We start from the raw sequence: 57,671 nt of genomic DNA, 5'->3' as shown, positions 1-57,671 counted from the left end.
TGTACCCTCGCCCTGAATCACGCCTTCTGCGATAATGTAAATGTAGTCAGCAATCGACAGCGTTTCACCTACATCATGCGAGACGATGATGGTGGTTAAATCCAAAGCTTCACGTAAAGAACGAATTAAACGAGTCAGTACACCTTTTACAATCGGGTCTTGGCCTGCAAATGGCTCATCGTACATGATCAATTCAGGGTCTAACGCAATCGCACGTGCTAAGGCCACACGACGGTTCATCCCGCCCGATAATTCTGCAGGCATGAGTTGTTCAGTACCACGTAACCCCACTGCTTCAAGTTTCAACGCCACCAGTTCTGCAATTAAATGCTCCGGTAACTTGGTATGCGCACGCAATGGAAATGCTACATTTTCATACACGCTCATATCGGTAAATAATGCACCGCTTTGGAATAACATGCCCATACGTGCCCGTGCAGCAAACAACTCCTGACGTGACATATCTGCAAGGTTTTTTCCATCCATTAAAATATCACCATGATCGGGTGCCAGTTGACCACCAATCAAGCGTAATAATGTGGTTTTACCTGTACCAGAAGGTCCCATAATGGCCGTAATTTGCCCACGGCGAATCTTTAAACTGACATTTTCAAAAATGACACGTTTCCCTCGCTTAAAGCTCAGTTCATTGACTTCAATCAATGACGGCTCATGTTGAGGTGTTGAATTATTCATAGCTGAGGGTCTTCCTGCATTTTTTCAGCACGTATACTATAAAGGATTGAAGCATAAAATGTTATCTAGCAAATTTTTTAAAACTGTGTACGTCTTGTGCAACTATAAATATTATTGTTATCTAAATCACTTTCATTACAGCAAACACTTAAAAATAAGAGGAAATAATATAATAAATTAAATTACATAAAATCAGCGCTAAACCAATATACGGCATCATTCCCTCTCTCGTCTGCATCAGCATTCGCAAGCCATCGATGTTCATAATTCGCACAACACAATAAAAACATGACACAGTATACATTTCATTCAGACGGAAAATCATTTTTTAACATAAAAAAACCGGTGCTCAACACCGGTTTTCTTTAAGCTGACGCTTCAGATAGCGCTTAGTCGTTAAATTTACGACGTGGGCGATCAAAACCACCTTCACGGCGTGGACGATCTGAATTGAACTCACGACGTGGACGATCTTCACCACCAAATGAACGCTTAGGACGATCATCAAAAGAACGTGGTTGACGGTCACCAAAACCACCTTCACGACGTGCAGGACGATCACCAAAATCACGTTTTGGACGGTCACCGAAACCACCTTCGCGACGTGGTTTATAGTCTACGCGGTTGCCACGGTTGTCATCAGTCGCATCAAAGCGTGGTTTATCGTTGAAACCACCTTCGCGACGTGGACGGTCTGAATTAAATTCACGACGCGGACGATCTTCAAATGAACGTTGTGGACGGTCACCGAAACCACCTTCACGGCGTGGACGGTCTGAATTAAATTCACGGCGTGGACGGTCTTCAAATGAACGTTGTGGACGGTCACCAAAACCACCTTCACGGCGTGGACGATCTGAGTTGAACTCGCGACGTGGGCGATCTTCACCAAATGCAGGACGTTCACCACGTGGTTTGTCATCGAAGCTACGACGTGGACGATCATCACCACCTTCACGACGTTTAAAGTTGCTTTCGCCTTCAAAACGACGACCGCCACCAAAACCGCCACGACCACCGCGACCGCCATCACGACGACCACGACCACCGTCACGACCAGAACGTGCTGGTGGTGGAGATGGCTCTAAGCCTTCAATTTCAGAAACGCTTAAACGTGCATCCAAGAAATCTTCCAAAGCACGGATTTTGCCACGCTCACGGTAAGTTGCCAAAGTAATGGCATTACCGGTACGACCCGCACGACCTGTACGACCAATACGGTGTACATAGTCTTCATTTTTCATTGGTAAACCAAAGTTGATCACGTGAGAAATCGTTGGTACGTCTAAACCACGTGCTGCAACGTCAGTTGCAACCAAAATTTTTGCACGACCTTCACGAATGCTACGTAAACGACGGTTACGTACGGTCTGTGGCATTGCACCGTGTAGAGCAACCACCGAGTGACCTGCTTCAGCCAATTCTTCAGCCAACATGTCGGTATCTTCTTGAGTCGATGCGAATACAACCGCTTGGTCTACACCTTCATCAGACAACCAGTGTGACAATAATTTTTTCTTGTGCTCAAAGCCATCTGTCCAGTGTAAAGTCTGGGTGATGTCCATGTTGGTTGAGTGACCTGTTTCAATTGCAATACGCACAGGTTCATTCATCATACGTTCTGCAAGCGTGATAATACGGCTTGCAAAAGTAGCAGAGAACATTAGTGTTTGTTTACGGTTAGCAGCCAAGTCGCTAATGGCTTCTAGGTCTTCAGAGAAACCTAGGTCAAGCATACGGTCAGCTTCGTCTACAATTAAAGCATCAACTTTATCGAGCTTAATTTGACGACGGTTCACCAAGTCAAGTAAACGACCTGGAGTCGCTACAACCACTTGTGCACCTTTTAATTGTTGGATTTGCTTACCAAAAGGCATACCACCCATAATTGCTGCAATACGTACACCTTTCATGTGACGTACAAATGCAATCGCATCTTGGCTGACTTGTTGCGCCAACTCACGTGTTGGGCAAAGTACCAAAATAGATGGCTGAGTAATGGCTTTCATGCGTTCTTTAAAAGGAACGAAAGTATCTTGGTTAGCAAGCGCGTTTAAAGTTGGGAGTAAGAACGCAGCAGTTTTACCAGAACCTGTTTGGCTAGACACCAATAAGTCTTTACCTTCAAGTGCCGCTGGAATCGATTGTTCTTGAACAGGAGTCGGCGTAGTAAAGTTCAAGCCTTCTAAAGCTTGTTGTAAAGATTCGTGTAAAGAAAAATCAGCAAAAGTTTTGCTCATAGAGATTTTCACCCTGAAAATGGGTGCTCCATTAAAATAAAGTCAGATGGACATCGGCAAAAAGCGGTACAGCAATTATCGCTGACAATGTAAGATTCAGCGGCGATCCGAGTAACGACGATGTGATATAACGCACGCATGATTACGGCTTAACCTGAAGGAATCGCTTTAGCGATTGGGGCGCGAGATATCGTCCTCTCTTTGGACCGCACGCGCATACACAATGATTAGAAGAGAAATGTTCAGGTAATGAACAGAAATTAAGTGCGTGGGCGGATTATAGCAGGATTATTTTAAAAGTCACCTTATTTAATCTACTTTTGCATTTTTTTGTGTAAACCTTGATATATCCTGCTTTTTAGCGAGTATACCCACAATCAAAATGATCTTAAATTAGCTATTTTAGACCAGTCGATAAAAGAAAAGCCCTCAAGATAGAGAGCTTTACTCATTTTTACGACGGCGTAGATCGTGTGATCTAATTATTTAGCTGCGTCACCCCAAGCAGGTACAACGGCTTTCATAAGTGGTTTTAACATTTTCATTGAACATGCCAAAACTTGCCCATTTTCCATAGAGTCGCTGCCACCACGTGCATCGACCACAGTACCGCCCGCTTCTTTCACAATTAACTCACCCGCAGCAATATCCCACGGTTTTAAGCCAAGTTCAAAATAACCATCTAAACGACCTGCAGCCACATAAGCCAAGTCTAATGCAGCAGAACCTGCACGGCGGTATTGAGCGCCTGCTTCTGTCACATTCAATAAACTTTCAAAATGGTTTTTGGCATAAGAAACAATTTCGCCATCGCGCTTAGCACGATAAGCATGACCCACTGCCAAGAAGGTGTTGTCTAAACTGTCTTTTACATTTACACGAATACGACGTTGATTCATCATCGCACCACGGCCACGGCTCGCAGAGAACAACTCATCTTTTACAGGATCGTAAATAACACCGTGCTGTGTCACACCTTTGTGTTGCACTGCAATCGAAATACAGAAATGAGGGAAACCGTGAACAAAGTTTAACGTGCCATCTAAAGGATCAATCACCCAACACCAGTCGGCATCGTGACCTTTGCCTTCCTGCATGCCAAATTCTTCGCCCAGGAAGCTGTGATTTTTATAACTTTTGCGTAATGTATCAATGGTCAATTGCTCGAGGTAACGATCTACGCGCGTTACAGGACCATCAATGCCTTTTTCTTCGACTTGTAGATCGAGTTTATGACGATTCTGATGCGCTTTTAAAAGCTCTTGACCAACTGTTTGAGCCGCACGCGCAGCCATCACCACCATAGGTTCCATTGAACACCCACTACAAATTTGAAGAGTTTGATAAAGAATAATGCATGAAAGCCCCAATATTTTAGCAAATATTGAGGCTTTTGGGGAAGAAGTGTTGCTAAAAATTAATTCAATATAGATTGATGCAGTTTTTGCCAAGCATTTTGCATTGATTTTTCAATGCCTTGTGCATCTAAACCTGCCTGTTGCAGCATTTGACCATGTGTCGCTTGTTGCATAAAGCTATCTTCTAAACCTAAATGAATAATCGGTTTGACAATCTGGGCCTTCGCCAAGTATTCACTCACGGCACTGCCTGCACCACCCATAATCGCATGCTCTTCTACAGTGACGAATAATGCAGTGCTGTCTGCAATCTCAGCTAACAGTTTTTCATCCAATGGCTTCACAAAACGCATATTCACCACACGTACTGCGACATCATGCTGCTGAGCAAATGCTTCTGCCGCCTCAACTGCCGCTTGCACACGGCTACCAAAAGCCAGCACTGAAATATAGTCATCATATTGTGGATTGAACTGCGCCGCAATTTCAGCTTGTCCTAATGGAATTGCTGTCATTTGCTGCTGAATTTCGACACCCAAACCATGCCCGCGTGGATAACGCACTGCTGCAGGACCGTTATATAAATAAGCGGTGTGCAGCATTTGACGACATTCATTTTCGTCTTTTGGCGCCATAATCACGATATTCGGTACGGTACGCATATAGGCGTAGTCGTAAGCACCTGCATGGGTTGGACCATCTTCACCCACCAAACCTGCACGATCGATGCCAAAAGTGACATCTAAGTTTTGCAAAGCGACATCATGAATCAGTTGGTCATAACCGCGCTGCAAGAAGGTAGAGTAAATCGCCACCACAGGCTTTAAACCTTCGCAGGCCATGCCCGCAGCCAAAGTCACCGCATGCTGTTCGGCAATCGCGACATCAAAATAGCGTTCTGGGAATTGTTTGGCAAATTGCACCATGCCCGAACCTTCGCACATGGCTGGCGTAATTGCCAATAATCGTGAATCTTGTTCTGCCTGATCACATAACCACTGCCCAAATACATCAGAATATTTAGGTGCGCTAACTGGTGCAGCTTTGGCATGAATTTTACCAATGGCATGATATTTAATTTGATCAGCTTCTGCAGGCGCAAAGCCTTTGCCTTTTTTAGTGTAAACGTGAATTAAACGTGGGCCTTTACGTTTTTTCAGCGCATTAAACACGTGTGTGAGTTGTTCAACATCATGTCCATCGAAAGGGCCGAAATAATCAAACCCAATCGCTTTAAATAAATTGTCTGCAGCTTCAGTGGCAGCACAGTGTAAACGCGAGTTATACGTCCATTTCGGATGTGGCTGCACGTAAGCTTCGCCAGTTTCACTGACATAAACCGATTCACCACGTTCCCAAATAGCAGCAAGATGTTTAGCAAAGCCGCCTGTGCTGCATGAAATTGACATATCGTTGTCATTCAGCACCACCATCATATCGGCTTGGTGAGCCACGGCATCATTCATGGCTTCAAAAGCCATACCTGCCGTCATGGCACCATCGCCAATAATGGCAACAACTTCACACGGGTTTTGTTGATAACGTCGTGCCAACGCCATCCCCAATCCTGCAGAAATTGCTGTTGAGGAGTGACCAACGCCAAAGGTATCAAAAATAGATTCTTCACGCGCAGGGAATGCAGCCAAACCATCTTTGGCGCGAATGGTGGTGAGTTGCTCGCGGCGTCCTGTTAGGGCTTTATGCGGATAAGCCTGATGACCGACATCCCAAATTAAGCGATCGTGTGGGGTATTAAAGCAATAATGCAGCGCAACGGTCAGTTCGATCACGCCTAAGTTTGCGCCAAAGTGTCCTCCACTTTGACCTGCGGCATACAAAATGAATTGACGTAACTCATCTGCCACCTGAGGAAGCTGGCTTTGCGCGAGTAAACGTAATTGCTGCGGATGGTCAATCGCATCGAGCAATGGTGTTACAGGGCGTTGAGTTGGAATTTCTGTATACAGCATATGTGGCAAAGCCTTCTAAAGCCTGGCAAATCCTAAGCGAGGTCAATGGGAATTACTCGATCATATAACCGAATGGTATTACCTTCAATCAGCCACATTTCTAGCGATGTAGTTTTGAGCAGTGATTTCAGTTGGGCACACGTTGGGTGGGTAGATTATCCTGAATAATCTAACTATTTATCAACCATTATCGTGCGCTTTATACAAAAAAGAAAATCTTCTGTATAAATTCGTGTTCGCTATTCTACTAATGTCTGAGCATTACGCTATACTTTAAACAATTTATCGACTATTTCACGAGTTAAACAGTGCCGATTAAGTTTGTCGCAACCTCACGATTACCGACCGCATTTGGTGAATTCAACATTACGGTATTTCAAGATCCTGAAACTGGCGAAGAACACGTGGCATTATCCAAAGGTTTGGACACTGCGCCAACCCAGCCCGTTCTGGTACGGATTCACTCAGAATGTTTAACTGGCGATGCTTTCGCGTCTTTAAAATGCGACTGTGGCCCACAGCTTCAAGCCACTCAACGTCTGATTAATGACGCAGGACAAGGTGTGATTTTATATTTACGCCAAGAAGGTCGCGGGATTGGCTTGACCAATAAAATTCGTGCTTATGCCCTGCAAGATCAAGGACATGACACGGTGGATGCCAATCTAATGCTGAATTTACCTGCCGATGCACGTCGCTATGATATGTGCAGCATTATGCTAGATCATTTGCAGGTTAAAGCTGTGCGCTTAATCACCAACAACCCTTTGAAAATTCAAGCATTACAGGAACAAGGGATTACGGTGGTAGACCGTGTGCCTTTAACTGTGGGTCTAAATCCATTCAATGAAGAATATTTGCAAACCAAACACGAACGCATGGCGCACATGTATGATAAAGGTGACTTCTGAGTCACCTTTTAATTTTTGAATTAAATAATTTCTACTCAACTTACTTAAATCGTCATCGAAAAAATACGATTATTCGGCATACGGCGTTTTAAACGCAAATCAAAGGCCATACAAATATTGCGCACAAAAGGTTTACCTTTTTCCAAAATCTGAATGTGCTGATCTTGAATGAGCAGTAATTCATCTTCCTGCATTTCCTGTAACTGTTGCAGCACTTGCTCAATTTCAGGAAATGCCAATTCTGGACTGGCCCACGACGTTTCAAAGCTGCACATCAAATTTAAAATATGCTGACGTATCACCAAATCTTCCCGATCCAGCACATGCCCTTTAAACACAGGAATTTCATTGCAGGCTAAACGTGCATAATAATCTTCAATGCTTTTTTCATTTTGCGCAAAGCTATACCAACTGTCGCTAATAGATGAAACGCCCAAGCCAATCATAAGCTGCGTTTTAGATGCGGTATAGCCCATAAAATTACGATGCAAGGTACCATTTTTAAACGACTGATACATGCCATCACGTTCTAAGGCAAAGTGATCCATCCCAATTTCATGATAACCATAGGCCAAAAGACGCTGTTTGCCTTCTTCATAGCATTGACGTTTTAATTCATCTTTAGGCACATCTTCATCTTTAAAGCCACGCTGCCCATTGCCTTTAATCCATGGCACATGCGCATAACTGTAAAATGCCAAACGGTCTGGCATTAAACGCTGGGTCTGCTCAATGGTATTCAGTACATCGTCTAGATTTTGAAAGGGCAAACCAAAAACCAGATCATGTGAAATAGAATCATAGCCAATTTCACGCGCCCACTCGGTCACACGTTGCACATGTTCAAAAGGCTGCATCCGATGAATGGCGCGCTGCACTTTTTCATTATAATCCTGCACGCCATAACTGACCCGACGAAAACCCAAGTCATATAAGGCCTGTAAATGTTCGCGGGTGGTGTTATTGGGATGACCTTCAAAACTAAATTCGTGCTGTTCTGCCACTTTGGCTTTTGCCAGAATGCCTTGAATGAGCTGCGTCAAATGTTCGACAGAAAAGAAAGTTGGTGTGCCCCCGCCCAAGTGAATTTCTTTAATGATGGGAGTGCTTTCGAGCAATTGGCAATATAAGTCCCACTCTTTTAATAACGCCTGAATGTATGGCTGTTCAACTTCATGGCGTTTGGTGACACGTTTATGACAGCCACAAAAAGTGCATAGACTTTCGCAAAATGGCAAATGAATATACAGACTAATGCCTTCGCTGGCATTAGATTCATCAAAAGAACGCTTCAGCGTCTGCTGCCATGCCTCGGCTGAAAAAGTAGCATCATCCCAATAAGGTACGGTTGGATAACTGGTATAACGTGGTCCAGGCACATTGTATTTTTGAATTAAAGAATTTGCCTGCTGTGTCATCCACTCTGCCCCATTCAGTTAATTGCTGCTGACTAAAATTTAGATTGTAAAAACTATTGTGCTGAGCTTGTGCATGGAAATCAACCTAGTCTTTTGCTCGGAATACATGCTGAAATACAAAGCACCTTGCGCAATTGCATGAGCGATTTGCAGCAAACTGGATAAACCCCTTAATTTTTAGACAGTTTTATGTTTTGATGTAAGCCATTTTATTTTTATGCTGAGGTGGCCATGTCGCATCCTACTCACGCGGATATTCAACGTGTACGTGAATTTCTTCTCGATTTGCAGGCGCGAATTTGTGCGGCTTTAGAACAACAAGAACAGGCAGGTGGTGGAAGCGCACAGTTTGAAATTGATGACTGGCAACGTCATGAAGGTGGCGGTGGTCGTTCCCGCGTCTTACAAAACGGTACGGTCATTGAAAAAGGCGGAGTGATGTTTTCGCACATCAATATTTCCAAACTGCCTGCTTCTGCAACTGAACGTCATCCAAATATTGCAGGCGCACCTGCGCAGGCGATGGGTGTATCATTGGTAATTCACCCGAAAAACCCGCATGTACCCACCTCGCACGCCAATGTGCGTTTATTTGTCGCTGAACCTGAAGGACAACCGCCAATTTGGTGGTTTGGTGGTGGTTTTGACCTGACACCATTTTATCCAAATGATGAAGATGTGTTGGCATGGCACCAAACAGCACATGACTTATGTGCGCCTTTTGGCGATCAAGTCTATGCAGAACATAAACAATGGTGTGATGACTATTTTTATTTAAAGCACCGTGATGAACAGCGTGGCGTGGGTGGTTTATTTTTTGATGATCTGAATCAATGGGACTTTGACACCTGTTTCAACTATATTCAGGCGGTGGGTAACGGTTATTTGGCTGCAATTCTGCCTATTTTTGAGCGTAATCGTGACAAAGCCTATACCGAAGCACAACGTGAGTTCCAGCTTTACCGTCGTGGACGTTATGTGGAATACAATCTGGTCTATGACCGTGGCACTTTATTTGGCTTGCAGACAGGTGGACGGATTGAGTCCATTTTAGTCAGCTTACCGAACTTGGCGGGATGGTCGTACCGTCCTGAATGGGCAGAAGATTCCGCAGAGAAAAAACTCACTGACTATTATTTAAAACCACGCGATTGGTTAAATCTCAAGACGAGTTAAAGCTCGCGACTGGTGAAACCTTGCTACATCGCAGTGTAAAAAAGATCACATTCAAGGTTCAAAAAAGCGATTCTTCCACGAATCGCTTTTTTACTTAGAAACTTTATTGCTTATTTTCAAATCAATAAATATGCACAGCATGAATTAACTGTCATGATAGTGCGGATGGATTTTAATAGATGATGTGACCGCGCACCCTATTCGACCATGCACAAATAGGATTTAACTATCCATACATCAAACCATGAGTCAAAGGCGAATTCATCAAACTGTCAAAGCCTTATGTCACACTGCGCCACATCTGTCAGGAGATCCGAATGTTTAGCCCGCTGTTCAAACACAAAATCTTTTTATTTTGGGCAACCTTTGCCATGTTACTTGGCTCAATTTGCATGACCTTTATTTTTGAAAGTCATCTTTCAGATGGCTTAGCCATTAGTAGCAGCATTTTAGCGGGCATTGCCATGTTCGTGATTGCCACTATTTTGGTATTAGAAACCGTTTTAGAGATTTGTAATCCTTAAGTCCAAAGACTCCCACCGTTTTATACCGCCATAGGCTTTAGTCCGCGCTGAATTTGACGTATATTGATGCACATTTCAGCACATGGATTTTGGCAAATGCGCAAACAATTTGCCGTGATTGGCAACCCAATTGAACAATCACGTTCTCCTGAACTGCATCATGCCTTTGCAGAAAAAACAGGCATTGACCTGCAATACAGCAAACGCCTTGCCCCTCTTGATGGTTTTAGAGACAGTGTTGCAGACTTTTTTAATCAGGGCGGTGTAGGCATGAATGTAACCGTGCCTTTTAAAGAGCAAGCATTTGCCCAATGTGGCGTATTAACCGAACGTGCCAAAATTGCCAAAGCAGTCAATACCTTGTGGATGCAAGATGGTGTTTTGCATGGCGACAATACCGATGGTCAGGGTTTGGTTGATGCCATTCGTGCTTTGGGCTGGAATTTAGAGCACAGTGATATTTTGATTATTGGCGCTGGTGGTGCAACCCGCGGGGTAATTTATCCGTTGGTACAAGCAGGCGCAAAAAAAATTGTGATTGCCAACCGCACCCTTGCCCGTGCTGAACAACTGGTTGCTGACCTACAAGCTGCCGTACCGCAAGCAGAATTACAAGCCATGGCACTTACCGATTTAACAGGTCAATTTGATTTAGCCATTAATGCGACGTCTGCCAGCTTAACGGGAGATGCCCTCACCTTGCCTGAGTGTTTGCAGTTTAATTTTGCTTATGAAATGGCTTATGGCAAACCTTCGAGCTTTTTAGAACAAGCCAAAGCGCGTGGCGTACCGACATCGGAAGGTTTTGGCATGCTGGTCGGACAGGCGATTGAATCTTTTTATATTTGGAATGGCGTGAAACCTGAATTAAAAGATTTCCTCTAAATCATCACCAAATAAAAAAATAGCCCTTGAGCAGCAAAGGGCTATTTTTTTATTTAAACTGGGCAATCTTGTTGAACGCTGATTGCCCATTTTTCACCCACGGTTTATTTTACAAATTTCTGCATATCTTCATACACATCCATATATAACTCATAATCAATCTGTTCAGCCTGATCTTCAGTTAAAGTACGAATTGAATTTTGGCTCAATTTGCCCTGCTGACGATCAACATACGTCTGCCCTAAAATATCTGCCGTTTTCTTTAAATTTTCCAAGTCTGGCACATCCCAATCATAAGCTGCTTCATAGGCTTTTAAATATTGCTGAGCAAATATCTGTTGTGGTTGCTTGTATTGCTGTTTCAGCTTACGCCATTCAAGTGCGACTTTATTTTCATCGACTGCATCTTCAGTCAAATTATTGATACGACGACCAATTGCATTATTAAATTGCTCATCTTCTTCTAAATGATGCTTGGCTTGTAAGGCTTCAATCCGTTTTAGCGCCGTACCTTTCGGGTCATAGTAGCGCTCATCACTAAACCAATAGGCATACACTTCTGCCATTTCCTGCAAGGTTTGTGGACTAAGATTTTTTACCCACGCACTTTGCTCTGCTGCCATGTGCACTAAAAATAAAGTCTGATAAGTCTGACTAAAAGATTCTGTTTGTTGATAGGTTTTTTGCGCCAACTGCGCCAATTCTTCATCATAACTTAAGGCGGGTTTTGCAGTGGTCTTATCTTTATTTTCTGCAGTTTCCTGCTCCAAGGTACGCCCTAAATTTGTCACCCATTTTTCTAAAATTGAGTCTTTACTGACTTCTTGAATGGATTTGGCTTGACGCAGCGCACTACGGTCAATTTTGCTGGCTTGCCCATAATTCGCAATGCTGACATCGTTATACACATGAATTGTGCCGTAATTTTCGCGTTTAAATTGCAGTGCATAATCAATTTTTGCAGCACGCCCCTGATCATCTAAAGCCACATCAATTTGCATCGGTGTTTTTTTATCTTTAGGTGTAGCATTCATAATCTGTTGAATTTCAGCCTGATGTTTTTGCCACAAAGCTGCGAAAGCAGCGGCATCGACCAATTGTTCCGAACGATATGGTTCAAAAACTTTAGCTAGCTTTTCTTGCGGTGAAGCAAAGTGCTCATCCAATACCGATTGTGCCTGCTCAGCACGATTTGGACTAAATGCTTCTAATTCATAGGCATAAGCACAGTAGGTTAAATCTCCAACTTTGGCTGTTTTTGCTGTTTCGATCAAACGCTGACAGTCTTGTTCGCTTAGCATACTTGCGGTGCTTGCTGAATCTTCTGCCTGCTCAGCAGCCGCTTCAACGGCTTGTTCAGCTGCGATCATGGCATCTTCACTGGCATCTGCTGAATAATCTGCCACATTACTCACTGTCGTTTCAGTTGCATAAAATTTCTGACTGACCAAATCACGTAAAGCAAGGGTGGCTTGATACGCCACAAAAGCCTCTTGGCTCATGCCATAATCTTCAGCAGTTTCATTGTGTTTCAAGTAGTCTTCAACACTTTCTTTGGCCGATGTATCTTGCGTAATTTCAGCTTGTTCAGCAGCATCTTCGGTTGTGGTCGCCTGCCCCAATACAGTCTGTTGCAAATACGGTGCATTGACCTGATCAAACATGGCAAGCTGCAGCAACATATCTTCCAAACTACTGTTCAAACGAATTTTTTCACTAATTTTTTGCTGACGGTCTTGTGCAGTTAAAGATAACTTTTGAATATGTTTAGAATCTGCCAATACATACGGCACCGCATTCATGGCTTTTAAGTATTCGGCAAATTGTGCCACTTTAATCCGCTCAAAATCGGCTTTGTATTTAGAAAAGTCGATATAGGCAAAGTCATTTTGACTGTCTTTATTCACCAAATAAGGCAACAAAGAAAAATAGTTGGTATAGAACTTATATTCATTAAAATCGACCACCATCGGTACTTTCATTTGCACCAAAAGTGTCGGTTTTTCATAGCGTGCTGCCACATTCAAAGCAGCAATTTTTTGCCGATAATGCACCGAGCCATCGTAGCTAAACTCAGTATCATTCAATACATTCAACAGAAAATTAAAAGGACTCGATTTTTCGATTGCCCCTGCAGCATAGGAAGCAGAGTTTTGTTCCTTAGCCATTGCCGTATATAAGTTTTGTTTTTCTTGTGTACTTAAACGGACTTTTTGCTGTTTTAAATACTGATCTAATTGCTTTTTAAGTACAGGATCAAGTGTGGTAGGAGCAATATCCGTTACTTTTGGTGTTGCTTCAACTAAATTGCTCTGTACCCGTAATTTGCCCTGAAAATCATAACTAGGTGTTTCAAAGATGGCATTTAACCCCGTAATTGCCTTTTGTTCTATACTTACCGTCTGATTGGAATTGGTCTTAATGACATGCTGCGAACAACCTGTAGCAGCTAAACTAAAAAGACATAAAGATAAATATTTTAATTGTATCTTCATTGCTAAACACCTTATATTCATTATAGATTGGTCTGTTCAAACGTACAGATTATGATACATTGTAACATAACACTTCATTCGTTTTTGTAAGGTGAATAATTTTCAGTATTCGCATTTCTGACATTTTTATTCGCTATTCTTATCAATGTTTTTTGATCATGAGTGTGAATAATCAACATATCGATACAGATAATCCAAAACTATTTCTAAATTAGGATTAAGACTATGCCAGCATATAAAGCCCCATTACATGATATTCGTTTCTTAATGAACGAAGTGCTTGATTACCCGACCCATTACAAAAATCTTTCTAACGGTGAACTTGCGGACGCAGATACAGTCGATATGATTTTGGAAGGTGCAGCAGATTTCTGTGAAAATGTACTTTCTCCACTCAATCAATCAGGCGATGAAGAAGGCTGTCATTTTGAAAATGGCAATGTGACCACACCGAAAGGCTTTAAAGAAGCCTATGACCAATTTGTGCAAGGTGGCTGGCAAGGTCTGTCTTACCCTGAACAATACGGCGGTCAAAACCTGCCAATGTCGCTAAACCTCATCAAATCTGAAATGATGGGTACAGCAAACTGGTCATTCCAAATGTATCCAGGTTTAAGCGTGGGTTGTATCAACACCATTATGCAATTTGGTACAGACGCGCAAAAAGATACCTATTTACCGCACTTGGTTGCAGGTACTTGGTCAGGCACCATGTGTTTGACTGAACCACAATGTGGTACCGACTTAGGTCAGGTAAAAACCAAAGCAGAACCACAAGCCGATGGTACGTATGCGATTTCAGGTACCAAAATCTTTATTTCTGCAGGCGAACATGACCTGACTGAAAACATCATTCATATTGTGTTAGCACGCCTCCCAGATGCGCCTGCAGGCACAAAAGGTATTTCATTATTTATCGTACCGAAATTCTTGCCAACAGCAGAAGGTACGGTGGGTGAGCGTAATCCTGTCACTTGTGGCTCTATTGAACACAAAATGGGGATTCGCGCGTCTGCAACTGCAGTCCTAAACTTTGACAATGCCGTGGGTTATTTGATTGGTGAACCACACAAAGGCTTACATGCCATGTTTACCTTTATGAATACTGCGCGTATTGGTACAGCAATCCAAGGGATTTGCCATGCAGAATTGGCATTCCAAGGTGCATTGCCGTATGCTAAAGAACGTATGTCGATGCGTGCCCTTTCAGGTAAAAAAGACCCTGAAAAAGTAGCTGATGCAATCATTCACCATGCCGATGTACGTCGTATGCTCTTAACGCAAAAAGCCGTAGCAGAAGGTGGTCGTGCCATGATTTATCATGCTGCACAATTGGCAGATAAAATGAACGACGCTTTAATGCGTGGTGATACTGCAGCTTTTGAAGCGCATGATGACCATTTAGGTTTCTACACCCCTATCTTAAAAGGCTTCTTAACTGAAATGGGTTATGAAGCTGCCAACCACGGCATGCAAGTGTACGGCGGTCATGGCTATATTAAAGAATGGGGCATGGAGCAAATTGTACGTGATTCACGTATTTCTACCCTGTATGAAGGTACAACTGGCGTTCAGGCGCTCGACTTGATTGGTCGTAAAGTGTTGTTAAGCTCTAAAGGTAAAGTGATTCGTGACTACACCGCTGAAATTTTGAAATTCTGTGGTCAGCATGCACGTAACAAATACATGCGTCGTTTTGCATGGGACTTGACTAAGCTATGTGCACAATGGAATGCATTAACCGTGCGTATTATGTTGGCAGCACGTAAAGACCGTGACATCGTATCCAGTGCTTCGGTTGATTTCTTGATGTTCTCTGGTTATGTGATGATGGCTTATTTCTGGGCGCAACAAGCGGCTGTCGCTTCAACCAAATTGGCAGAAGGTAATGGTCAGGAAACACCTGAATTCTATAAAGCCAAAATCAAAGTTGCCGATTTCTACTTTGAGCGTTTATTGCCGCGCACCCAAGGTCATGCAGAAGCAATGGTGAATCCATCTAAAACCATGACCGCTTTAGCCCCAGAACATTTTAGTTTTGATTACTAAAATTTTCTGAGTAGAAGTAAATAAAAGAGCGCAATATGCGCTCTTTTTTATGCCTAGATTCAAAGTTAAGACGCTAGTTTTTATCAATGAATTCAAATTTACTTTTAATGACCTGTTGGAAAGCCATGAAACATCCACTGGATTAGGTATAAAAATAAAAAAAAATCACTAGACATAAAATTTCTAATCGCTTCATTCAAATCACTTCTTAGCGTTTTCTTCAAGCAACATATAAATTAAATCAAGTTCGGGGCATGCATAGCCCATTGCGGTTAAAACTGCGGTAATTTGTCCACGATGATGTGTTGCATGATTAAACACGTGCATTAAGGTTTCTGCATAAGGCAAACTCATGGCAACACCAGTTGATGTTTTATAATGCAAGTCTTGATCAAAAAAATTAGTATCTACTTGTTTTAAAAAGTGAATCCAGTTTTCAGCTTTCTTTTCAAGCTGTTCAATGAGCTGTGTTCTATTGGTTTCAACGATATGATCTAATGGCAAAATAGCAGAATGCTGCAAAGCAAAACGTGGAAACCATAAATAATGTTCACCGACTAGCAAGTGATTGAGCGTGCCAAAAATACTTTTAAAATATAAGCCCTGATCTGAGAAAAAATCACCATCTGAAACAGATACCAAAGCATGTTTTAGTTTTTGAGTCGCCCATAAATTATAGTTCGCAAGTAACTCAAAGGTTTTTAAGTCCATTCAAATTTGTCCTATCTGAGTTCTTACAACAATCTGAAAAATATTGAAATTTTATATTCTCCTACAAAAACGCTTCCAACACCGAATTTAAAAACACATGCCCTTGCGCAGTACATGCCAATCGCTTCGGATCATCCTGCAACAATTGCCGCTGACGCAATGTATTTAAAATATCCTGCAAATCATCCAAGTTTAAACCTGTGCGGGCAGTATACAAGTTTGCCTCAACCCCATCATTCAGGCGCAGTGCATTCATCATAAATTCAAATGGCAACTCATCGGCTGCAATTGCTTTAAACTGCAAGTTTTCCGCAGGTACTTTGGCTAAGTAATCTTTAGGCAAACGGGTTTTTTGGAAGCGATACACACCATCATGCAAAGTCACTTTGCCATGCGCCCCCGCACCTATCGCCAAATAATCGCCAAACTGCCAATAATTTAAATTATGTGCAGACGGCAACTCTTTACGCCATGCAGACACTTCATAATTCACAAAACCTTGCGCAGTTAAATAGGCTTCACCCTGCGCTTGAATTTCTTCCAAGACATCATCTACAGGTAAAATCGGCTGAGTGCGGAAAAATACGGTATTAGGCTCAATGGTCAATTGATACCATGAAATATGCGTTGCGCCATGTTCCACTGCCAGTTTTAAATCCTGCAGTGCTTGCTGCAAAGTCTGTTCAGGCAAGCCATGCATTAAATCGACATTAATTCGCTGAAAGCCCGCTTCACGCGCCAAGCCAATTGCGGCAATCGCATCATCATTAGAATGAATACGCCCTAATTTTTTTAAATGCTCAGTATTAAAACTTTGCACACCAATCGACAAACGGTTAATGCCTGCAGCCAAATAATCTGCAAAGGGATCATGCTCCACTGTTCCCGGATTGGCTTCCAACGTAATTTCGCAGTCATCTTCAAAAGCTAGCACGGCTTTCAGCTGTGTAAATAACCATTGATACCCCTGTGCTGAAATTAGCGAAGGTGTGCCACCGCCAATAAAAACACTGTGAATTTTCCGCCCCTGCGCAAACTGAGTCTGGGTTTTAAAATCTTCCAGCAAAGCCTGTAGATATTCCTGCTCTAAATCTAAACTCAACTTACCGTCAGGCACAGCATGTGAATTAAAATCACAATACGGACACTTACGCACGCACCACGGCATGTGAACATATAAAGATAAAGGAATATCAATGGGTTGAAGTGGGTTCAAAGACAGGCTCTATGCAAAATCAAAACAGTGATACAGATTTTAACATGACTACAGCAGGACACCGATGTATTCCCTAGAATTTGCTTTAGACTAGGGTTTATTGAATAAGAAAAAATGTGAAAATGATGAAGATATCCAGCCAATTACTGTTAATTTTGCCACTGGCGATGGGCATCGGGATTGCAATGGCCTTTCAAACTGCAATCAACAGCCAATTGCGTGAATATTTATATTCTCCGCTACAAGCTGCCCTTTTCTCTTTTTTGGTTGGTACAATAGTTTTAGCCATACTGGTATTTTTTCAGCAAGTCGAAAAACCCAACCTCAGCACCTTGCTCAACATCCCATGGTATTTATGGATTGGCGGATGTCTAGGGGTTTATGCCATCAGCATGAGTATTTATAGTGTTCCAAAACTAAGTTTACTCACTTTATCTGGGGTGATTATTTTTGGACAAATGGTCACATCAATGCTGATTGATCATTTTGGGTTCTTGGGCACTGAAAAAGTCAGTATCAATTGGCAACGTCTTTTAGGTAGCGTGGTGATTTTTATTGGTGTGCTTCTCACTTTACAACGCTAATACCCAAACGCTAAGCACCTCATGCATTGAGATTTTTTGTGTCAAATATACATTCTGTGACCACGACCCGTTTTGAATTAAAACAGCTTTTTCAACTGATGATTCCAATTTTGGTCACACAATTTGCGCAAGCAGGTTTAGGTCTGATTGATACCATTATGGCAGGTCACATGTCTGCCACCGACTTAGCTGCTATTGCTGTTGGGGTCGGTTTGTGGATGCCCATTATGCTGCTGTTCAGTGGCATTATGATTGCTACCACACCCTTAGTCGCCGAGGCTAAAGGCGCGCGTACCCCAGAAAAAATTGCAACCATCGCCCGTCAGTCTTTATGGATTGCGTTTATTTTAGGTGTGATTGCAGGGCTGATTTTACAGCTCATGCCTGCACTATTGCCATTATTTGGTGTGCCTGAAAATTTACAGCCCAAAGCAGGCTTATTTTTACATGCCATTGGTTTTGGGATGCCTGCCGTGACCATGTATGCTGCCTTGCGCGGTTATTCAGAAGCACTGGGCTATCCACGCCCTGTGACTGTAATTAGTCTGTTGGCATTGGTTTTATTGGTTCCGCTGAACTTTATGTTTATGTATGGCTGGGGGCCTCTGCCTGAACTGGGCAGTGCGGGTTGCGGTTTTGCCACCGCCATTTTGCAATGGTTAATGTTTATAACTTTGGCATTTTATATTTTTAAAAGTCGCGCCTATCAAAGCACGCAGGTATTTAGCCAATGGGAAGCGATTGATGCGGTCTGGATTAAACGTATTTTGCTGTTAGGACTGCCCATTGGTTTAGCCATTTTCTTTGAAGTGAGTATTTTTAGTACTGCCGCCATTGTAATCAGTCCTTTGGGAGAAACCAAACTGGCAGCCCATCAAATTGCCATGTCAGTCACATCTCAGTTATTTATGATTCCCATGTCTTTGGCAATTGCCCTGACCATTCGTATTGGCACATATTATGGTGAACAAAATATTCACGCCATGCGTAAAGTACAAGGCTTGGGTTTTGCAACCGCAACTGTATTTGCCTTTTCTACAATGGCACTGATGTGGTTTTTCCGTCCTGAAATCATTTCAATTTACACCCGCGACCCGCAAGTGGCGCAAGTGACGATGTCTTTATTATTATTTGCGATTGCCTATCAACTCATGGATGCATGGCAAATTAGCGCAGCGGGTTGTTTGCGTGGCATGCAAGACACCCAAGGTCCAATGTGGATTACCATGCTCGCTTATTGGGTTGTGGCGTTCCCCATTGGCGTGTATTTAACTCGTTACAGCAGTATGGGCGCTGCAGGGGTTTGGGTCGGGCTGATTGTCGGTTTAAGCATTGCCTGTGTGTTACTTCTGACCCGTTTATATTTCAACAATCAACGACTGGAACGCCAATTTACAGCATAAACCTCAGCCTACTCACCTACATGCCAAAATACGTTTTGGCACGTGGGTCTTGTGATCAAAAAATACTTTAACAATTAAAAGTAGGCATTTTGCTCACGAACACTTATGATCAAAAGATAGTAAAGATGATCTTGAGGAACATCGCATGGCAAAAACGGCGCGTACACCTGGTCGTCGCTTTATGAAACTTGCGAGCATGACAGCAAGTATTGCAACCAAAACGGTATCGAACTCGATTAAAAACCTCACCGCAGATGAAGAACAAAAAAATGCGGCACGCAGCCAATTGTTTCAGGATATTGGTATCCAAATTGCTGATACCTTAGGCGAAATGAAAGGTGCGGTGATGAAAGTCGGGCAAATTGCCTCGCAATATAAAGATATTTTTCCGCCTGAAGTTGCCAAAGCCATCAGTAAATTACAGCGCCAAGCACCTGCCATGCCTTTTGCTGAAATTAAGGCACAAGTTGAAAAAGAACTCGGTAAACCGCTCGACAAAATTTTTAAACACTTTGATGAAACTCCGTTTGCAGCCGCATCTATTGGGCAAGTGCATAAAGCCATTTTACCCAATGGCGAGCAAGTGGTGGTCAAAGTGCAATATCCTGGGGTCGATGAAGCCTGCGAAAGCGACCTGAAGCAAGTCCGTTTAGCCCTGCGCTTAATGGGTGTGTTAAAAATAGACCGTAAATTACAAGACCGTCTATTTCAGGAAATTCAGGAAAGTTTAGACAATGAGCTGAACTACCAGATTGAGGCACAAAACCTAGAAGTAGCGCGTACCTTTCACGCAGCTTTGGATGATAAAATTATTATCCCACAAGTGTTTAAAGACTATTCTTCGCGGCATATTCTCACCTTAAGTTTGGAACAAGGTGAAAATATAGAAACGGCAAGCACATGGTCACAGCGTACCCGCAACACTTTGGGACGACGTTTATTGCGTGCCATGGGTCAAGAAATCTTTTATTTAAAACGCTTTCATTGCGACCCGCATCCGGGCAACTTTGCGTTCCGCCAAGATGGTTCTGTGGTGATTTATGATTACGGCGGCGTCAAAACTCTATCGAATGATGTAGTGCATCATTTTCGACAACTGATTCATGCTGCGCGTGCGCAAGATATTGCCGAAATTGAACAGCATCTAGATGCACTGCAGGCAATTTCTGCATTGGGTAAATTCCCTGAAGATTTATATTTGCAATGGTTAGAAGTGCTGATGCGTCCGCTAACCACACATTATGATTTTGCTGAAAATTCTGCCCATCATGATGGCGTTGAGTTGGTCAAAAGTTCATTGAAATATTGGGATGTGTTTAAGCCTTCTCCCGATACCTTAATGGTGAATCGAACTGTTTCAGGGCATTATTGGAATTTAATTCATTTAAAAGTACATGATAATTTAAATGATATTTTTGAGGAGTTGGTTCCACCGCGAGCTTAGACTCAACTTTGGACTCAGCAAAGGATGCTGAAAATAAAGCCCAATCTGTTTTATGCTCCGTAACTAAAATTATAATCCAGACAAAAAATCCTCCCAAATGTAGGAGGATTTTTTGTTATCTAAACCGATTCATTCAAGTTGAAACGATGAAATTCAAATTATTGAATTTCAAGGTGTTTGATTAAGCATTCCAGATCATCGGCAGACAGTTGTCCAATATAAGTGAGTTGTGTTTTTTGGATAGGCAGCTGATATGTTTGTACTGTATCAATCCACGATGGCTTTTTTAAACCAGCCTGTTGCCAGTTTTTAATTTCCACATATTTGCTTTTAATAAAAGCAGACTTATTTTCGTACTGACTACTTAAACGAAATACAACATAGTCGGTGTCCGTTTGGCGAATATACAACACAGGTCTGGTCTTACCCTCGGCAATATCTGTAAAGCCAACATAAGCCCAATAGAGTTGTTGGGTCATTAGTAGCCGCCATCATCTTCTAAAAAAGCAGCAGTATCCGCAGCGTTAGACACTTTTACACTAGGAACATTATGGCTCATCGCGATTAATCTTGCTGTATTCAAATCCTCGTCACTCACTTGAGTCGTGACAGGTATTTTTCCAGTTCGTGCAATTTCAGCGTAAACCATGCTCATTACAGTGGCAGGCGTCAGACCAACTTTTGTCATAATGTATTCTGCCGATTCCATAATTGCCTGATCAACCGTGTATTGAACCCGTTTTTTTACCAATGTTGTCATCATCTACTCCATACATACCACTGAATGCCATTTTATGCCTTAAAATGGCATGGGTCAAACTTGTTCTTACGATGCCTTTTCACTTCCAATAGAAAAAATTATTTAATCTGTTCAGACACTATTCCCTCAATGACAGCCCTTATACAACAGGTTTAAAAAGGGATTGGATAATTTTTGATGTAAAACTCACTAGAAAGAATGCATGTGGGTTTTATTTGCCAAATTAATTGTTATGTTATAACATTTCACAAATTACACACTTAGTTTGGAGAAATCTCATGCGTCCGAATATCCACCCAGAATATCGTGAAGTTTTATTCCACGACACCAACGCCAATGCCTATTTTGTGATTGGCAGCACCTTGCAAAGCAGCCAAAGTAAAGAATATGAAGGCAAGGTATATCCTTATGTGACTTTGGATATTTCAAGCGCATCGCATCCGTTCTACACAGGTGAACAACGTCAAACCAGTAATGAAGGACGTGTCGCGAGCTTCAACAAACGCTTTGCACGTTTCAAACGCTAAGCTTGAGTTTTATTGCAAAATCTCACAATCACTTCATATTCAGTTAAGTTTTCTGTTTTATATTTTAAACATAGCAAGATTGCTCATCGAAACGATGGGATATCCTCTATCTTCAAAGCCCAAGCACTCTCCTCCAGCTTGGGCTTCTTTTTATTTATAATTTTTATCTAATGGATTTTTCTACTCAACGATTGATTTGGTACAGACCCTAATCTAATGTTTTAAAAACTGTTGAATCACATAAAAACCCAATCCCAGCAACATCACTCCCAAAACCACACTGGAAAGCGCATAACTAAACGCCATACCTTGCTGTCCATGTCTTAAGAGTTGCCAAGTTTCCAAACTAAAACTGGAAAAAGTGGTAAAGCCACCTAAAATACCTACCATCAGTAATAAGCGGGCTTCCTGCTGCAACACAGGATATTTCTGACTCAATCCAAAAAATACACCTGCCAAAAAGCAGCCAAACAGATTGACCGACCACGTTGCCCATGGAAAATGCTGTGCCGATTTAAATAAATACAGGCTTGCGGCATAGCGTAAACTTGCGCCAATTGCACCGCCCATTGCTACCAAAAGCCAATTCATTGTGTTTTGAATCCTAATGAAAAAAAGTGAGATGAATGAACCATCACCGCACAATTAAAACCTGATCACACTATACAAGAATCATGATTTTAAATGCGAATGTACACTCAAAAAACACATAGACTTTGCCATAAAAATTGCGCTAGTCTGCATATTATTTCAATTTAGGCACATGTGGAGGATGTCATGGCAAAAGAATTATTGGCTCAACTTGAGGCAGGCAGTGCAACATTTGCCGATGTGATTGCATTCATTGAAGCACACTATAACCACACCCCAACCGCATTTAAAAATGGACAACAAAACAATGCTGCCACTGAAAATCAGGGCAGCGCTAAAGTATTTTCTTTTGCTCAGTTAAAAGGTCTAGATCAGGCACAAACCCTCAGTTTGTTTGCAGAACACTATGCCTCGGTACGTGCAAACCTGACAGGCAGTGACCACCAAAACATTCGCCAGTTTATGCAACATGGTTGGGATGGCATCCGATTTGAAGGGCAAGCACTCAGCGCCAAATAATTTTGAGTATTTTAGTTTTAAATTTAGATAGGAAAGCCGTGTGATACTGATTATAAACAGCCTCACAAGGCTTTTTATTTTAAGGAATTATAGATTCTTTGCCGTTGAATCTAACAATGATTCGAGCTATTTAGCATAATCAAACACATCAAGAAATACGCACCCGACATTGCCATTCTTGTATTGCGGTTTTTTCCCATGCTCGGGCATGTTTCACGTGGAGCAATTCCTGACCAGCCTTGATAGCCTGAAAATAAAATATTTTTTGTCCGCCTTGCCCTACTTGGGCAGAAAATGAAGCTTCAGCAGTGTGATAAATACTTTCTACATCAAATAACTTCAGCGGCTCTACCAAACTCCATTGATAGCCTGTGCTTAGGTTTTCATTCAGTTGTAATTCTAATGTTTGCCCAACATCCATTTCTAACAATGCGGGACATTGCTGCTGTGCCGTAAATTTAAACGTTTGTCCATCAATGCTTGAATTCATACCTGTGCATGCGCTTAAGCCCAATGCCACAACACATCCACTCAAACCCATGCGCAAATAGCAATTCATCACCCTGTCCTAACTTTTAACCTTTTCAATCCACTGAATTGAACTGACGCGAAATACTTCGCACGCACCATCCCCCGTATCGGTAGGGGTAAGCGATGACGTCCAAACCAAGTCCTGATCTTTCACCTCAACCAACTCACCTTTTAAACGCACCAAATCACCACGTTTTACTTTTTGAATGTCTTTGGCAATTTTTGGGTTGGCAGGAATGATATGCATATTAGACACCATTTGCATGGCTTGTTCTGCAGGCACAGGTAAACGGTCTATTTTCCAGTTTAAATAGCGGTCATATTGATTGACGGTAATATGACGGGCAATTTCAGGCTCAGCAAATAAACCCCAACTCACCGCATAATCAATCGGAGAAAATTTGGCTTGGGCATCATCCTGATAGGTTTTTGAACCCAAAATTCGAAAATCACCCTTAAAAGGTTGCAACACTTCAATCGACTGACCTTTCACGACAGGTGGTAAGCCTTTGGCAATATTACGCTCAACCGAAGCATAGCCAGAACATGGCAAAGCCAAAGTCAACAATAATGCGGTCAGTTTGAGTGAAATATGCTTTTTCATCATGGTCATCAGCCCATCAAATTCATGTATTCAGCTTTTTATCTTAGCGCTAGATCATGAATACAATAGTTAAAATTAGTAACAAAATGCAGTCTTTGGCATGTACTGACATAGCAAAAGCACAGACTTTTCAGCTAAGCTCAAAGGTAATAAAAAGGAATGATCAGATTAAAATATGCTGTACCGACTTTATCAAAAACATATTTTTCCGCACCTGCTCAATCAAGTCATGCAAACCCCGTCGCTCATGGATTTGCGCCGTGAACTTTTATTGGGCGTGTCAGGTGAAGTGTTGGAAATAGGCTTTGGTACAGGGATCAATTTAGCTTTTTATCAAAATATCGATACGGTTTATGCCTTAGAGCCCAATGCAGCCGTCTTTCAACTGGCACAGGAACGAATTGACGCAGCACCCTTTTTAGTTGAGCACATTGCTGCAAGTGCAGAACAACTCCCTTTTGCCGATGAACAACTACAGCATGTGGTGTCTACTTGGACGCTGTGCAGCATTGCAGATTTGGCACAAAGTTTGCGGGAAATTTATCGTGTACTACAACCCGGCGGTACTTTGCATGTGGTGGAGCATGTGCTGAACCGACAAAGCCTAAATATTCAGCGTTTACAGCACCTGCTCACCCCTATTCAAAAGAAAGTTGCAGATGGCTGCCATCTAAATCGTGATATTGAAGTCGCCCTACTCGAAACGGGTTTTGAATTAGGCGAAGTCCGCTATATCGATGTTGCAGGCATTCCAAGTCTTGCACAGCGTATGTTATTGGCACGGGTGCATAAACCTAAATGATAAATTGAAGTCATCACTTTAAAATCTAAATGCGAAGACTTTGCTTCAATAGCTAAAGCCAATTATGCCTCTTACATTACCATGCCCCCCACAAAGATGACGTCATGTCACGTTGTTGCAGCGTGAATGATGTTTAATCATCATCTTGAAAATCAATACGGATAGTTTCAAAACGAATTTTACCCTGCTGAATTGCCTGAGCAATGGCTTGCTGGCCTTTGGTCAGACGCGCACCACCACTTTTAATATCAATTAAGACAATGGCAATATCTTCGGCACGTCCGTTGCCATCCCGATAATCGGTATAACCATCAAACACCACATAATCGACAGGATCACCTAAAAATTTGGCATCACTGGGTAAATACTGAAATTCTGGCATAATCGGTGCCAGTTGCTCTGCCATTTTGCCTTTTAACACCGCACGGCTGGTATTTACACTGCGCTTTTGCGCCTGCAATAACGCCTGCTGATGAGCCAGTTCAATTTCTGCAATATATTGCTCATACTCAGCTTTAATCCGCCCGTTACGGCTATTACTCAAAATCAGCGTGGTCAACACTACGCCTACACATGCCCCAATCAGCATGGCCATCCAAATTGACATTTAACCTTCTAATCCTGAATTTTTTCAGTTCTCTTTACGACTTTTGTCAACTGTCATATTCCGAGCATAAAACAATGCTATGCTAGGAGTGAGCAGCGTAAAATCGATTCGAGGGTCATGAAAACTATATTAATTGCCAACCAAAAAGGTGGCTGTGGTAAAACCATTACGGCTATTAGTTTAGCATCTGCACTTGCACAAAAAGGCTATAAAGTTGCCTTAGCTGATGCCGACAACCAAAAATCTGCGCTACAGTGGTTAAAACAACGACCAGAAACAGCCGCCCCAATTCAAAGTCTGGACTGGCGTCACGAAAAGTCGATTGGTGATGCACCTAAAAATATTGAATACTTAATTATTGATGCACCTGGGGCATTATCGGGCGAGCATGCTGAACAATTGGTCAGTGAAGCGCATGCTATTATCACGCCGCTACAACCTTCATTTTTTGATATTGACTCCACCCGTCGCTTTTTAAAACATTTACAAGATATTAAGCGTATTCGCAAAGGCAAGGTACAAATTTTATTGCTGGCCAACCGTGTCAAACCAAACTCTGCCAGCTCTAAAGATATTCAGGATTTTTTCCAGAAAATCGAGCAACAGCCTGTGGCATGGATTTCAGAACGTGCCGCTTACGGACAATTGGCAATGCAAGGTTTAAGTATTTTTGATAAAACCCAAAAAACTTATCTGCAAATGCAAGATCAATGGCAGCCTGTACTGAATGCCATTGTAGATGACCCTGCTCAATGGTTTTAAAGCCTAGAATCGCCACAGTTTAGAACTTATTCACCAGAACTTACCAAGCTCTCGTTTTCGGGAGCTTTTTTTTCAGTTAATATGGCACATGACCTTAGGAATGTTTCAGTGAATTCAGTGCAACAGTACGCGCCAACATTACAAAAAATTTTATTGTTTGGACTGTTTTTTGTCCTGATCTTTTTGGGTTTTCACATACTCAAATATTTTATTGTTCCTGTTGTTTGGGCAGCAATCATTGCCTATATGAGCTGGCCACTATATCAGTCGGTGCTACGTTTATGCGGTCATCGTCCTACGCTTAGCGCAGCCTTAATGATGCTGATGGTCACGTTGGTGGTCGGCATTCCACTCACTTTTGCCATTTTTATCCTGCAACATGAAGGTCGTAACTTATATTACGAATTACAAAAACAGGTCTTTTCCGGACACTTAAATGTCCCTGATTTCATTCGCAATTTACCTATTATTGGTAAAGAAGTCACCCGCACTCTCAAAGAAATTAACCACGATCCCAACAGTATTGTGCAGTCGATTTCTTTATGGATTCAGGGACATTTAAACTACGGAAAAGTGGTCATTAATGAGGTCAGTAAAAATCTGATTAAACTGGGTTTTGCCCTGTTATCGCTCTTCTTTTTCTATCGTGATGGTCACACCATCTTGCATCAAGTCAGCAAGGCTTTAGAAATGGTGATTGGGCCACGTATTCACCACTATTTAGATACCATTTCTGAAACCACACGTGCCGTGGTGTATGGGGTTGGTCTTACGGCAATTGCACAGGCCTTATTGGCAGGTGTAAGTTATTTTGTGGCCGATGTACCTAACCCAATGGTACTGACAATTGTGACCTTCTTATTTGCGCTGATTCCCTTTGGCCCACCGCTGGCTTATGGTTCGGTGTCGCTGTGGTTATTTAGCCAAGGGCATACCATGGAAGCCATTGGTGTGATGGCGTGGGGCGTGTGTGTGGTCAGCACTGCTGATAACGTGATTCGTCCTTTGGTGATTTCGGGTGCCACTCAAATTCCATTCCTGTTGATCATGTTTGGAGTTTTAGGTGGAATTGCCAGTTTTGGTCTGATTGGTCTATTTATTGGCCCTGTGATTTTGGCAGTCTTACTCGCTATTTGGCGTGAGTGGTTGCATGAAAACAACAATGAAGGATTAATGATGCCCAAAGCTACCCTTGCGCATGATCTCCCTGAAGACGATTCATCATCCAATTCAAAGCTTGATTAAGCTTTCTTTCTGATCATATTGCTCACATGGCTGTGTTGATCTGAACAAATCAGCTCAACACAGTACATACATTCCACTACGCAAATGTTGTATTGTAACGTGGCTAACTTTGTTTCAATCAAGACATCCCTCAATATTATGCACAACAAACAGGATGTCTTTTATGCGCTCAATACTCCAATTTGCCAGTCTTGCTGCTTTTAGTGGTCTAGTACTCATGGGTTGCAGCACCACCGCAACCACACAAGAAAAATCAAAATTAGTGAAAATGCATGCTGTTTCAGCACAAGGTATTGGCAAAGAATTAGGTACGGTCGAACTGCGTGACAGTGCAGCAGGCTTAATCATTCACACCCAACTCCAACAACTCCCTGCAGGGGAACGAGGTTTTCATATCCATGAAAAAGGTTCATGTGCAGCAGCAGAAAAAGATGGAAAAATGGTTGCTGCTTTGGCAGCGGGCGGACATTTTAATCCCAAAAATATCCCGAATCATGGTACACCGCTGACAGGACATTTAGGGGACTTACCGGCTTTAAGTGTTGCAAACGACGGAACAGCCAAAGTGACCGTGATTGCACCCCGTTTAACATTGGCACAAGTTGAAGGATTGGCCTTGATGATTCATGCAGGCGGTGATAACTATGCCGACCATCCAAAACCATTGGGCGGCGGCGGTGAGCGAATTGCCTGTGGGATTATTTAAGCGAGCATGATGCATTTTCAATAAAACATTTATTACCAATTGTGGATAAGTTAAGGGTTATACACATGCCTTTCGACTTATCCGCAAAAAGTAAAATTTATCTTTTTGAGGATTATTCTCAAACGACGCTCAATGCAGGTCTTCTTGCTTTATATCGGTCGTCTTTCATAACCACACTTACTCGTTTTTGAATAACTTGCTACTAATTTGCAAAAAATTAGCTCAATTTTGCAACCATCGTGTCTAACTCATAAATGTGCAGAGATCACAACCGCTCGCCTTTGCGAATGTCTAAATTTCAGCTACACTGCTTTTTTATCCACTTTAAAAAGATTGGCATGAACATTAAAACATTACGTCTGGTTGGTTTCCTCGAAGGTATTTCGTTCTTATTGTTGTTATTTATTGCCATGCCCATGAAATATATGTTCGATAACCCAATTTTAGTGAAATATGTAGGTATGGGTCACGGCGTATTGTTTATCGCGTTTTTAGTGGTGCTTTTTGTGGTTTGTGAAAAACAAAAATGGTCTCTTAAAATGTTTATTTTGGGCTTAATTGCATCAATTTTACCTTTTGGCCCATTTGTTTTTGATGCTAAATTGAAAAAGATGGAACAACCTGTAGAGGCTTAATCGACAAGTCCTTTTTAGCTTTCATCACATTACACATTATTTGATATTTGATTTCTAAATCAAATGTTTGCAAGGCGATGCTACATCGCCTTGTTTTATGATACCGCAGAAAAATTTAAACCCTTAAAACTGCCCTGCAGCAACTCGCTCCTGCATCACCTGTTTAAGCATCATGCGTGGCAAACTAAACCAGAGCGTTATCAGCACCAAACAAGCCAAACTATACGCCCAAATATCAAACCGCATATATAAAACACGTACCAGTTCAATCACTATAAAAAAGCACAGCATCAATAGCATTGAAACACTGGCAGCAACAGTGCCTTTAGACACTTCTGATGACATTAGGGCAAAACGATATAAGACCGAAAAGCTCATCCCCTCACCAAAACTGATCAGGCTCATGCCAATCACCAAACACCACACAAAATAGCTTTGCCAAATTGCACCCAGTACGATCAGCACGCTGCCCAACAACATTAAAGGCAGGCCAATCAAGACTGTTTTGCCTAAAGGCAAACGGTCAATGACTTTCATCAGCACCAAATTGCCTAAAATCAAACCACCCAAAACAGGAAACTGCGCCAAACCGTATTGCAGACTGCTAAAGCCTAAATCTTCAACCAACATCACGGGAGATAATGCAATCCACAACATTAAGGGCATACTCAATAAAGGCAGCGCCAATGTCAGACCTAAGAATCTGGTATTTTGAAAAACTTGTTTAAAATCATCCCATACATCTCGAAATGGAGATTTGGGAATACGCTGCTGATTTTCAGGCATTTTGGCTTTCAGTCCAAACCAACTCAAAAATGCCAACAGTGCTATGCCGATAAAACCCCAATGCCAACAAACATGCTCAATCATAAATGCACCTAAGACTGGGCCGAGCAAGGGAGCAAGTAAAGAGACGTTCGCCATGAGCGCCATGACTTTAATTGCATCACGTTCTGCAAAGTTTTCCTGAATAGCCGCATAACCGACTGCACTAATGACTGACAAACCAAAACCTTGAAAAAAACGAAGAACAAGGAAGCTTTCAATGTTCTGAGTCAATAAAATCAATAAACAGGTTAGGGTAAAAAATGCCACGCCGCCCAATAATACTTTTTTGCGTCCCAAACGGTCAGAGAGTGGCCCCAATAACCACGCCACACAAGCACCCCCCAGCAAATAAAATGACATGGACGAAGCTGCCCATGCACTACTGACACCAAAATCTTGTGTGATGGCCAACATTGCGGGTTGAACCAAGTCATTGCCAATATAAACCGCGAACTCAAACAAGACCAAAGCCAAGGGAAACATGAGTGTGGCACGTTGAATGGTATTTTTTTGCTGCTGTGGCATGAGTTATAAAGGACAAAACGATGCAAGTCAGCCGCGTTTAGCCCATAAAAATAGAAAATTGAGCTGCAGTTTAACAGAGTTGAATGGCAAATTTATGGCGCATTTTTTAAGTCCGTTAAATAAATTGCGGCACTTGATGTGACATCAGACCAAGTTAGGCATCACCTCCTTCAGCGGGTTAAGGCGATACGGTATTGCCCAATTCATAATGTGAAAATACCGAAAGCACAGGATAAAAATCACCCACGGCAAAACGGCTATCATTGCGGTGTAGAAATGCTAGAGTTTTGATGGACATGCTGCGCTCACACGTTTTTGAATAGGATGAAGTCATCCTAAATAAAAGCTGTGGATAACACGAGTATTATCCACAGACGCTTTGTTGCATTTTTAGAACATCATGCAAGATTTATCTAAGCCCTACAGCAATTTAAGGACATTTTTTGCTTTGGAAAGTCTTGGTATTTTTACCACGTGCGCATAAATAAGCGGTTTGCACATCGCCCTGCTGCCATTGTCCATTAATATTTTTAAAGTGATAAATACTACGAATTGAACGTACCGAATCATCCATTAAGCCTGTTTCGGTAATTTTTACTTCTGCCGCAGTTGGTGCTTCGACACGGTTAAAGTATTGACGAATTTCAACGGTAGCCAATTCTTTACGCAAATCTGGACGTTGTTTGAGTACCTGCGCCAAAGGTGTTTCTGCAGGCGTAACTTGTGAAATAATATTCTGTGTAGTCGCACAGCCTGACAATAACGCAACACCCAATGCGGAAACCGTGATTAAACGCAACATAACTCCTCCAAAATGTTGATTATTATTTATGCTTCTATGATGCCTTGTTCGAGCAGAAACGCTAGAACAGAAATGTAAAATTAAAACAGCGGCATAAAAAAACGCATCACGAGGATGCGTTTTTCAATTCACTTAAATAAATGAAAGGCGAAAGGAATTACAAATCAAATAATTTGCCTGGGTTCATAATGCCTTGAGGGTCAAAAACCTTTTTCAACGCTTTCATATATTCAATTTCTTCAGCTGAACGTGAATATTCCAAATATGGTTTTTTGGTCATGCCTACACCGTGTTCTGCAGAAATAGAACCATCATATTTCTTCACAGTATCAAATACATACTTATTTACCACCTGACATTTGGCAAAGAATTCGTCTTTGCTTAAATCGGCAGGTTTAAGAATGTTCAGGTGCAAGTTACCATCACCAATATGGCCGAACCAGCAAATTTCAAAGTCAGGATAGTTTTCTGCCACAATTGCATCAATTTCCTGAATAAATGCAGGAACATGAGTAATCAATACTGAAATATCGTTTTTATATGGAATAAACGGTGCAATCGACTCAGAAATGTCTTCACGCAAACGCCATAAACTTTCAACTTGGTCTAGGCTTTGGCTCAATACGCCATCCATCACCCAGCCTTGTTCCATACAGTGTTCAAAAATTTCCATCGCCTTGTCCATAATTGGCTCAAATGGCGCTTCAAATTCAAGTAACACGTAGAATGGACATTGGGTTTCAAATGGACGTTGCACATGACCATGATCCAAGACTTTTTGCATCGCCAATTCACCAAAGAATTCAAATGCAGTCAGATCAATTTTAGCTTGGAAAGCATGTAATACAGGCATCACCGAATTAAAATCAGGTACGCCCAACACCATCACTTGCAAATCTTGCGGTTGGCGTTCTAGCTTAATTTCAGCTTCGGTCACTAAGCCAAGTGTGCCTTCACCGCCAATAAATAAATGTTGCAGCGCATAACCTGTTGCGTTTTTGATCATGCCTTTGTTCAGACGCAGGATATCTCCTTTGCCTGTTACCACAGTCAGACCCAACACCCAGTTACGGGTCATGCCGTATTTAATGACTTTAATACCGCCCGCATTGGTACCAATATTACCGCCAATTTGTGAAGAACCTGAAGATGCAAAATCGACTGGATAATACATGCCTTGTTCTTCGGCATAGTTTTGTAGTTGCTCAGTCACCACACCCGCTTGCACACGTACCATACGGTCTGCAGGGAAAAATTCCAAGATTTGGTTCATCTTGTCCATGCTGACTACAATTTCACCATTGGCTGCCACCGCACCCGCAGATAAACCTGTACGTCCGCCCGATGGAGTAATGGCCACATTAAACTGATTCGCCAGTTTTACAATGGCTTGTACTTGCTCTGTGCTTGATGGGAAAACGATGACCGATGGGTTCGGATCAAAATGCTTTGTATGGTCACGACCCCAGTTTTGGAGGCTATCGGCATCCGTTTTAATACGGTTTTCACCGACTATTGCCGTTAATTGGGTCAATAACTCAGGGGTTAAAGCGACTGGAGCATTCATCGTTTGCAGACCTAGCAAGAATTAAACAGGAAGAAAAGCGACTGTCTGCATATCTTGATCAATTTGAAGATACTGCAGACTAAATATGTGCATCAAAGCAACAGCGTGGGTTGGCTTTCATGTGTGCCGCTTATTATAAGCGATTTTTTTGAAAAACCTGTGAATATTGGCAATTCCGATAATATAACGTGGTAAGAACAGGGTAATTTTGGGCAATATTTCTGAAAGAGATTATATCTGACAAAAAATACCTGCACTCTTGGTCATAAAGGAAATGTATATCGACCCATCTCCTATGTTATCATACCGCCACTAAATTTGGCCTTTGTAGCGGAGCCGTAATGAGCCAACATCTTTCACTACCTAAAGATAAAATTCGTTTCTTGTTGTTAGAAGGCGTACACCAGAACGCAATCGACGTGTTAAATGCAGCGGGTTATACCAACATCGATTATCGTAAAACAGCGCTTGAGGGCGATGCGTTAAAAGAAGCGATTAAAGATGCGCATTTCATCGGAATTCGTTCACGTACACAGCTAACTGAAGAAGTTTTTGAAGCTGCGAACAAACTAATTGCGGTAGGTTGTTTCTGTATTGGTACAAACCAAGTGAACTTAACTGCAGCAATGGAACGTGGTATTCCAGTTTTCAATGCCCCTTATTCAAACACCCGTTCGGTTGCAGAATTGGTATTGGCTGAAGCAATTTTATTGCTACGTCGCGTACCTGAAAAATCAACCGATACACATGCAGGTGGCTGGAACAAGTCTGCTGTAGGTTCATTTGAAACACGTGGTAAAACTTTAGGTATCGTGGGTTACGGTTCAATCGGTTCTCAACTTTCAGTATTGGCTGAAAGCTTGGGTATGCAGGTCATTTATTATGATGCTGTGACCAAGTTACCGTTAGGTAATGCACGTCAAGTTGGCTCTATGGGCGAATTATTGGCAAATGCTGACGTGGTTTCTTTACACGTTCCAGATGTACCCTCTACCCGCAATTTCATGGCAAAAGAACAATTTGCACAAATGAAAGAAGGCGCAATTTTCATTAACGCGGCACGTGGTACTTGTGTGGTGATTGAAGATTTGGCAGATGCCATCAAGTCTGGTCATATTGCAGGTGCTGCAGTTGACGTATTCCCGAAAGAACCAAAAGCCAATGGTGAAGAATTTGTTTCCCCACTACGTAACCTACCAAACGTGATTTTAACACCGCACGTGGGTGGTTCGACCATGGAAGCGCAAGCGAACATTGGTTTAGAAGTGGCAGAGAAATTTGTTGCATATTCAGATAAAGGTATGACTTTGTCTGCAGTGAACTTCCCTGAAATTGCACTGCCATTGACTGAAGGCAAGCACCGTTTATTGCATATTCACCAAAATATTCCAGGTGTATTGTCTAAAATCAACAACTTGTTTGCTGAACACGGCATCAACATCTCTGGTCAATCACTTATGACCAAAGGTGATGTCGGTTATTTAGTGATGGATGTTGATGCGACTGCATCTAAAGAAGCACTAGATACTTTACACGAAGTTGAAGGCACAATTCGCGTACGTGTCTTGTTCTAAGACCACACGCTGGTGCTACAAAAAACCACAGTCTTAGCACTGTGGTTTTTTATGCCTGATCTATGAGTAACCTTGAGTTGCCACAGCCCTGTATTTTTAAACTTGCTATAATCTGCCTGACCTTCCCATTTCCACACTGTTGAGTATTTTTCTGCCCCATGCCAAACGCCCAACTCACTGCGGTGTTGTTCATGGTTTTATCCATGATCTCCTATCAAATCAGTGCTTCTTTTGCCAAACAATTGTTTCAGGTGCTTGACCCGCTTACTGTGACGATTTTGCGACTGTGCTTTGCCAGTGTAATTGTGGCAATCATGTTTCGCTCATGGCAAATTCTGTCGCGGCTCGCACATTTAAAATGGCGTGATTTATTGTGCTATAGCGCAGCCTTGGGCTTAATGAATATTCTGTTTTATCTGTCTTTGGGCAAGTTGCCGCAAGGTATTGCGGTGGGTTTAGAGTTTGTCGGGCCTTTGGGGCTGGCTTTATTGTCCATTCAAAACCGTAAAGATTATGTCTGGGTATTGTTGGCAATTTTAGGCATTATTCTTATGGTGCCTTGGGGACAAGCGCAGGGTGATCATTTTAGTCTGTTTGGTGCAGCGTGTGCCCTAGGTGCAGGATTGTGCTGGGCTTTTTATATTTATTTTGGGCAAAAAGTGGTGCAACAAAATATTGGCATGCACGCGCTGACCATCGCCATCAGTATTTCAGCTTTGGCTTTAATTCCCTTCGGACTGTATAACAATGCCCCTGCACTTTTTGAAACCCAGTATTGGGGCAAGGCGCTTGCCATTGCAGTGCTTGCCACGGCCATTCCTTATGCCCTGGATTTACAAGCCTTAAAACAACTCAGCAAAATGAGTTATGGCACACTTTCCAGTTTATCGCCTGCTTTGGCTGCACTGACAGGCTTGGTATTGTTGGGTGAGAAAATTACTTCACTGCAATGGCTCGCCTTATGCTGCATTATGTTAGCTTCGGTCGGCGTTACTTTTAGAGCAGTAAAAAAATCCAAACAGCCGCAGAATATTTAAACCAGAATGTTTAAACCAAACTGTCTTTAGACATCTGTTGGTATTTTTTATATTCTGCCAAATATTGCTTGGCTAGACTTTGTTTTTGCTGTTCAGACAAAATTTTACCTGCCTGCTGAAAAAAGCCATGTTCTTCTTCTTTTAAATGATGATGCACTTTATCTGACAGTTGCTTTGCAATGGCCAACCAACCTGTGTTGCTCATTTCAGTTTCGGTTAATTGTTCGAGTAATTCATCCATTTGATGATGCTCTGCCAAAGCATGGCGAGTGATATTTAAACCCGCATCAGTCATCATTAAGGGAATATAAAAATAGCGATCTTCTGCCACTGCATGCGCAAATAATTCATTTTTAAGTTGTTCAAATACCGCTCTACGTTCAGGGCTATCGCCTGAAGTTTGCGTCAGTTGGCGGGCTAAATCTCGTTGGATGTCGTGACTTTGGCGTAAAGCTTCAAAAATATTCATGTGCAGCCCTCTATTTTTAACCCATGCGCGGCGAACAGATTGATAAGAATCTACTCGCACATCCACATCGGTTTTGGAGTCAGTTTTGATTTCGTTTTTTAATCCTCTAGCTACTATATAGAGGATCAATCCAAATTCCTGCAACTATTTGTATAAAAAGCTTTAATTCACTTACCCACTTTATTCAAGTTATGTATCTGAGCAAAATTTAGAGATTTAAAACCCTTTTCGGTACCAAGCGCTTTTTATCTGTAATTTCAGCCAAACCTAAACACTTTTCACCATCAAAGACCAACACTTGCGCTGCTGCAGGATGGTCAATATTACTTTCCATGCCACGACTAAAATATTCAGCGCGTCCTTCAGGGACTTGTATGTGTAGCAAATGCTGCACAGGTGCATACGCAGGCAGCAATAAAGCCTCGCGTTCTGCTTCACTTAAACTTTCTAAATATTCAATGCTATAGCTCGGAATCAGGTCAAAATGCCCCGTTTTAATCCGATGCAAATAGGTCAAATGTCCATAAGTACCCAAGGCTTTGGCAATGTCTTCACCTAAAACACGAATATATGTACCTTTCGAAGAAGTCACATCCAAAGTGATGCTCTGTTCAGTAAAAGACAGCAATTCAATGGCATAAATTGTGACTGGACGCGCTTCACGTTCAATTTCAATACCTTGTCGCGCCAATTCATATAACGGACGACCTTCTTTTTTTAAGGCAGAATACATGGGCGGAACTTGCATAATATCGCCCTGAAATTGTGCCAATACCTGTTCAATGCTTTCTTGGCTCAATGCAGGTACAGCCTGCTGCAACAACACTTCACCCTCGACATCTCCCGTGGTGGTGCTGTGTCCCAATTGAATGGTGGTTTGATAGCATTTCATCGAATCGAGTAAATAGTGCGAAAATTTGGTCGCCTCACCCAAACAAATCGGCAGTAAACCCGAAGCCAATGGATCTAATGCTCCCGTATGTCCTGCTTTTTGCGCCCGATATAACCAACGCACTTTTTGCAATGCTGCATTGGAACTGATGCCCAAAGGCTTATTCAATAAAAATACACCACTAATGGCACGACGCTGGATTTTAGCCGCAGATGATTTCATAGCACACATAGGTCAAAGCAAAACTGCGTCATGGTAACAATCTGCCGCGATAAATGACAACATTTCTAGAACAGCGATTTACTTTTATGGCATATTTGGGGCTTAGGATTAAAAAAATAAAATGGATATACAGGTGCATTGGAATGCAGAAACATAAAATATGGATTGTTTTAGGCGTAGTGATACTGCTCATTTCAACTTTGGTGTATTGGCTGATGCCACAATCAAACTCCCCCGATACATCACCCCAGCAAAGCTCAAATGATGAAACATCTCAAGCTTTGAGCATGCAGCAAGCCATGCAAAATAACCCTGCTGCAAATTTTTTAAGCCCAAGTCAGCAGGACACCGAAGTCAATTGTCAGCTTAAACTGGATGCAAGTAATCGTCTGATTGTGAATGAGCAAACCCGTAACTGTTTTGAATATTTTATTACCCAATATGGCGAAAAAAGCATTGAACAAATTCGTGGTGATTTTAAAAGGTATATTCAACAAGGACATAAAGAGCCTGCCTTATCGCAAATTTTAGATTTATGGCAGCGTTATTTGGACTATCGCAATGCGCTTGGACAACTGCAAGCACCGAATTTAAATCAGGAAGATCCGCAATATTACCGCAGCATTTTTAGCAGCATGCAAAATCTGCGTAAACAATATTTTTCTGATTATGAAATTGAAGGTTTATTTGGTACGGAAGATGCCTATCACGAATATACCCTAAAGCGCATGGCAGTCATGGATGATAAAAAATTATCTGAAGCTGAAAAAGCACGACAATTGCAGGAATTATTTAAACAATTACCTCAAGATTGGCAAGAAAATTTAGAACAGCTGAACACCTTGCAAGATTTACGCAGCTTGACTGCGGCAATTAAAGCACGTGGTGGTTCTGCTGCTGAAATCCGCCAAATGCGTTTAAATCTGGTTGGTCCAGAAGCAACCCAACGTTTAGAACAATTAGATGGGCAACGCAGTCAGTGGAAATCACGAGTAGAGGATTATTTAAGTGCGCGTGATCAAATCATGCAAAGTGGAATGAATGATCAAGCCAAGCAACAAGCCGTGAAACAATTACGCGGACAGCATTTTCAAAATCCACAAGAGCAATTGCGTTTAGAAACCTTTGAACAGGTACATGATCAAGGTGGAAAATTACCTTTTGCTGACTAACATATCTACATAGGAAACTGGGGCATTCAACATGCCCTATTTTTATGCCTGAAAAGCTGTTTTAGTACAAACTCACCACAACGATTTAATATACAAATGTCTATAAATATTAAATAGATATCAATATGCATGTAGATTTACAAATCTCTGGGACAATGCGCAATAACTGTCCCCAAATGATATGTTTTTTTTAAATTACGCATGAAAAAATACCTGAGCGTACAAAAAATAGTCGAGGATGACTCACAATAATGTGCCGTAACCAACGGCAATTTGCATATCTGAGCTTTCAGGAGGGAAGCGAAGCCACCACTTCACTTGTAATAAAAATAAAGAACACAGGATTGTTTTATGACCATCATCTCTAACATACGGGCAATTACATTGGCTGTCACTGGCTGCTTGCTCGGTTCAATGGGTGTCGCTCAAGCTGCTCCAAGCGTGTTGCCTATTCAGGAACAGGCCAAATCTGACTATGCCAAAACCAAATATCCATTGCTCATGGTACACGGCTGGCTCGGATGGTCACGCATTGGCAATGAAACCTTTAATATGGATTATTGGTATCAAATTTTGCCAGATATGGTACGTAATGGCGCAACCGTATTTGCCGCACAACTCTCCCCTGCACACCGTACTGAATTTCGAGGTGAGCAACTGATTGCCCAAGTCGAAGAAGTCATGGCAATCACTGGCAAATCCAAAGTCAATTTAATTGGTCACTCACATGGTGGCCCAACAGTACGTTATGTAGCTGCGACCAAACCTGAATATGTGGCATCAATTACGGGCGTTGCAGGTACATTCCGTGGCTCCAAAGTTGCCGATGATATTCAAAATAATCGTTTATCACGCACCGCGTTTAATATTTTAGGCGACTATATGGTGGCGCCTCTCATTACTTGGGCGCAGCAACAGCCAGACATGCCTGTCGATTTTGATGCATCGATGGCTTCTTTAACCGAAACAGCGTCTGCAGATTTTAACCGTCGTTTTCCAACCACAGCCTTGGCCGCAAATTGCAGCAGCAGCGGTGCCAAAGTAGATCGCGGGATTCATTACTATTCATGGACAGGTGTAGCACAAGCCACCAATTTACTGGATATTGACACTGTTTTAATGCAACTCGGCCCACTGTCTTATGGCAATTTAGACAACGATGGCATGGTCGCACGTTGTAGTACCCACATTGGACACGTCATTCGTGACAACTACCGACTAAATCATACCGACCTTGCCAACATGATGTTTGGCTTAACGGGCTTGTTTGCACCTGACCCAGTTGCACTGTATCGACAACATGCCAACCGATTGAAATTACAAGGTTTGTAATAGTAAAGCTCATTTCAATCTTGGCAAAACCATCTTCCTGTGCTTGAAACTCAAGTGCAAGAAGTTCAATAACCATGAATCATTCAGAACTTGCAATCTAGCAAATTTCCTGAATAATGATATTTGACAATAGATATTGTCATGCTAGGAAAGCACAATAAAATAGAGGATGTTATATGAAATATGGATTATTCATTGCAGGCTTAATTGCGGCCAGTACCTTCAGTACCGCGCACGCATCCAATGCAGAACAGGTCAAATCTAACTTCGTGATCTCCAGTTATGCCAAAACCAAATATCCGATTGTGTTTACTCACGGTATGGCAGGCTTTATCAATATTGGTGGAGATCAGTTAGGTGTCGATTATTGGTACCAAATTTTACCCAATTTAGCACGTAACGGTGCTAACGCTTGGGCAACCCGCGTATCTCCATTTAACTCATCAGAAGTTCGTGGCGAACAACTGGCACAACAGGTCGATGAAATTCTTGCAATTACAGGTGCAAGCAAAGTCAACTTAATTGGTCACTCACATGGTGGGCCCACTATTCGTTATGTTGCAGGCGTGATGCCGTCTAAAGTCGCATCGCTGACTGCGGTCGGTTCACCGAATAAAGGCTCGCCTGTAGCTGACTTTATTTTAAAAGTACAAGGCACACCACTTGAAAAGCCATTAATCGACATGGTCAATTTAGTTTCCAAAACCATCACTTGGGCACAAGGTTTAGATCCAAACAGCTATCCACATGATTCGTTGGCGAGTGCAAAAAGCTTAACTTTGGCGGGTTCTGCACAATTTAACAGCAAATTCCCAATGGGTATGCCAACGACAAGTTGTGGTGAGGGCGCTTATCAAGAAAAAGGCATCCAGTTCTATTCATTTACGGGCAATACGGCTGTCACTAATTTACTTGATCCAGACTCAGCCATGTTGGCGACCAGTTTGTTGATTGATAATGGTCGTGATAATGATGGTTTGGTATCACGCTGCAGCGCCAAATTTGGTAAAACCATTCGTGATAACTACTATTGGAACCACTTAGATGAAGTCAATCAACTCTTGGGCATGAAAGATATTTTTGCACCAGATCCTGTTGATGTATATCGTCAACATGCCAATCGCTTAAAAATGCAAGGTTTATAAACTCAAATACCAGACATAAAAAAATGCGCCTAAACGGCGCATTTTTTAGCTGTAAAGCAAAGTTAAAATTAACCTTGTTTACGTGCTGGTAATTTCTCACGAATACGTGCAGCTTTACCAGACAATTCGCGTAGGTAGTAAAGTTTAGCACGACGAACGTCACCACGACGTTTCACTTCGATTTTCGCAACGATTGGAGAGTGAGTTTGGAAAACACGCTCAACACCAACACCGCTAGAAATTTTACGTACTGTGAACGCAGAGTTCAAACCACGGTTTTTCTTCGCAATTACAACACCTTCAAATGCTTGAAGACGTTCACGATCACCTTCTTTTACTTTTACTTGAACGATAACTGTATCGCCTGGTGCAAAAGCTGGGATGTCTTGCTTAAGCTGTGCATTCTCAACAGCTTGTACTAAAGGATGCTTACCACTCATGGGGTATCTCCAATATGTGTGGGTCAGAAGAGGTCTGATTTCCACTGGGTATAGAGGCTAAAGCGCATAGACCCGATTGACTTTCCCTTTATGCCTGACCGCTTCAATGCATAAAGAGCCTATTTAAAAACTACAAACACACTGTCTGTAGCAATTTTGCTTAGACAAACCGATTACTTGGTCTGTCCTTGCGAATCTTTTAGCCATTTTTTTTGCTGCTTGCTCAACTCAACTTTTTCAATCAACTCAGGTCGACGCTCTAAAGTCCGTTGATAACGCTGCAAAAACCGCCATTTTTCAATATTGGCATGGTGTCCCGACTTTAGTACTTCGGGGACATCCAAACCTTCAAAATGGTCTGGCTTGGTATATTGTGGGCAATCTAAAAGACCATCCACAAATGAGTCTTGCACATGAGATTGCTCATCAGACATAGCACCTGGAAGTCTCCGAATAATACTGTCCAACAACACCATTGCAGGTAGCTCCCCACCCGATAAAACGTAATCTCCAATTGACCATTCCTGATCAACATAGTTTTGGATTAAACGCTCATCGACCCCTTCATAACGACCACACAATACAATTAATCCATCATATTCAACGAATTGTTGTACTGCAGTTTCGTTTAAGGTTTTACCTTGTGGCGACATATACACCACAGGTACATGAACTGCTCCTGCTTGCTGTGCAAGCTGTTTGGCATGCTGGATTGCTTGCGCCAAAGGCTCTGCCATCATCACCATACCCGGACCACCACCAAATGGACGTTCATCCACCCGTTTGTAGTTGCCCTGTGCATAATCACGTGGATTAATACAATGAATTTGCATCAAGTCACGTTTTGCTGCACGTCCGCTAATACCGTAAGCTGTAATCGCTTCAAACATTTCAGGAAAAAGCGTAATGACTGCAAAAAACACCGCAGACTCCTCTATTTTCCTGCTCTGCGAATCCTGAAAGGATTAATAATCTACGCCCCAATTCACGTAGATGCGACCCGCTTCGAGATCAACGCGTTGTACCACATCTTTATGCCATGGAATCATACGCTCTTCGCCATCGACGCTATCGGCAGTTGCGCGAACCACCATCACGTCATTGGCACCTGTTTCAAACAGTTCATGGATTTGACCGAGGTTCACTTCTTGTTCGTCATCGTCCAGACCTAACACTGTTAGACCTTTTAAATCAGACCAATAATACTCGTCCACGCCCGGTTGAGGCAGTTGCGCTTTTGAAATCCAGATATTTGCGCCAACCAAGTTGTCTGCTGCGGTACGATCACTCACACCTTTTAAGCTGACCACCAAGCCTTTGCCATGTGGTTTCCAACGTTTTACATCGACCATTTGCCAACCTGCTTTGGTTTCAATGTACCAAGGCAGGTAGTCAAATATGTTGCTCATGGGTTCTGTATTGGAATAGACCCAGAGCCACCCATTTAATCCATATGCTGAACGTAGCTGTCCAATCTGAATACGATCTTCGGGCACATTCTGTGTTGGTGTCATGGGCTACCTACGACTTAATTTGTAAAAATTATGCAGCAGCTGCAGCTTTCTTCGCTTGAGCAGCTAAAGAAGCAACACGTTCAGAAGGTTGAGCACCTTGTGCAACCCAGTGAGCAAAACGGTCAGCATCTAAACGAAGTTTTTCTGCTTTACCTTGAGCTGTTGGGTTGAAGAAACCAATACGCTCGATGAAACGACCGTCACGCGCATTGCGGCTGTCAGTTACAACGATTTGATAGAATGGACGCTTTTTAGCACCACCACGAGTAAGACGAATAACTACCATGATACAACCTTATAGTTTTTACGGATTATCCCTGTACCGACCATCGATACATTTCAAACCCCTTTCATAGAGGGCGGTATTTTACGCGAAATTTGCCCTGAATGAAAGATCTAAACGTATTTATCCGCAGGTTTGAATTTATTTATTTGCCGTCCCAGTTGGTGGTGGCAGAAGGAGTACATGAGGAACCTTTTGTCCAGCATTTTTGATTATTATGATTCAACACTACTTCTCCATTCCCCACTTGTGCTCCTTCAGGTGTTGCCGTTAAGGTCCAAGTACCAGCAGAGACATTTGAAATTTCTAACTCATATAACTTTTTTGCTGAATTTGGATAATCTGGTGAAATTCCTAAGTCCGATAACGTTAAGGGTTGTCCAGCTTTTAAATAATTTGAATTCAACATTTTGTAACGCTGCAGCACTGAAGCGACTCTCGCCAATTCTGTTTGCACATCAATCCGGTTGGATTTGATTACATACTGTGTATAAGCTGGATAGGCTATTGCAGCTAAAATACCAATAATTGCCACAACAATAAGCAGCTCAATTAAAGTAAAACCATTTTTATTTTTTACCATGATTGACTTCCACTCGGTCCAGTTTCATCCCATGGCTCACACTTAAAATCAACATCACTTGCTAAATGTGACTTACATTTTAAGCCATTACTTCCCATTAAGAAGTAATAATCTTTGGGATCACCTGGGGGTGTAACTTTAATATACCAACCTCGCCCCTGCACGCCCGAAGTCAAAGTTTTTGAAGTGTCATCAATATCATAGATATCTAAACTATATCCATCAGGCATTTGCACAGAGTTGGCAGCAAAATTTCGGTAGTTAAAATTTCGAGCACGATAATTTTCAAGTTGTTCTGCAACTTTAAGAATTTCTTGCTGCACTTTACTTTCGGTACTTTTCCGCACATAACTTTGGTAACTTGGTAAAGCGATTGCAGCAATAATCGCAAGGATTACCACCACAACCATAAGCTCAATCAGAGTGAATCCATTTTCTTTATTCATTGAATCCTCCTAATTAACGTTCGTACCAACGTTGTGAAATAAACTTCGTTTTACCTTGATACGACTTTAATGGCTTATCTGTCGGCAAGTTAAGTACTAATCCACGTTTTTTATCAATACCACCAAAACTAATACCAATATTACCTAAACCTAATTCAATATCCTCAGGAAGCGATTCCTTTTCATAGTTTCCATCATTATTTTTCTTCAAACATTGTCCATATGGCAAACAAAATTGTTTAGCAACACTTTTCCCTCGTACACCGCCATAACAATTAACATCATCAATATCTACAGTAGCATCAAAGACACTCGTATAAAGATCATTATCAATGACAACATTATCGTTTAAGATACGATTTTTAGTAGCTAATGGATAATACCAGCCACCTTTTGTTAATGGTGTTGATGTATTTCCATCTGTATTTTCAACCAATTGCTTTGTATCAGTTCCTTCTGAATTAATATCCACAGTAGATAACTCTGAGTCTTTTAAAACAAATAAGTTTCGTTTTGTAACATCTTTATCGTAGATTACATATAGTGCATCATTTTGATCTGATTCAGACATTGGAAAACTTAAATTCCCTGAACCAATAGTAACTACACCAAAGAAACCATTACCTGAACTATGAATACTAAAACTTGGTGTACTATAAAAACGCGGTACGTTTGAGACAGATGACATATCTAAAATCCTAACGACACGTTTTGCAAAATTTGAACTGTCACCAGCCGTATTAGATGAATCTATATCTACACGCCAAAGCTGCCCACCTAAGTCACCAAAATATAAATGATCGGTTAATCCATCATTATTACGATCAATTGCTTTAATTTGACTTACAACACTACGTTTCATATCTGCAACTTGGGTCGCATCTACGGTTGTTGTATCTACATTTGAACTTGCCCACCACAAAAGGCTACCATCATCGGCATCAAACATATAAACACCAGCACCCTTATCTTTGCTTGAACTTGGTCTATGGTTTAAATTCTCATAGGCATCATCATAACCACCACCAACAAGCATCACTAATTTGCGCTCACCTTTCCACTTCACCCATGTCAGTGTTGGTTTAGACCAGCTTTGCCCCATATAACTTAATGGGCTATACGCTGCAGCACTTTGTGGGTCAATTTTAAATTTAATTTTAGGTGTACCACTTGTAGATGTAACATCTGATAGATCTAATGCATAGTAGCTTCGTCCACCCATGCGTAAACCACCATAAAGCCATTGTTTACCATTTTTAACGCTTACAACTGGTGCAGTTGCAGAGGTTCCACTACGTGTTGCATATTCTGTATATGCCGTCCAAGGTCCATCTATACCATATTTCAGATCAATACCTTGCTGTTTTTGATCCAAGAAGCCTTGATGTTGTTTTTCAATCATCTCACTCGGCACAAATGTAAATACTTCTTTACCAGCATCGGAATCTGTCGAATTTTTACCTGCTCGGACAACATGTAATAAACCTTGTGTAGTACCAAATACAATTAAATCGTCTCGACTCTCATAGCTTAAGTCTCCAGTTGCAGCATCAAATTTTGTTTTACCTTCTTGTGTGATCAGCAACGGTTTAGAATGCATGACTGCGCCCATTTGTCTCAAGGTCGCATTCGTATTTGTTAAAAAGTTAGCAAAAGTAGTTTGTGCCATACCACTAGAAGGGCTAGTTTCTAACTGTTTCGCCATAGCAGAGCTGATGTCATAACCAAATAAAGCTGCAAGATAACCACGTTTCGGATCCTTCACAAAATTATTCGTATCATTTTGCACCTTTAAATCAGCAGTTTTTACTTGCAACAAATCAGAATTATCGCCCACAGTAGCAACTGTACCATCCTCATTTATTTTTCGATCAGTAAAAATTTTACGCTCGATATTAGTATCTGTTAAACCTAATTTAAGTTGACTTAAAGCTCCACCTACACGAACTTCTATATCTTCCTCAACCTCTTTACCATCAACTATTTTAATTTTTGTAATTATTTTTTTGATAGAGGTATCTGCCCAGAAATCATTTGGATCATCTACACTCACCCCTGTTTCTTCATCTACAACCTTATTATTATCACGATCACGAAGAATATTATTTTTGACTTCATATTTTTTTAAGTTACCAATCCAGGTAGTTACGCGTGAGTCTGGCTGTGGATCAAACTGCGGGAAATATCCCCATGGTTGAATATTTTGGGTATCCAGATTATCTACAGGCACTGTAACTGAACCCGTAGTTACAGGTGGAATGTACTTCTGTAATTTTTTCAGGAATGCTAATACACTATCAACAATTGCTTGATCATTACTTCCTCGATAGAAACCACCACCGCCGATTTCCCCCCATTTTTGGGCATCGGCAATATCATTGACATAATCACTATTTGTTACAGTACCTGACATATAGTCCCCGAAACCTACAACAGCAGTTTTAATTTTTGGCTGATTTGTAGTACCAGTAGCGAGCCTATTTGCATAATCACCAATACACTGCCAATTTGTTACATCATTATCACCACTATCATAGTAATTACTTTTCTTACCTAGATAAGTATTTGAACAGCTAAAAGAACTATCGTCACCTAAGGATTTACGCATGATGGCTCTTGCTGAAACATTATAAGAATATTCAGGTACACCATCTGTCAAAAAGTAAATGCCTTGAGTATTACACTGCTTGCTACTAGTGACGGATGTTGGTGCTAAGTATCGATCCCCATTTTGAATATTGGTTTGACCATTTGAAGAACTAAACCCACTGATATAATTAATATCTTTAGTTGTTTTGCCTAACATATAGGCCCCCACCTCTGCATAAGCAAATGCTGTAGGTGTACCATTGGCAGCACTTAACGCTTTCACTGCACGAACCATCTTATTGCGATGTGTATCATAAGCAGTACCTGTATAGGTCTTTATTTGATCTGCGACTGCCGTCGCTGTTTGTGTACGCTGTTCAGACTTAGTATCAGTCCTTTGTTCAGTTTCTACTTTTTTCATTGTTCTTGTTTGAGTTGCTGTACGTATTATTGTTTCTTTTTGACAACCGTTCCCACATAATGATGGAATTACTGCACTATCCTCAGTAGTTGTAGTCGTACTTCCTTGTTGATATGGCGTTGTCGTGGATGTACTAGTTCCACCCGTCTGAGATGATATTTCTTGCCAACTATTTGTTGCTGCCCAATTTGAAAAAGTATAATTATTATCTATATTTGTATTAAGTGTATAATTTCCGCTCACTTGTTCTGGCAGCAATGTAGAGTTTTCCCAAGTTTTACAGGATAAATTAGAACTATCAGTTGGTGCATTCCATTCGACACACTGTTGTACGCGCTCCTCTCCTCTAATGACTGCAACCGAAGGTGATGTTGCTGTTGTACTAGTCTCACTCCAGCTTGGATTATTCCAACTACCCCAAGTTCCCGTATAAACTCCGTTACTCCAATTGCTCCAACTGCTCCAACTGCTCCAACTGCTCCAACGGCTCCAATTGTTCCAATTACCGTTAGCTCGTTGAGTTCTTTGACGAGTCTGTTCGCGGGTTCTAGTCTGAGTCTCTGTAGCCAACAAATCTCTTGTTCTAATAAATACCCTTTCAGAATTTTTAGTTTGAGTTCTTGTCCCTGAATAAGTAGAAGGCACAACAATTCTGTAGACTTCTTTAACTCCCAGATTATCCGATGAACCTAGCGATTTCGCTTCTAACTTTATACGACCTGTATAATGTCCAAATTCTGACAAGCCCACAAACAACTTATCGGGTAAAGGCTCAATCCCTTTTTCGATATTACCCAACAATAAATTAGTCATTCCCTCTTTTAATAAATCTAGACGAGTTTTCCTACTTCCCGTACATAAACTTGCGCTAGGTGTGCTTGATCCATTATCACAAAAGTTCATACTCCCTGAAACATCCATCATAAACATAATAGTCGTTTCAGAGCTTTGCGGGGCTTTATATAGTTCCACGTCACTTGCGAAAGTAGGCAAAGCGGAACAAATTAAGGACGTCATGATGGCCGCATGAACCGCAACTGTTAATTTTTTATATATAGTTTTCATAATAAAACCTCCCCAGAATTCCTTAACTTTTGGACGCATAACTAATCACGGCATAATCCATGATTTGCTGGCTATAAGGCACACCAAGATCACTAAAACACTCTGCTACCGTTTTTTGATCTGGATATTTAGTCGACTTGTCATTAATATGATTTTTAAAACAGTTATTGATTTGTGTATCAAAACTTGCCCAACCGGCCCCTGATCCACTCGCTGCCCCCGGTATGATCGTTGTTACGATAATTTGTACTGGTTGGACTTGATCAAGTTGTACTGTAGATGCGTCTGTCCCTAAAGGATAAAATTTAAAGGGAACATCAGTTGATAAACTGCTTTTTTTCACAGCCACTTGTGAAATCATAAAATCACGGCCACTACTGTAATCATTTGATGTGTATTTACAAAAACCTGTAGAACCAAGTTCAGTATTATTAATATCATCAGTTCCTGTAGGATAAATAATACTAGCGTTTTGGATATTAAAAACCTGATTCTGCGTCTTTGGACGATAGCAAAACACCAATTCTTTATTAAAAAAAGCATCCGATTTGACCATTCCAAATAAACCTAATGAACTTAAGTTCTTTTGAAAAATTGCTGAATTTTGATTATCTCTTTCAAGTGAGAAAAAAACGGCATCTGCTGTTTGCCGCATTAAACTTTGTACTTGACTATTTGTTGCAACATTTAGCCCTACTAAGCTTTGTTTAACAGCAAGTGTCCCTATTAAAACCATAAAAATAAGCACAAACAGCACAACAATCAGCGTTGCCCCTTTTTGATATTGCTTCATTTACAGGTCCTCCATGAGACCATAGCCATTTCTTAAAGCTACAGTTTGACTCACAACTTCTCGAGCAAATTTTTCTTTTGAACTCGCATCATTTAATGTCACTTGTTTATTTAAAACTCGAAATGCTGTAGGTAGAGCATCATTGCCAGAAATTGAATCAAAACCACGCACTAAAGCACCTAACTGTATAGACATGATCCGTGGTCGAGGGGATCCGTCTTTAGTTAAAACATTATTCGCCCCCATATATTGGTCAATTGTCATGTAACTAAACTCATCTGAATTATTTTGCTTCACGCCAAGAAGTACATGAAAATAATCAACACGTCGCATAATGATTTGGCTGTTTTCCCCTAAACCACTAATTCCAGCAGGCAAACTGTCTGTCGCCACTAATGTTTTATAACGACCCGCATCACAGACCAAAGCTAAATCAGAAGATTTTCCATCAGGTCTCAAGTAATAGCGCTGAACTACAAACGTTCCTTCCTCAATTTCTTCTTGAGTAAAACTACCACCTTCACAATCAAAACCATTAGGATCAAAGACTTTATACTGTATTACCAATTGATCACTTCCATCACCAACATTACTTGGCCCTACATCAGCCAAAGATAAATTAGCGATATTTACAGTTGCATTCGTTAACGTTAAAGGTAGATTTGCTGACTGAACTTCTAATTCTTCAGGTGTTAAAGAGGAGTAACTTTTTAAACTTGTTAGAACAATACCACTATATTTGTTACGGTCATTTATAACAGATAAATCAGCATCTAAATTCGCCAACTTTATATCTTTAATAATAAAATTTAGGCCAAAGTTTCCATTATCTTGCAGCTCAGCCAAGTTTTTTTGCAAACTGTAGTTAATACTTCCAGTTAAAAACAGCTGCATGGCTGCCCCAATAACAATTAACCCGGTAACTAAGGACACCATTAATTCAATTAATGTAAAACCTTTAGAATAATTCATTAATAGGCCTCCAAAACAATACATTTTGAACTAGACAAAAAGCTACCGTCGTTTGTACAACTTGTATCGGAACTTCCATCAACAGGATTAGTTTCCCCCCATGCGACAAATACACAGTTCCTATTAGTATCTGCACCAGGACAATCATTTACAGCTACTTTCATCCCTAAAGTATTCGCCCTAAATAAAATTTGATTAACATCTTCTTCGGCAAATTCAACACTAGTACATTTCGATGTATTTGCACATTGTGGAGAATAACTTGTTATATAGTATTTACCTGTCAATGCATTCGTATAAGCATCCACAATCTTTTCACTATCATCTGCTCCCACAGTAAATTTAGTTAATCCTTGCTTATTTGCTCTCATTCGCTCAGATAAATCACGTGCTAAATTCATTGCTTGGATCCGCTTTGAAGCATCTAATGAAGCTTCCATTGCCCTAATTTGCAACATTGAAAAACCAAGCACACCTATAGATAAAAGTAATAGTGCAACAATGACTTCAACTAAGCCGATACCCGTTTGATTTATTTTTTTCATTATGGGCAGCTCCCTTCAAAAACTGATTTTGCATTGGATGCAACACGTCCAAAGTTAGTTAAATAAATAAAACGCTTAACACTATCCCGAGCTAACTTAATTTCTAAATTTGTAGGCAACGTTGATACATTACCTTGGGGTAAAAAGACAATCGTTGTTAAGGCTGAGATTGTAGAGACATTCCAACTACTACCAACACAACTAGCCGTATTAAATGTTAATGTTACATCTTCTGGAATTGTCCAATATCGGTCAGTTGGAGAATCTTCCCCTGTCGCATTTAAATGAATTGTTATTTTCTTACGACTTAACACCGCATCGGACCGCGCTTGTGTAAGCGCTTTTTCGAAATCCGTAGTTGTTCGCTCAATTTGTCTTTTCTCAATCGAATTGGATAAATTTGGAGCAGCTATCGTTGCAATAATTGCGATAATTGCCAAAGTCACCATCAACTCAATTAAGGTGAACCCGTTTTCTTTTTTTCGCATACTCCCCCCAAGACACAGACTTTGCCCTATTAAAAATAATAGCGAACAACTTTACAAAACCCTCACACTTCAGGATAAAAGGCATAAAAAAGCAGATAACCGTCATGCAACAGTTATCTGCCTATTTTTCATCAATTTTTTAAAGTGTTATGTACTTCGCAGTTTAAGCCTGTATTATAGGAATACGTAACTCTTTTGGCAAACTAAAGGTAATATTTTCTTCACGGCCTGCAAGCTCTTCAGGGGCAGTTGCACCCCAGTCTTGCAAACGCTGAATCACTTGTTTAATTAAAATTTCTGGTGCAGATGCGCCCGCAGTCACCCCAATTTTTGTATTCGGCTGAAACCATGCTTGCTCCAACTCGTCTGCATTATCCACCAAATAGGCGTGTTTCCCCATACGTTCGGCTAACTCACGTAAACGGTTAGAGTTAGATGAATTTGGCGAACCCACCACCAACACCACATCACATTGATTGGCCAAGTCACGCACTGCATCCTGACGGTTTTGAGTGGCATAACAAATATCGTCTTTACGTGGTCCTTGAATATTAGGATATTTTTGGCGCAAGGCATCAATTACTTTGGCAGTATCATCAATCGACAAAGTAGTTTGCGTCACAAAAGCCACTTTATCTGGATGCTGAACCGCAAGCGCAGCCACATCATCTTCATCTTCTACCAAATAAATTTCGCCGCCATTTTTCTTATCGTACTGCCCCATCGTCCCTTCAACTTCGGGGTGTCCTTCGTGACCAATTAAAATCGCCTCTGTGCCTTCACGCGCATATTTGGTGACTTCAATATGTACTTTGGTGACCAACGGACAAGTGGCATCAAACACTTTTAAGCCACGACGCTCCGCTTCTTGCTGCACTGCTTTAGATACGCCATGTGCACTAAAAATCACGATATTGTCATCTGGCACTTCGTCCAGCTCATCGACAAAAATCGCACCGCGCTGACGCAAGTCATCTACCACAAATTTGTTGTGAACCACTTCGTGACGCACATAAATAGGTGGGTTAAAACACTCAAGGGCACGATTTACAATCGCAATTGCTCGGTCTACACCTGCACAAAAACCACGTGGATTCGCCAATACAATTTCCATAGAACCCTCTATGTTGAAGTTAATAGGTGGGATGTTTTAAAATTTATGCCAACAAAAGCCATCTTGGCTATTTTGTTTAAGGGGCGTCTACTCTAAAATAGAGAAGATATTTTATCATATCAGGAAAAATATCATGTCGGGTCTATTGTTTGTCGTTTCTGCCGCTTCAGGAACAGGCAAAACATCCCTTGTTAAAGCCCTGCTTGAGCGTGTGAATAATTTACACGTTTCAGTTTCTCACACAACACGTGGTCAACGTCCCGGCGAACTCGATGGTGTGCATTATCACTTCACACAAAAACAAGATTTTATCGACTTGGTAGAACAGGGCGGTTTTATTGAGTATGCAGAAGTATTTGGCAATTATTACGGCACCGCGCAAGCCACGGTTAAAGAGCAGTTAGCCAAAGGTCACGATGTGTTACTTGAAATTGACTGGCAAGGCGCTCAGCAAGTACGCAATCTTTTTCCTGAATCGAAGCAAATTTTTATTCTTCCACCAAGTCAGTTTGATTTACGCGAGCGTTTATCTAACCGTGGCACCGATGCTGTCGATGTGATTGAGCATCGTCTAGGCTGCGCAGTTGAAGATATGCAGCAATATGTCAATTTTGACTATGTGATTATTAATGATGACTTTAATAAGGCCCTGCACGATTTAGAATCTGTGATTACCGCCAATCGTTTGGTGATGGCACAGCAGGCACATCGTCATCAAGCCTTGATTCAAAAGTTAATTAGCCCGCCAAGCGCGTGATTAAAACTTGAGTCTATAAGCAAAGCACCTTATACTGCACAGTCTGTTTAAATTTATTATTCGAACGAGAATTCTTATGGCACGCGTTACCGTTGAAGATTGTTTAGACCATGTAGACAACCGCTTTGAGCTTGTACTAGTGGCAAGCAAGCGCGCGCGTCAATTGGCACGTCAAGGCATAGAACCTACCGTTGAGTGGGACAACGACAAACCTACCGTTGTTGCTTTACGTGAAATTGCAGAAGGTCACGTTTCTAAAGACATTTTGAAACAACGTGATCAAGATTATCAAACTTCGAGTCTTGACCTTGCACTTTCTGCAAATAATTTGAATTTAGATGGTTTTTCTTTCCAATAAGAACGACTTTCTGAAAAAGCCTAGTTTTTTACTAGGCTTTTTTGTTGTCTGAACTTTAATCTTGCGCTAAAAACCGTTATAACATAAGGATTAAGACCTAATTTTAAATGGTCTAATGACCTTATGTTTTGGTACGAAAAAAATTGACAAGTCATGCAATATGCTTTTCATTATAAGGTCTAACTGTAGATTCGTTATCACTTGTATTTTAAAGGGTGTTATATGCCAGGCACGATGGTCAGCCAAGCCAAACAACAGCTTCAAGCCATGATCGAACCTTACCTTAGCGTAAGTGAAGTCGAACAGGTGCTTACGGCTTGCGATTATGCCGAGCATGCGCATGATGGCGTTACCCGTAAAAGTGGTGAACCGTATGTGTTACACCCGATTGCGGTCAGTTGTATTTTGGCGCACATGCGTTTGGATGCCGACACGCTCATTGCTGCCCTATTGCATGACGTCATTGAAGATACTGACTACAGCAAAGATGACATCACAGAAAAATTTGGACGCACCGTTGCCGAACTGGTCGATGGTGTGACCAAACTTAGCCATTCTAGCGACAAGGAATACAACAAAGCCGCTTCGTTCCGTAAAATTCTGCAAGCCACCTTACAGGACCCACGTGTCATTATTGTGAAACTAGCAGATCGTTATCACAACATGACCACATTAGATGCACTGCGACCAGACAAACGCGCACGCATTGCCCAAGAAACCTTTGATGTGTTTGTACCTATGGCACGTATCGTGGGTATGAATGAAATGGCGGATAACCTTGAACATCTGTGTTATCAAAATCTTGATTTAGATATGTATAACGATGTGCAAGCCGCCCTTTTGCACACCAAGCCAAAACGCTGTGAATACCAGTCCAAATGGGAACAAAACCTTGCCGACCTACTCCAAGACAATCAAATTACCGGTCGGATTAAAAAGAAAAATAACAATATTGAATTACTGCGCCACTTTGTTAAAAACGATATTGATCTACAAGAACTGACCCACAGCCACGCCTTTGAAATTATTTTACAAAGCATTGCCGACTGTGACCGTTTGGCCGATATTTTACGTGACAGCTTTCAGGTCTTGCATTATGAAGATCATATCCGTCGCCCTCTGCCAGGCGGTAACCAATCACTCATGATGCGTCTAAAAGGTGAACAAACCACCTTATCACTCACCATTCAAACTGAATTGATGCGTAAAGCTGCACGTTTTGGCGTAGTCTTGGGTGAAAATGCACCACAAGCCTGCCGTTCTGCCATCCAAGCCTCTATGCAAAGCTTGAACGTGTTGATTGATGGTGAGTGTGCCAAAACCACATTTAGCGATTTACTAGATTATCTACATCAAGAGAAAATTCATGTTTATACCCCGCACGGACATTTACATGAATTGCCGCAAGGTGCCACCGCAGTAGATTTTGCTTATGCAGCCAGTTTGTTCTTAGGTAACCACGCAGTCGGTACAAAAATTAATGGTGAAAGCAAACCACTTTCGACGCCACTCATCAGCGGGCAAGTGGTCGAAATCATCACCGATGTTTTAGCCACACCAAACCCAGACTGGCTGAGTTTTATTAATACCCAAAAAGCCCGTCGTGCCTTACAAAACATTCTGCGTGATCAGGATATTGAAGAACAGCGTTTGGTGGGGCAGCAAGCCCTGAACCGTGCGCTAAAATTGTTTAATCACTCGATTCAAGACCTAACCGAAGCAGATTGGTTAAATGTTCTGCAATGGCGCCACATTGACTCCAAAGACCGTTTATTTGAGCAAATTGCAGTCGGTGATTTATTACCGCAGTTGGTGGCGAACCACATTTACGCTCTCGATCAGGACAGCAGCGAACATTCTGACCGTCTGATTCAGGGCACAGAAGGCATTGACGTGAAATATGCACACTGTTGCAACCCTGTGCTAGGCGACCCGATTCAGGGCAACTTGTCACGCCGTGGCTTGATTGTGCATCGTGCGCGTTGCAACAACTTACTGCATGAGCAACATCAACATCCTGAAAATATCATGCCGCTACAGTGGACTTCGGAAGATGTCGATGACGTGAGTTTTACCGCTTACCTCAGCATTGATATGGATATGAATGACGAACAAATTTCCGATTTGATCTATCAATGCCGTAAAGCGAAAACTGGGGTAGAGATGGTGCGCAGCCACGAAGGCAAAACCTATGTGAATATTGTGGTCAATAACCGTAAGCAAATTGCCAAAATTATTCGTGATTTGCGTATGCACTACGGTTTCCCACGGATTAGCCGTTTAGCGCGTCCAATTAGCATTGCCGAAGAAGCCAAAGCCTGTTAAGGCTTGGCAAGGCAATTCGCCTACACAGTACAGACACTACTTTTCGCATTATTTACCAATAAGACTACTGTGATGCAGTCTGATGGTCTATGATGTTTATAAATTATTTTAGGAGAAATCAATGTCTCGCCAAGTCATCCATACTGAAAATGCACCTGCAGCAATTGGTACTTACTCACAAGCCATTTTAGTGGGCAATACTGTTTATTTATCAGGTCAAATTGGTTTAGACCCATATAGCATGGAATTGGTAGAAGGCATTGAAGCGCAAATTCGCCGCGTATTTGACAACTTAAAGGCCGTTTGCGAAGCGGCTGGTGGCTCTTTGGCCGATATTGCCAAGCTAAATATTTTTCTGACTGATTTATCTCACTTCCAATTGGTCAATCAGATTATGGGTGAATATTTTGCACAACCTTACCCTGCGCGTGCAGCCTTAGGTGTGGCCAGCTTACCTAAAGGTGCTTTAGTTGAAATGGATGGCGTTGTGATTATCAATTAATAAGTCATTATCATTCAAATACTTAAAAACAAATAAACGATGCCACCTATTAAGTGGCATTTTTTAATTCAAAAACCCAATTACAATAAATGACTTTTCAAATGATTTTTATTGACAAACGATAATAATTATCAATAATAACACTTATCTTATTTCAATTATTGTGGTTGCATTCATGTACGTTTGCTTATGCCGTGGTATTACAGATCAAGACATCAAAGAAGCCGTTGCCAATGGTGCAGAGAGCTATCGTGAAATTCGCGATATGTTTGATTTAGGTACGTGCTGTGGTCGCTGTGCACCTGAAACTCGTGCCATCATCAGTGATGAAATTGCTCAAATTGCTTCTCGTCTTGCTATTGCTGCATAAAGCTCGTATTTTCCAATACATTCCCACATTTAGTTATTTTAATTTTTTACCGTGTTTTTCCTCCCCCGCTTCCGACTACAGCGGGTTTTTCTTGGCTTACATTTTTCCACATTGCCTAGCCAATTGTTTTTGATTGCGATTTTCATTTGCGGTTCCCTAAATCACTCGCCATTTTGCCCAGTCTTGTTTAAGATAGAAGCATAGATTGCCTTAAGCGGTTTAAGGCAGAAATTGTTGATGGAGTGCTGCAATGAAAGGCAATCGTGATGTGATTAATCAACTCAACCAAGTTTTGTATCATCACCTGACTGCAATTAACCAATATTTTTTACATTCACGTATGTTTAATGATTGGGGCATTGAACAACTCGGCTCGGCTGAATATAAAGAGTCGATTCGTCAAATGAAACATGCTGACAAAATTATTGAACGTATTTTATTTTTAGAAGGGCTGCCAAATTTACAGCACTTGGGCAAATTGTATATCGGTCAGCATACAGTTGAAGTTTTAAACTGCGATGTGCGTAAAGTCCAAGAAAATATTGAAGCGATTCAAAGAGCGGTGGTTTTGGCAGAGCAACAATTGGACTATGTAACCCGTGATTTGGTTCAGGAAATTCTGGAGAAAGAAGAAGAGTACTTAGACTGGGCAACGACACAGCTTGATTTGGTTGAAACTGTGGGTATTGAAAACTATATTCAAAGCCAACTCTAAGATTCATCTGGTTTAGATAACTCAAAAGACTGGTTTTCCAGTCTTTTGTTTTTTGGGGCACTTTACCTAAAATTCAGTATCTTGCCTATCTCTAATGAAGAAGCTCTCAATATCAATATATTTTACTTATGCGCATTTTAAATTCTTGGATTTATAAAAAAGTATTTATAACGCAAAAAAATGTTTCATGGGTTGCATCTGTTGATGCAATATCCGAATAATAAAAATTCCATAATCCTGTTTTTTATAAAAAATAGCATGTTGATGATGATCGTGACGGCGTATTCCCTCGCCAATATCTACACATGCATAACCAATCAGCGGTGAACTGGTAATACCCCCATTTTTAATTGAATTAATGGGTAGAAAATCTAAAGCCTTGTTATTGTTTAAAAATAGGTGGACAACCATTTACTGACATATGAGGTCGTTCATGATTATAAAAGTACTGCCAGTC

Annotated in this window: 58 protein-coding genes and 1 pseudogene (1 of these 59 running past the window's edge); 26 read left to right on the top strand and 33 right to left on the bottom strand. The window is 41.4% G+C overall.

Annotation, left to right across the window (positions count from 1 at the left end; all coding sequences use genetic code 11):
- From FTV43_RS07165 to dxs, 4 genes are all read right to left on the bottom strand, one after another.
- Positions 1-696 carry the 5' portion of an ABC transporter ATP-binding protein gene (locus tag FTV43_RS07165; RefSeq protein WP_179995205.1) on the bottom strand. 123 nt of this gene lie to the left of the window's left edge, so 696 of the gene's 819 nt are visible here — the first part of the coding sequence; it begins with the start codon at positions 694-696; its stop codon lies beyond the left edge, outside the window.
- A gap of 389 nt (positions 697-1,085) precedes the next feature.
- A complete protein-coding gene (locus tag FTV43_RS07160) occupies positions 1,086-2,936 on the bottom strand; it encodes a DEAD/DEAH box helicase (RefSeq protein ID WP_104852597.1) in 1,851 nt (616 codons plus the stop codon).
- 482 nt (positions 2,937-3,418) lie between these two features.
- Entirely contained in the window at positions 3,419-4,249 is an 831-nt protein-coding gene (locus FTV43_RS07155; protein ID WP_179995204.1) for an inositol monophosphatase family protein, read from the bottom strand.
- A 104-nt stretch (positions 4,250-4,353) separates the two neighbouring features.
- Entirely contained in the window at positions 4,354-6,264 is a 1,911-nt protein-coding gene (gene dxs / locus FTV43_RS07150) for a 1-deoxy-D-xylulose-5-phosphate synthase (protein ID WP_179995203.1), read from the bottom strand.
- A gap of 308 nt (positions 6,265-6,572) precedes the next feature.
- Here dxs and ribA point away from each other — a divergent pair, with 308 nt between their 5' ends.
- Positions 6,573-7,175 (top strand): GTP cyclohydrolase II, encoded by a 603-nt coding sequence (gene ribA / locus FTV43_RS07145; RefSeq protein WP_004974633.1) that lies wholly within the window; start codon positions 6,573-6,575, stop codon positions 7,173-7,175.
- Positions 7,176-7,219: 44 nt separating this feature from the next.
- Here the strand turns inward: ribA and hemN are convergent, their stop codons facing one another.
- Positions 7,220-8,593: an oxygen-independent coproporphyrinogen III oxidase gene (gene hemN / locus FTV43_RS07140; RefSeq protein ID WP_096901232.1), complete on the bottom strand. Its 1,374-nt coding sequence runs from the start codon at positions 8,591-8,593 to the stop codon at positions 7,220-7,222.
- Positions 8,594-8,824: 231 nt separating this feature from the next.
- Here hemN and hemF point away from each other — a divergent pair, with 231 nt between their 5' ends.
- The 3 genes from hemF (at position 8,825) to aroE (ending at position 11,178) form a co-directional block, all read left to right on the top strand.
- On the top strand, positions 8,825-9,769 hold the full coding sequence (gene hemF / locus FTV43_RS07135; protein WP_179995202.1) for an oxygen-dependent coproporphyrinogen oxidase: 945 nt from the start codon (positions 8,825-8,827) through the stop codon (positions 9,767-9,769).
- Positions 9,770-10,086: 317 nt separating this feature from the next.
- A complete protein-coding gene (locus tag FTV43_RS07130) occupies positions 10,087-10,293 on the top strand; it encodes a hypothetical protein (protein ID WP_004974627.1) in 207 nt (68 codons plus the stop codon).
- A gap of 96 nt (positions 10,294-10,389) precedes the next feature.
- The gene (gene aroE, locus FTV43_RS07125) at positions 10,390-11,178 is read left to right on the top strand and encodes a shikimate dehydrogenase (RefSeq protein WP_104852603.1); all 789 of its coding nucleotides are present in this window, start codon (positions 10,390-10,392) and stop codon (positions 11,176-11,178) included.
- Between the two features lie 104 nt (positions 11,179-11,282).
- Here the strand turns inward: aroE and FTV43_RS07120 are convergent, their stop codons facing one another.
- The gene (locus tag FTV43_RS07120) at positions 11,283-13,673 is read right to left on the bottom strand and encodes a hypothetical protein (RefSeq protein WP_179995201.1); all 2,391 of its coding nucleotides are present in this window, start codon (positions 13,671-13,673) and stop codon (positions 11,283-11,285) included.
- 225 nt (positions 13,674-13,898) lie between these two features.
- On the opposite strand from FTV43_RS07120, the gene FTV43_RS07115 reads away from it, so the two are divergent.
- Complete coding sequence (locus FTV43_RS07115; protein WP_154320290.1) at positions 13,899-15,722, top strand: acyl-CoA dehydrogenase C-terminal domain-containing protein; 1,824 nt, start codon at positions 13,899-13,901, stop codon at positions 15,720-15,722.
- A gap of 201 nt (positions 15,723-15,923) precedes the next feature.
- Here FTV43_RS07115 and FTV43_RS07110 read toward each other — a convergent pair whose 3' ends face one another.
- On the bottom strand, positions 15,924-16,433 hold the full coding sequence (locus FTV43_RS07110) for a DinB family protein (RefSeq protein ID WP_179995200.1): 510 nt from the start codon (positions 16,431-16,433) through the stop codon (positions 15,924-15,926).
- A 61-nt stretch (positions 16,434-16,494) separates the two neighbouring features.
- Positions 16,495-17,649, bottom strand: a complete 1,155-nt coding sequence (gene hemW / locus FTV43_RS07105; protein ID WP_179995199.1) for a radical SAM family heme chaperone HemW — start codon at positions 17,647-17,649, stop codon at positions 16,495-16,497.
- Between the two features lie 122 nt (positions 17,650-17,771).
- Here hemW and FTV43_RS07100 point away from each other — a divergent pair, with 122 nt between their 5' ends.
- From FTV43_RS07100 to FTV43_RS07090, 3 genes are all read left to right on the top strand, one after another.
- Positions 17,772-18,233 (top strand): DMT family transporter, encoded by a 462-nt coding sequence (locus tag FTV43_RS07100; protein WP_179995198.1) that lies wholly within the window; start codon positions 17,772-17,774, stop codon positions 18,231-18,233.
- A gap of 38 nt (positions 18,234-18,271) precedes the next feature.
- The gene (locus tag FTV43_RS07095; RefSeq protein ID WP_354267855.1) at positions 18,272-19,636 is read left to right on the top strand and encodes an MATE family efflux transporter; all 1,365 of its coding nucleotides are present in this window, start codon (positions 18,272-18,274) and stop codon (positions 19,634-19,636) included.
- Positions 19,637-19,781: 145 nt separating this feature from the next.
- On the top strand, positions 19,782-21,080 hold the full coding sequence (locus FTV43_RS07090) for an AarF/ABC1/UbiB kinase family protein (protein ID WP_004974602.1): 1,299 nt from the start codon (positions 19,782-19,784) through the stop codon (positions 21,078-21,080).
- Positions 21,081-21,238: 158 nt separating this feature from the next.
- Here the strand turns inward: FTV43_RS07090 and FTV43_RS07085 are convergent, their stop codons facing one another.
- Entirely contained in the window at positions 21,239-21,559 is a 321-nt protein-coding gene (locus FTV43_RS07085; RefSeq protein ID WP_131260605.1) for a type II toxin-antitoxin system PemK/MazF family toxin, read from the bottom strand.
- Positions 21,559-21,840, bottom strand: a complete 282-nt coding sequence (locus FTV43_RS07080; RefSeq protein ID WP_131260606.1) for a type II toxin-antitoxin system RelB/DinJ family antitoxin — start codon at positions 21,838-21,840, stop codon at positions 21,559-21,561. Before FTV43_RS07080 ends, FTV43_RS07085 begins: the two co-directional genes overlap by 1 nt.
- A gap of 278 nt (positions 21,841-22,118) precedes the next feature.
- Between FTV43_RS07080 and FTV43_RS07075 the strand changes: the two genes are divergently transcribed.
- The gene (locus tag FTV43_RS07075; protein WP_004974599.1) at positions 22,119-22,367 is read left to right on the top strand and encodes a type B 50S ribosomal protein L31; all 249 of its coding nucleotides are present in this window, start codon (positions 22,119-22,121) and stop codon (positions 22,365-22,367) included.
- A 213-nt stretch (positions 22,368-22,580) separates the two neighbouring features.
- On the opposite strand, the gene crcB is transcribed toward FTV43_RS07075, so the two are convergent.
- On the bottom strand, positions 22,581-22,958 hold the full coding sequence (gene crcB / locus FTV43_RS07070) for a fluoride efflux transporter CrcB (RefSeq protein ID WP_179995197.1): 378 nt from the start codon (positions 22,956-22,958) through the stop codon (positions 22,581-22,583).
- A 186-nt stretch (positions 22,959-23,144) separates the two neighbouring features.
- On the opposite strand from crcB, the gene FTV43_RS07065 reads away from it, so the two are divergent.
- Positions 23,145-23,477 (top strand): HopJ type III effector protein, encoded by a 333-nt coding sequence (locus tag FTV43_RS07065; RefSeq protein WP_168418502.1) that lies wholly within the window; start codon positions 23,145-23,147, stop codon positions 23,475-23,477.
- A 148-nt stretch (positions 23,478-23,625) separates the two neighbouring features.
- Here FTV43_RS07065 and FTV43_RS07060 read toward each other — a convergent pair whose 3' ends face one another.
- Positions 23,626-24,036 carry a protease inhibitor I42 family protein gene (locus FTV43_RS07060; protein WP_179995196.1) on the bottom strand — a complete coding sequence of 137 codons (411 nt, stop codon included), beginning with the start codon at positions 24,034-24,036 and terminating at the stop codon, positions 23,626-23,628.
- 9 nt (positions 24,037-24,045) lie between these two features.
- Positions 24,046-24,612, bottom strand: coding sequence for a hypothetical protein (locus tag FTV43_RS07055; protein ID WP_179995234.1), 567 nt, complete (start codon positions 24,610-24,612; stop codon positions 24,046-24,048).
- A 175-nt stretch (positions 24,613-24,787) separates the two neighbouring features.
- Here FTV43_RS07055 and FTV43_RS07050 point away from each other — a divergent pair, with 175 nt between their 5' ends.
- Positions 24,788-25,414 carry a class I SAM-dependent methyltransferase gene (locus FTV43_RS07050; protein WP_168418499.1) on the top strand — a complete coding sequence of 209 codons (627 nt, stop codon included), beginning with the start codon at positions 24,788-24,790 and terminating at the stop codon, positions 25,412-25,414.
- Positions 25,415-25,547: 133 nt separating this feature from the next.
- On the opposite strand, the gene FTV43_RS07045 is transcribed toward FTV43_RS07050, so the two are convergent.
- Positions 25,548-26,021 carry a Holliday junction resolvase-like protein gene (locus tag FTV43_RS07045; RefSeq protein ID WP_179995195.1) on the bottom strand — a complete coding sequence of 158 codons (474 nt, stop codon included), beginning with the start codon at positions 26,019-26,021 and terminating at the stop codon, positions 25,548-25,550.
- Positions 26,022-26,138: 117 nt separating this feature from the next.
- Here FTV43_RS07045 and FTV43_RS07040 point away from each other — a divergent pair, with 117 nt between their 5' ends.
- From FTV43_RS07040 to FTV43_RS07025, 4 genes are all read left to right on the top strand, one after another.
- Positions 26,139-26,783 (top strand): ParA family protein, encoded by a 645-nt coding sequence (locus tag FTV43_RS07040; RefSeq protein WP_179995194.1) that lies wholly within the window; start codon positions 26,139-26,141, stop codon positions 26,781-26,783.
- A gap of 108 nt (positions 26,784-26,891) precedes the next feature.
- On the top strand, positions 26,892-28,028 hold the full coding sequence (locus FTV43_RS07035; RefSeq protein ID WP_104852613.1) for an AI-2E family transporter: 1,137 nt from the start codon (positions 26,892-26,894) through the stop codon (positions 28,026-28,028).
- 163 nt (positions 28,029-28,191) lie between these two features.
- On the top strand, positions 28,192-28,734 hold the full coding sequence (sodC, locus tag FTV43_RS07030) for a superoxide dismutase family protein (protein WP_179995193.1): 543 nt from the start codon (positions 28,192-28,194) through the stop codon (positions 28,732-28,734).
- Positions 28,735-29,072: 338 nt separating this feature from the next.
- Complete coding sequence (locus tag FTV43_RS07025) at positions 29,073-29,369, top strand: DUF3817 domain-containing protein (RefSeq protein ID WP_179995192.1); 297 nt, start codon at positions 29,073-29,075, stop codon at positions 29,367-29,369.
- A gap of 123 nt (positions 29,370-29,492) precedes the next feature.
- Here the strand turns inward: FTV43_RS07025 and FTV43_RS07020 are convergent, their stop codons facing one another.
- The 4 genes and pseudogenes from FTV43_RS07020 to FTV43_RS07005 all read right to left on the bottom strand — a co-directional run bounded on the left by FTV43_RS07020 (position 29,493) and on the right by FTV43_RS07005 (position 33,091).
- Complete coding sequence (locus tag FTV43_RS07020; RefSeq protein ID WP_179995191.1) at positions 29,493-30,722, bottom strand: MFS transporter; 1,230 nt, start codon at positions 30,720-30,722, stop codon at positions 29,493-29,495.
- Positions 30,723-30,903: 181 nt separating this feature from the next.
- Positions 30,904-31,014: pseudogene (locus FTV43_RS07015) on the bottom strand (pirin family protein); the annotation flags it as partial.
- A gap of 138 nt (positions 31,015-31,152) precedes the next feature.
- Positions 31,153-31,524: a hypothetical protein gene (locus FTV43_RS07010; RefSeq protein WP_004974545.1), complete on the bottom strand. Its 372-nt coding sequence runs from the start codon at positions 31,522-31,524 to the stop codon at positions 31,153-31,155.
- A gap of 157 nt (positions 31,525-31,681) precedes the next feature.
- The gene (locus FTV43_RS07005) at positions 31,682-33,091 is read right to left on the bottom strand and encodes an FAD-binding oxidoreductase (protein ID WP_004974544.1); all 1,410 of its coding nucleotides are present in this window, start codon (positions 33,089-33,091) and stop codon (positions 31,682-31,684) included.
- 341 nt (positions 33,092-33,432) lie between these two features.
- On the opposite strand from FTV43_RS07005, the gene serA reads away from it, so the two are divergent.
- Entirely contained in the window at positions 33,433-34,665 is a 1,233-nt protein-coding gene (serA, locus tag FTV43_RS07000; protein ID WP_104852617.1) for a phosphoglycerate dehydrogenase, read from the top strand.
- Positions 34,666-34,714: 49 nt separating this feature from the next.
- On the opposite strand, the gene FTV43_RS06995 is transcribed toward serA, so the two are convergent.
- Positions 34,715-34,870 carry a hypothetical protein gene (locus FTV43_RS06995; protein WP_162164694.1) on the bottom strand — a complete coding sequence of 52 codons (156 nt, stop codon included), beginning with the start codon at positions 34,868-34,870 and terminating at the stop codon, positions 34,715-34,717.
- Between FTV43_RS06995 and FTV43_RS06990 the strand changes: the two genes are divergently transcribed.
- On the top strand, positions 34,824-35,702 hold the full coding sequence (locus FTV43_RS06990) for a DMT family transporter (RefSeq protein ID WP_154320281.1): 879 nt from the start codon (positions 34,824-34,826) through the stop codon (positions 35,700-35,702). The genes FTV43_RS06995 and FTV43_RS06990 overlap by 47 nt on opposite strands.
- A 10-nt stretch (positions 35,703-35,712) precedes the next feature.
- Here FTV43_RS06990 and FTV43_RS06985 read toward each other — a convergent pair whose 3' ends face one another.
- Together FTV43_RS06985 and truB are read right to left on the bottom strand one after the other, a co-directional pair.
- On the bottom strand, positions 35,713-36,171 hold the full coding sequence (locus FTV43_RS06985) for a hemerythrin domain-containing protein (RefSeq protein WP_179995190.1): 459 nt from the start codon (positions 36,169-36,171) through the stop codon (positions 35,713-35,715).
- Positions 36,172-36,379: 208 nt separating this feature from the next.
- Entirely contained in the window at positions 36,380-37,285 is a 906-nt protein-coding gene (gene truB / locus FTV43_RS06980; protein WP_179995189.1) for a tRNA pseudouridine(55) synthase TruB, read from the bottom strand.
- A 143-nt stretch (positions 37,286-37,428) separates the two neighbouring features.
- Here truB and FTV43_RS06975 point away from each other — a divergent pair, with 143 nt between their 5' ends.
- From FTV43_RS06975 to FTV43_RS06965, 3 genes are all read left to right on the top strand, one after another.
- Positions 37,429-38,457, top strand: a complete 1,029-nt coding sequence (locus FTV43_RS06975; protein ID WP_179995188.1) for a lipase secretion chaperone — start codon at positions 37,429-37,431, stop codon at positions 38,455-38,457.
- A 414-nt stretch (positions 38,458-38,871) separates the two neighbouring features.
- On the top strand, positions 38,872-39,789 hold the full coding sequence (locus FTV43_RS06970; protein WP_257224099.1) for a triacylglycerol lipase: 918 nt from the start codon (positions 38,872-38,874) through the stop codon (positions 39,787-39,789).
- A gap of 176 nt (positions 39,790-39,965) precedes the next feature.
- Positions 39,966-40,934: a triacylglycerol lipase gene (locus FTV43_RS06965; RefSeq protein ID WP_131260617.1), complete on the top strand. Its 969-nt coding sequence runs from the start codon at positions 39,966-39,968 to the stop codon at positions 40,932-40,934.
- A 68-nt stretch (positions 40,935-41,002) separates the two neighbouring features.
- Here the strand turns inward: FTV43_RS06965 and rplS are convergent, their stop codons facing one another.
- From rplS to ispH, 12 genes are all read right to left on the bottom strand, one after another.
- Positions 41,003-41,374, bottom strand: a complete 372-nt coding sequence (rplS, locus tag FTV43_RS06960) for a 50S ribosomal protein L19 (RefSeq protein WP_004974529.1) — start codon at positions 41,372-41,374, stop codon at positions 41,003-41,005.
- A gap of 173 nt (positions 41,375-41,547) precedes the next feature.
- Entirely contained in the window at positions 41,548-42,297 is a 750-nt protein-coding gene (gene trmD / locus FTV43_RS06955) for a tRNA (guanosine(37)-N1)-methyltransferase TrmD (protein WP_179995186.1), read from the bottom strand.
- Positions 42,298-42,339: 42 nt separating this feature from the next.
- On the bottom strand, positions 42,340-42,888 hold the full coding sequence (gene rimM / locus FTV43_RS06950; protein ID WP_004974527.1) for a ribosome maturation factor RimM: 549 nt from the start codon (positions 42,886-42,888) through the stop codon (positions 42,340-42,342).
- Positions 42,889-42,916: 28 nt separating this feature from the next.
- On the bottom strand, positions 42,917-43,174 hold the full coding sequence (gene rpsP / locus FTV43_RS06945) for a 30S ribosomal protein S16 (protein WP_004974526.1): 258 nt from the start codon (positions 43,172-43,174) through the stop codon (positions 42,917-42,919).
- Positions 43,175-43,316: 142 nt separating this feature from the next.
- The gene (locus tag FTV43_RS06940) at positions 43,317-43,754 is read right to left on the bottom strand and encodes a type IV pilin protein (protein WP_179994090.1); all 438 of its coding nucleotides are present in this window, start codon (positions 43,752-43,754) and stop codon (positions 43,317-43,319) included.
- Complete coding sequence (locus FTV43_RS06935) at positions 43,748-44,200, bottom strand: type IV pilin protein (RefSeq protein WP_179994089.1); 453 nt, start codon at positions 44,198-44,200, stop codon at positions 43,748-43,750. The genes FTV43_RS06940 and FTV43_RS06935 overlap by 7 nt, the downstream gene beginning before the upstream one ends.
- Before the next feature lie 13 nt (positions 44,201-44,213).
- Positions 44,214-48,275 carry a pilus assembly protein gene (locus tag FTV43_RS06930; protein ID WP_179995185.1) on the bottom strand — a complete coding sequence of 1,354 codons (4,062 nt, stop codon included), beginning with the start codon at positions 48,273-48,275 and terminating at the stop codon, positions 44,214-44,216.
- A gap of 22 nt (positions 48,276-48,297) precedes the next feature.
- Positions 48,298-49,068 (bottom strand): pilus assembly protein, encoded by a 771-nt coding sequence (locus FTV43_RS06925; protein WP_179995184.1) that lies wholly within the window; start codon positions 49,066-49,068, stop codon positions 48,298-48,300.
- The gene (locus FTV43_RS06920) at positions 49,069-50,040 is read right to left on the bottom strand and encodes a PilW family protein (RefSeq protein ID WP_179995183.1); all 972 of its coding nucleotides are present in this window, start codon (positions 50,038-50,040) and stop codon (positions 49,069-49,071) included.
- Entirely contained in the window at positions 50,040-50,585 is a 546-nt protein-coding gene (gene pilV, locus FTV43_RS06915; RefSeq protein ID WP_179995182.1) for a type IV pilus modification protein PilV, read from the bottom strand. Before pilV ends, FTV43_RS06920 begins: the two co-directional genes overlap by 1 nt.
- Complete coding sequence (locus tag FTV43_RS06910; RefSeq protein ID WP_179995181.1) at positions 50,585-51,073, bottom strand: GspH/FimT family pseudopilin; 489 nt, start codon at positions 51,071-51,073, stop codon at positions 50,585-50,587. The genes pilV and FTV43_RS06910 overlap by 1 nt, the downstream gene beginning before the upstream one ends.
- A 163-nt stretch (positions 51,074-51,236) precedes the next feature.
- Entirely contained in the window at positions 51,237-52,187 is a 951-nt protein-coding gene (gene ispH, locus FTV43_RS06905; RefSeq protein WP_179995180.1) for a 4-hydroxy-3-methylbut-2-enyl diphosphate reductase, read from the bottom strand.
- A 133-nt stretch (positions 52,188-52,320) separates the two neighbouring features.
- Here ispH and gmk point away from each other — a divergent pair, with 133 nt between their 5' ends.
- From gmk to bfr, 6 genes are all read left to right on the top strand, one after another.
- The gene (gmk, locus tag FTV43_RS06900) at positions 52,321-52,944 is read left to right on the top strand and encodes a guanylate kinase (RefSeq protein WP_004974513.1); all 624 of its coding nucleotides are present in this window, start codon (positions 52,321-52,323) and stop codon (positions 52,942-52,944) included.
- Positions 52,945-53,020: 76 nt separating this feature from the next.
- Positions 53,021-53,302 carry a DNA-directed RNA polymerase subunit omega gene (gene rpoZ / locus FTV43_RS06895; protein ID WP_004809957.1) on the top strand — a complete coding sequence of 94 codons (282 nt, stop codon included), beginning with the start codon at positions 53,021-53,023 and terminating at the stop codon, positions 53,300-53,302.
- A 222-nt stretch (positions 53,303-53,524) separates the two neighbouring features.
- Positions 53,525-55,627 carry a bifunctional (p)ppGpp synthetase/guanosine-3',5'-bis(diphosphate) 3'-pyrophosphohydrolase gene (locus tag FTV43_RS06890; RefSeq protein WP_179995179.1) on the top strand — a complete coding sequence of 701 codons (2,103 nt, stop codon included), beginning with the start codon at positions 53,525-53,527 and terminating at the stop codon, positions 55,625-55,627.
- 121 nt (positions 55,628-55,748) lie between these two features.
- Positions 55,749-56,129: a RidA family protein gene (locus FTV43_RS06885; RefSeq protein WP_179995178.1), complete on the top strand. Its 381-nt coding sequence runs from the start codon at positions 55,749-55,751 to the stop codon at positions 56,127-56,129.
- A gap of 175 nt (positions 56,130-56,304) precedes the next feature.
- Positions 56,305-56,499 (top strand): bacterioferritin-associated ferredoxin, encoded by a 195-nt coding sequence (locus FTV43_RS06880; RefSeq protein ID WP_178866789.1) that lies wholly within the window; start codon positions 56,305-56,307, stop codon positions 56,497-56,499.
- Between the two features lie 250 nt (positions 56,500-56,749).
- Complete coding sequence (gene bfr, locus FTV43_RS06875) at positions 56,750-57,214, top strand: bacterioferritin (protein ID WP_019836166.1); 465 nt, start codon at positions 56,750-56,752, stop codon at positions 57,212-57,214.
- The last annotated feature ends 457 nt before the right edge of the window (positions 57,215-57,671 follow it).

The sequence above is a fragment of the Acinetobacter sp. YH16053 genome, from assembly GCF_013417035.1.
In the GTDB taxonomy this organism is placed as follows: Bacteria; Pseudomonadota; Gammaproteobacteria; order Pseudomonadales; family Moraxellaceae; genus Acinetobacter; species Acinetobacter towneri.
The sequence above is the reverse complement of the archived record's forward strand: the minus strand, read 5'-3'. Positions and strand labels throughout refer to the sequence as shown.

Excerpts from the sequence above, each read along its gene's own strand:
- FTV43_RS07160 (WP_104852597.1), bottom strand. The coding sequence starts at position 2,936 with ATGAGCAAAACTTTTGCTGATTTTTCTTTACACGAATCTTTACAACAA.
- FTV43_RS07155 (WP_179995204.1), bottom strand. The coding sequence starts at position 4,249 with ATGGAACCTATGGTGGTGATGGCTGCGCGTGCGGCTCAAACAGTTGGT.
- dxs (WP_179995203.1), bottom strand. The coding sequence starts at position 6,264 with ATGCTGTATACAGAAATTCCAACTCAACGCCCTGTAACACCATTGCTC.
- hemN (WP_096901232.1), bottom strand. The coding sequence starts at position 8,593 with ATGACACAGCAGGCAAATTCTTTAATTCAAAAATACAATGTGCCTGGA.
- hemF (WP_179995202.1), top strand. The coding sequence starts at position 8,825 with ATGTCGCATCCTACTCACGCGGATATTCAACGTGTACGTGAATTTCTT.
- FTV43_RS07130 (WP_004974627.1), top strand. The coding sequence starts at position 10,087 with ATGTTTAGCCCGCTGTTCAAACACAAAATCTTTTTATTTTGGGCAACC.
- aroE (WP_104852603.1), top strand. The coding sequence starts at position 10,390 with ATGCGCAAACAATTTGCCGTGATTGGCAACCCAATTGAACAATCACGT.
- FTV43_RS07120 (WP_179995201.1), bottom strand. The coding sequence starts at position 13,673 with ATGAAGATACAATTAAAATATTTATCTTTATGTCTTTTTAGTTTAGCT.
- FTV43_RS07115 (WP_154320290.1), top strand. The coding sequence starts at position 13,899 with ATGCCAGCATATAAAGCCCCATTACATGATATTCGTTTCTTAATGAAC.
- FTV43_RS07110 (WP_179995200.1), bottom strand. The coding sequence starts at position 16,433 with ATGGACTTAAAAACCTTTGAGTTACTTGCGAACTATAATTTATGGGCG.
- FTV43_RS07100 (WP_179995198.1), top strand. The coding sequence starts at position 17,772 with ATGATGAAGATATCCAGCCAATTACTGTTAATTTTGCCACTGGCGATG.
- FTV43_RS07090 (WP_004974602.1), top strand. The coding sequence starts at position 19,782 with ATGGCAAAAACGGCGCGTACACCTGGTCGTCGCTTTATGAAACTTGCG.
- FTV43_RS07085 (WP_131260605.1), bottom strand. The coding sequence starts at position 21,559 with ATGACCCAACAACTCTATTGGGCTTATGTTGGCTTTACAGATATTGCC.
- FTV43_RS07080 (WP_131260606.1), bottom strand. The coding sequence starts at position 21,840 with ATGACAACATTGGTAAAAAAACGGGTTCAATACACGGTTGATCAGGCA.
- FTV43_RS07075 (WP_004974599.1), top strand. The coding sequence starts at position 22,119 with ATGCGTCCGAATATCCACCCAGAATATCGTGAAGTTTTATTCCACGAC.
- crcB (WP_179995197.1), bottom strand. The coding sequence starts at position 22,958 with ATGAATTGGCTTTTGGTAGCAATGGGCGGTGCAATTGGCGCAAGTTTA.
- FTV43_RS07065 (WP_168418502.1), top strand. The coding sequence starts at position 23,145 with ATGGCAAAAGAATTATTGGCTCAACTTGAGGCAGGCAGTGCAACATTT.
- FTV43_RS07060 (WP_179995196.1), bottom strand. The coding sequence starts at position 24,036 with ATGAATTGCTATTTGCGCATGGGTTTGAGTGGATGTGTTGTGGCATTG.
- FTV43_RS07055 (WP_179995234.1), bottom strand. The coding sequence starts at position 24,612 with ATGAAAAAGCATATTTCACTCAAACTGACCGCATTATTGTTGACTTTG.
- FTV43_RS07050 (WP_168418499.1), top strand. The coding sequence starts at position 24,788 with ATGCTGTACCGACTTTATCAAAAACATATTTTTCCGCACCTGCTCAAT.
- FTV43_RS07045 (WP_179995195.1), bottom strand. The coding sequence starts at position 26,021 with ATGTCAATTTGGATGGCCATGCTGATTGGGGCATGTGTAGGCGTAGTG.
- FTV43_RS07040 (WP_179995194.1), top strand. The coding sequence starts at position 26,139 with ATGAAAACTATATTAATTGCCAACCAAAAAGGTGGCTGTGGTAAAACC.
- sodC (WP_179995193.1), top strand. The coding sequence starts at position 28,192 with ATGCGCTCAATACTCCAATTTGCCAGTCTTGCTGCTTTTAGTGGTCTA.
- FTV43_RS07025 (WP_179995192.1), top strand. The coding sequence starts at position 29,073 with ATGAACATTAAAACATTACGTCTGGTTGGTTTCCTCGAAGGTATTTCG.
- FTV43_RS07020 (WP_179995191.1), bottom strand. The coding sequence starts at position 30,722 with ATGCCACAGCAGCAAAAAAATACCATTCAACGTGCCACACTCATGTTT.
- FTV43_RS07010 (WP_004974545.1), bottom strand. The coding sequence starts at position 31,524 with ATGTTGCGTTTAATCACGGTTTCCGCATTGGGTGTTGCGTTATTGTCA.
- FTV43_RS07005 (WP_004974544.1), bottom strand. The coding sequence starts at position 33,091 with ATGAATGCTCCAGTCGCTTTAACCCCTGAGTTATTGACCCAATTAACG.
- serA (WP_104852617.1), top strand. The coding sequence starts at position 33,433 with ATGAGCCAACATCTTTCACTACCTAAAGATAAAATTCGTTTCTTGTTG.
- FTV43_RS06990 (WP_154320281.1), top strand. The coding sequence starts at position 34,824 with ATGCCAAACGCCCAACTCACTGCGGTGTTGTTCATGGTTTTATCCATG.
- FTV43_RS06995 (WP_162164694.1), bottom strand. The coding sequence starts at position 34,870 with ATGGATAAAACCATGAACAACACCGCAGTGAGTTGGGCGTTTGGCATG.
- FTV43_RS06985 (WP_179995190.1), bottom strand. The coding sequence starts at position 36,171 with ATGAATATTTTTGAAGCTTTACGCCAAAGTCACGACATCCAACGAGAT.
- truB (WP_179995189.1), bottom strand. The coding sequence starts at position 37,285 with ATGAAATCATCTGCGGCTAAAATCCAGCGTCGTGCCATTAGTGGTGTA.
- FTV43_RS06975 (WP_179995188.1), top strand. The coding sequence starts at position 37,429 with ATGCAGAAACATAAAATATGGATTGTTTTAGGCGTAGTGATACTGCTC.
- FTV43_RS06970 (WP_257224099.1), top strand. The coding sequence starts at position 38,872 with ATGGGTGTCGCTCAAGCTGCTCCAAGCGTGTTGCCTATTCAGGAACAG.
- FTV43_RS06965 (WP_131260617.1), top strand. The coding sequence starts at position 39,966 with ATGAAATATGGATTATTCATTGCAGGCTTAATTGCGGCCAGTACCTTC.
- rplS (WP_004974529.1), bottom strand. The coding sequence starts at position 41,374 with ATGAGTGGTAAGCATCCTTTAGTACAAGCTGTTGAGAATGCACAGCTT.
- rimM (WP_004974527.1), bottom strand. The coding sequence starts at position 42,888 with ATGACACCAACACAGAATGTGCCCGAAGATCGTATTCAGATTGGACAG.
- rpsP (WP_004974526.1), bottom strand. The coding sequence starts at position 43,174 with ATGGTAGTTATTCGTCTTACTCGTGGTGGTGCTAAAAAGCGTCCATTC.
- FTV43_RS06940 (WP_179994090.1), bottom strand. The coding sequence starts at position 43,754 with ATGGTAAAAAATAAAAATGGTTTTACTTTAATTGAGCTGCTTATTGTT.
- FTV43_RS06935 (WP_179994089.1), bottom strand. The coding sequence starts at position 44,200 with ATGAATAAAGAAAATGGATTCACTCTGATTGAGCTTATGGTTGTGGTG.
- FTV43_RS06930 (WP_179995185.1), bottom strand. The coding sequence starts at position 48,275 with ATGAAAACTATATATAAAAAATTAACAGTTGCGGTTCATGCGGCCATC.
- FTV43_RS06925 (WP_179995184.1), bottom strand. The coding sequence starts at position 49,068 with ATGAAGCAATATCAAAAAGGGGCAACGCTGATTGTTGTGCTGTTTGTG.
- FTV43_RS06920 (WP_179995183.1), bottom strand. The coding sequence starts at position 50,040 with ATGAATTATTCTAAAGGTTTTACATTAATTGAATTAATGGTGTCCTTA.
- pilV (WP_179995182.1), bottom strand. The coding sequence starts at position 50,585 with ATGAAAAAAATAAATCAAACGGGTATCGGCTTAGTTGAAGTCATTGTT.
- FTV43_RS06910 (WP_179995181.1), bottom strand. The coding sequence starts at position 51,073 with ATGCGAAAAAAAGAAAACGGGTTCACCTTAATTGAGTTGATGGTGACT.
- ispH (WP_179995180.1), bottom strand. The coding sequence starts at position 52,187 with ATGGAAATTGTATTGGCGAATCCACGTGGTTTTTGTGCAGGTGTAGAC.
- gmk (WP_004974513.1), top strand. The coding sequence starts at position 52,321 with ATGTCGGGTCTATTGTTTGTCGTTTCTGCCGCTTCAGGAACAGGCAAA.
- rpoZ (WP_004809957.1), top strand. The coding sequence starts at position 53,021 with ATGGCACGCGTTACCGTTGAAGATTGTTTAGACCATGTAGACAACCGC.
- FTV43_RS06890 (WP_179995179.1), top strand. The coding sequence starts at position 53,525 with ATGCCAGGCACGATGGTCAGCCAAGCCAAACAACAGCTTCAAGCCATG.
- FTV43_RS06885 (WP_179995178.1), top strand. The coding sequence starts at position 55,749 with ATGTCTCGCCAAGTCATCCATACTGAAAATGCACCTGCAGCAATTGGT.
- FTV43_RS06880 (WP_178866789.1), top strand. The coding sequence starts at position 56,305 with ATGTACGTTTGCTTATGCCGTGGTATTACAGATCAAGACATCAAAGAA.
- bfr (WP_019836166.1), top strand. The coding sequence starts at position 56,750 with ATGAAAGGCAATCGTGATGTGATTAATCAACTCAACCAAGTTTTGTAT.